Annotated in this window: 56 protein-coding genes, 1 tRNA gene and 1 riboswitch (2 of these 58 running past the window's edge); of the genes, 25 read left to right on the top strand and 32 right to left on the bottom strand. The window is 71.0% G+C overall.

Going from position 1 to position 53,862, the window contains the following annotated elements; all coding sequences use genetic code 11:
- The 6 genes in view from D2K64_RS02655 to D2K64_RS02630 are tightly spaced (at most 47 nt apart) and all read right to left on the bottom strand, a layout consistent with a single transcriptional unit that may run on beyond the window.
- Nucleotides 1-89: the 5' portion of a tripartite tricarboxylate transporter substrate binding protein gene (locus D2K64_RS02655; RefSeq protein WP_120006357.1), read on the bottom strand. Its footprint begins 898 nt before the window's first position; the window shows 89 of its 987 coding nt (coding positions 1-89); its start codon is at nucleotides 87-89; its stop codon lies beyond the left edge, outside the window.
- Between the two features lie 47 nt (nucleotides 90-136).
- Entirely contained in the window at nucleotides 137-1,291 is a 1,155-nt protein-coding gene (locus tag D2K64_RS02650) for an acyl-CoA dehydrogenase family protein (protein ID WP_120006355.1), read from the bottom strand.
- Nucleotides 1,292-1,303: 12 nt separating this feature from the next.
- A complete protein-coding gene (locus D2K64_RS02645; protein WP_120006353.1) occupies nucleotides 1,304-2,494 on the bottom strand; it encodes an acyl-CoA dehydrogenase family protein in 1,191 nt (396 codons plus the stop codon).
- Between the two features lie 32 nt (nucleotides 2,495-2,526).
- Nucleotides 2,527-3,705, bottom strand: a complete 1,179-nt coding sequence (locus D2K64_RS02640; protein WP_120006351.1) for an acetyl-CoA C-acyltransferase — start codon at nucleotides 3,703-3,705, stop codon at nucleotides 2,527-2,529.
- On the bottom strand, nucleotides 3,702-5,372 hold the full coding sequence (locus D2K64_RS02635; RefSeq protein WP_120006349.1) for an AMP-binding protein: 1,671 nt from the start codon (nucleotides 5,370-5,372) through the stop codon (nucleotides 3,702-3,704). Before D2K64_RS02635 ends, D2K64_RS02640 begins: the two co-directional genes overlap by 4 nt.
- Complete coding sequence (locus D2K64_RS02630) at nucleotides 5,369-6,976, bottom strand: 3-hydroxyacyl-CoA dehydrogenase (protein ID WP_370764234.1); 1,608 nt, start codon at nucleotides 6,974-6,976, stop codon at nucleotides 5,369-5,371. Before D2K64_RS02630 ends, D2K64_RS02635 begins: the two co-directional genes overlap by 4 nt.
- Nucleotides 6,977-7,490: 514 nt before the next feature.
- Between D2K64_RS02630 and D2K64_RS02625 the strand changes: the two genes are divergently transcribed.
- A complete protein-coding gene (locus D2K64_RS02625; protein WP_120006345.1) occupies nucleotides 7,491-8,108 on the top strand; it encodes a ribonuclease HII in 618 nt (205 codons plus the stop codon).
- Nucleotides 8,109-8,114: 6 nt separating this feature from the next.
- Here the strand turns inward: D2K64_RS02625 and D2K64_RS02620 are convergent, their stop codons facing one another.
- From D2K64_RS02620 to D2K64_RS02605, 4 genes are all read right to left on the bottom strand, one after another.
- The gene (locus D2K64_RS02620) at nucleotides 8,115-9,395 is read right to left on the bottom strand and encodes a TRAP transporter large permease (RefSeq protein WP_120006343.1); all 1,281 of its coding nucleotides are present in this window, start codon (nucleotides 9,393-9,395) and stop codon (nucleotides 8,115-8,117) included.
- Nucleotides 9,396-9,423: 28 nt separating this feature from the next.
- The gene (locus tag D2K64_RS02615; protein WP_120006341.1) at nucleotides 9,424-9,984 is read right to left on the bottom strand and encodes a TRAP transporter small permease; all 561 of its coding nucleotides are present in this window, start codon (nucleotides 9,982-9,984) and stop codon (nucleotides 9,424-9,426) included.
- Nucleotides 9,984-10,988 (bottom strand): TRAP transporter substrate-binding protein DctP, encoded by a 1,005-nt coding sequence (gene dctP, locus D2K64_RS02610; protein WP_120006339.1) that lies wholly within the window; start codon nucleotides 10,986-10,988, stop codon nucleotides 9,984-9,986. The genes D2K64_RS02615 and dctP overlap by 1 nt, the downstream gene beginning before the upstream one ends.
- Before the next feature lie 245 nt (nucleotides 10,989-11,233).
- Nucleotides 11,234-11,308: transfer RNA gene (locus D2K64_RS02605), tRNA-Val, on the bottom strand.
- Between the two features lie 134 nt (nucleotides 11,309-11,442).
- Between D2K64_RS02605 and D2K64_RS02600 the strand changes: the two genes are divergently transcribed.
- A complete protein-coding gene (locus tag D2K64_RS02600; protein ID WP_120006337.1) occupies nucleotides 11,443-12,318 on the top strand; it encodes an N-formylglutamate amidohydrolase in 876 nt (291 codons plus the stop codon).
- Nucleotides 12,319-12,638: 320 nt separating this feature from the next.
- Here D2K64_RS02600 and D2K64_RS02595 read toward each other — a convergent pair whose 3' ends face one another.
- Both D2K64_RS02595 and D2K64_RS02590 read right to left on the bottom strand, forming a co-directional pair.
- Nucleotides 12,639-13,169, bottom strand: a complete 531-nt coding sequence (locus D2K64_RS02595) for a carboxymuconolactone decarboxylase family protein (RefSeq protein ID WP_120006335.1) — start codon at nucleotides 13,167-13,169, stop codon at nucleotides 12,639-12,641.
- 187 nt (nucleotides 13,170-13,356) lie between these two features.
- Nucleotides 13,357-13,929: a peroxiredoxin gene (locus D2K64_RS02590; RefSeq protein WP_120006333.1), complete on the bottom strand. Its 573-nt coding sequence runs from the start codon at nucleotides 13,927-13,929 to the stop codon at nucleotides 13,357-13,359.
- A 140-nt stretch (nucleotides 13,930-14,069) separates the two neighbouring features.
- Here D2K64_RS02590 and D2K64_RS02585 point away from each other — a divergent pair, with 140 nt between their 5' ends.
- The 5 genes from D2K64_RS02585 (at nucleotide 14,070) to D2K64_RS02565 (ending at nucleotide 18,178) form a co-directional block, all read left to right on the top strand.
- A complete protein-coding gene (locus D2K64_RS02585; protein ID WP_120006331.1) occupies nucleotides 14,070-15,017 on the top strand; it encodes a hydrogen peroxide-inducible genes activator in 948 nt (315 codons plus the stop codon).
- Complete coding sequence (locus tag D2K64_RS02580) at nucleotides 15,014-15,211, top strand: hypothetical protein (protein ID WP_120006329.1); 198 nt, start codon at nucleotides 15,014-15,016, stop codon at nucleotides 15,209-15,211. Before D2K64_RS02585 ends, D2K64_RS02580 begins: the two co-directional genes overlap by 4 nt.
- Before the next feature lie 26 nt (nucleotides 15,212-15,237).
- Nucleotides 15,238-15,363 carry a type B 50S ribosomal protein L36 gene (gene ykgO, locus D2K64_RS02575; RefSeq protein WP_007003646.1) on the top strand — a complete coding sequence of 42 codons (126 nt, stop codon included), beginning with the start codon at nucleotides 15,238-15,240 and terminating at the stop codon, nucleotides 15,361-15,363.
- Between the two features lie 174 nt (nucleotides 15,364-15,537).
- Entirely contained in the window at nucleotides 15,538-17,001 is a 1,464-nt protein-coding gene (locus D2K64_RS02570; RefSeq protein ID WP_120006789.1) for an FAD-linked oxidase C-terminal domain-containing protein, read from the top strand.
- A complete protein-coding gene (locus D2K64_RS02565; protein WP_120006327.1) occupies nucleotides 16,994-18,178 on the top strand; it encodes an FAD-binding protein in 1,185 nt (394 codons plus the stop codon). The genes D2K64_RS02570 and D2K64_RS02565 overlap by 8 nt, the downstream gene beginning before the upstream one ends.
- A 27-nt stretch (nucleotides 18,179-18,205) precedes the next feature.
- Here D2K64_RS02565 and D2K64_RS02560 read toward each other — a convergent pair whose 3' ends face one another.
- Nucleotides 18,206-19,606 carry a CoA transferase gene (locus tag D2K64_RS02560; protein ID WP_120006325.1) on the bottom strand — a complete coding sequence of 467 codons (1,401 nt, stop codon included), beginning with the start codon at nucleotides 19,604-19,606 and terminating at the stop codon, nucleotides 18,206-18,208.
- An 85-nt stretch (nucleotides 19,607-19,691) separates the two neighbouring features.
- Nucleotides 19,692-19,874 (bottom strand): hypothetical protein, encoded by a 183-nt coding sequence (locus D2K64_RS02555; protein WP_120006323.1) that lies wholly within the window; start codon nucleotides 19,872-19,874, stop codon nucleotides 19,692-19,694.
- 188 nt (nucleotides 19,875-20,062) lie between these two features.
- On the opposite strand from D2K64_RS02555, the gene glcF reads away from it, so the two are divergent.
- Nucleotides 20,063-21,388, top strand: a complete 1,326-nt coding sequence (gene glcF, locus D2K64_RS02550) for a glycolate oxidase subunit GlcF (RefSeq protein WP_120006321.1) — start codon at nucleotides 20,063-20,065, stop codon at nucleotides 21,386-21,388.
- Here glcF and D2K64_RS02545 read toward each other — a convergent pair.
- Together D2K64_RS02545 and D2K64_RS02540 are read right to left on the bottom strand one after the other, a co-directional pair.
- Nucleotides 21,385-21,618: a soj family protein gene (locus tag D2K64_RS02545; protein WP_238383963.1), complete on the bottom strand. Its 234-nt coding sequence runs from the start codon at nucleotides 21,616-21,618 to the stop codon at nucleotides 21,385-21,387. The genes glcF and D2K64_RS02545 overlap by 4 nt on opposite strands.
- Before the next feature lie 38 nt (nucleotides 21,619-21,656).
- Nucleotides 21,657-21,866, bottom strand: coding sequence for a hypothetical protein (locus tag D2K64_RS02540; RefSeq protein WP_120006319.1), 210 nt, complete (start codon nucleotides 21,864-21,866; stop codon nucleotides 21,657-21,659).
- A gap of 277 nt (nucleotides 21,867-22,143) precedes the next feature.
- On the opposite strand from D2K64_RS02540, the gene phbB reads away from it, so the two are divergent.
- Nucleotides 22,144-22,866 (top strand): acetoacetyl-CoA reductase, encoded by a 723-nt coding sequence (phbB, locus tag D2K64_RS02535; RefSeq protein ID WP_120006317.1) that lies wholly within the window; start codon nucleotides 22,144-22,146, stop codon nucleotides 22,864-22,866.
- Nucleotides 22,867-22,911: 45 nt separating this feature from the next.
- Here the strand turns inward: phbB and D2K64_RS02530 are convergent, their stop codons facing one another.
- Nucleotides 22,912-23,271, bottom strand: coding sequence for a phage holin family protein (locus D2K64_RS02530; protein WP_120006315.1), 360 nt, complete (start codon nucleotides 23,269-23,271; stop codon nucleotides 22,912-22,914).
- Between the two features lie 180 nt (nucleotides 23,272-23,451).
- On the opposite strand from D2K64_RS02530, the gene D2K64_RS02525 reads away from it, so the two are divergent.
- The 3 genes from D2K64_RS02525 (at nucleotide 23,452) to D2K64_RS02515 (ending at nucleotide 26,533) form a co-directional block, all read left to right on the top strand.
- Complete coding sequence (locus D2K64_RS02525; protein ID WP_120006313.1) at nucleotides 23,452-24,906, top strand: alkaline phosphatase; 1,455 nt, start codon at nucleotides 23,452-23,454, stop codon at nucleotides 24,904-24,906.
- A gap of 178 nt (nucleotides 24,907-25,084) precedes the next feature.
- On the top strand, nucleotides 25,085-25,975 hold the full coding sequence (gene yddG / locus D2K64_RS02520) for an aromatic amino acid exporter YddG (protein WP_238383962.1): 891 nt from the start codon (nucleotides 25,085-25,087) through the stop codon (nucleotides 25,973-25,975).
- A gap of 78 nt (nucleotides 25,976-26,053) precedes the next feature.
- Nucleotides 26,054-26,533, top strand: coding sequence for a glutathione peroxidase (locus D2K64_RS02515; RefSeq protein ID WP_120006311.1), 480 nt, complete (start codon nucleotides 26,054-26,056; stop codon nucleotides 26,531-26,533).
- Nucleotides 26,534-26,546: 13 nt separating this feature from the next.
- Here D2K64_RS02515 and D2K64_RS02510 read toward each other — a convergent pair whose 3' ends face one another.
- Genes D2K64_RS02510 through gloB form a run of 4 tightly spaced genes read right to left on the bottom strand, consistent with a single transcriptional unit; the run spans nucleotide 26,547 to nucleotide 28,999 of the window.
- Nucleotides 26,547-27,158, bottom strand: a complete 612-nt coding sequence (locus D2K64_RS02510) for a class I SAM-dependent methyltransferase (RefSeq protein WP_120006309.1) — start codon at nucleotides 27,156-27,158, stop codon at nucleotides 26,547-26,549.
- Nucleotides 27,155-27,628 (bottom strand): cupin domain-containing protein, encoded by a 474-nt coding sequence (locus tag D2K64_RS02505; RefSeq protein ID WP_120006307.1) that lies wholly within the window; start codon nucleotides 27,626-27,628, stop codon nucleotides 27,155-27,157. The genes D2K64_RS02510 and D2K64_RS02505 overlap by 4 nt, the downstream gene beginning before the upstream one ends.
- Nucleotides 27,629-27,639: 11 nt before the next feature.
- Nucleotides 27,640-28,266 (bottom strand): glutathione S-transferase N-terminal domain-containing protein, encoded by a 627-nt coding sequence (locus D2K64_RS02500; RefSeq protein ID WP_120006305.1) that lies wholly within the window; start codon nucleotides 28,264-28,266, stop codon nucleotides 27,640-27,642.
- A gap of 4 nt (nucleotides 28,267-28,270) precedes the next feature.
- On the bottom strand, nucleotides 28,271-28,999 hold the full coding sequence (gene gloB / locus D2K64_RS02495) for a hydroxyacylglutathione hydrolase (RefSeq protein ID WP_120006303.1): 729 nt from the start codon (nucleotides 28,997-28,999) through the stop codon (nucleotides 28,271-28,273).
- A 77-nt stretch (nucleotides 29,000-29,076) separates the two neighbouring features.
- Between gloB and D2K64_RS02490 the strand changes: the two genes are divergently transcribed.
- Both D2K64_RS02490 and D2K64_RS02480 read left to right on the top strand, forming a co-directional pair.
- Nucleotides 29,077-29,841, top strand: coding sequence for a methyltransferase domain-containing protein (locus D2K64_RS02490; protein WP_120006301.1), 765 nt, complete (start codon nucleotides 29,077-29,079; stop codon nucleotides 29,839-29,841).
- Nucleotides 29,842-30,006: 165 nt separating this feature from the next.
- Entirely contained in the window at nucleotides 30,007-31,179 is a 1,173-nt protein-coding gene (locus D2K64_RS02480) for an SMP-30/gluconolactonase/LRE family protein (RefSeq protein WP_238383961.1), read from the top strand.
- 36 nt (nucleotides 31,180-31,215) lie between these two features.
- On the opposite strand, the gene D2K64_RS02475 is transcribed toward D2K64_RS02480, so the two are convergent.
- Entirely contained in the window at nucleotides 31,216-32,730 is a 1,515-nt protein-coding gene (locus D2K64_RS02475; protein ID WP_120006297.1) for a hypothetical protein, read from the bottom strand.
- An 11-nt stretch (nucleotides 32,731-32,741) separates the two neighbouring features.
- On the bottom strand, nucleotides 32,742-33,917 hold the full coding sequence (locus tag D2K64_RS02470; protein ID WP_120006295.1) for an acetyl-CoA C-acetyltransferase: 1,176 nt from the start codon (nucleotides 33,915-33,917) through the stop codon (nucleotides 32,742-32,744).
- Nucleotides 33,918-34,063: 146 nt separating this feature from the next.
- A riboswitch (TPP riboswitch) is annotated at nucleotides 34,064-34,168 on the top strand.
- 47 nt (nucleotides 34,169-34,215) lie between these two features.
- Here D2K64_RS02470 and D2K64_RS02465 point away from each other — a divergent pair.
- The 4 genes from D2K64_RS02465 to D2K64_RS02450 are packed head-to-tail and all read left to right on the top strand — an operon-like array spanning nucleotide 34,216 to nucleotide 36,782.
- Entirely contained in the window at nucleotides 34,216-35,220 is a 1,005-nt protein-coding gene (locus tag D2K64_RS02465; RefSeq protein ID WP_120006293.1) for an FAD-dependent oxidoreductase, read from the top strand.
- On the top strand, nucleotides 35,217-35,414 hold the full coding sequence (gene thiS / locus D2K64_RS02460; protein ID WP_120006291.1) for a sulfur carrier protein ThiS: 198 nt from the start codon (nucleotides 35,217-35,219) through the stop codon (nucleotides 35,412-35,414). The genes D2K64_RS02465 and thiS overlap by 4 nt, the downstream gene beginning before the upstream one ends.
- Nucleotides 35,415-35,418: 4 nt before the next feature.
- Nucleotides 35,419-36,186, top strand: coding sequence for a thiazole synthase (locus D2K64_RS02455; RefSeq protein WP_120006288.1), 768 nt, complete (start codon nucleotides 35,419-35,421; stop codon nucleotides 36,184-36,186).
- On the top strand, nucleotides 36,183-36,782 hold the full coding sequence (locus D2K64_RS02450; RefSeq protein WP_202910436.1) for a thiamine phosphate synthase: 600 nt from the start codon (nucleotides 36,183-36,185) through the stop codon (nucleotides 36,780-36,782). The genes D2K64_RS02455 and D2K64_RS02450 overlap by 4 nt, the downstream gene beginning before the upstream one ends.
- 12 nt (nucleotides 36,783-36,794) lie before the next feature.
- Here D2K64_RS02450 and D2K64_RS02445 read toward each other — a convergent pair whose 3' ends face one another.
- Nucleotides 36,795-38,057: an alpha/beta fold hydrolase gene (locus D2K64_RS02445; protein ID WP_238383960.1), complete on the bottom strand. Its 1,263-nt coding sequence runs from the start codon at nucleotides 38,055-38,057 to the stop codon at nucleotides 36,795-36,797.
- Between the two features lie 532 nt (nucleotides 38,058-38,589).
- Between D2K64_RS02445 and phaR the strand changes: the two genes are divergently transcribed.
- A complete protein-coding gene (gene phaR, locus D2K64_RS02440; protein ID WP_120006286.1) occupies nucleotides 38,590-39,165 on the top strand; it encodes a polyhydroxyalkanoate synthesis repressor PhaR in 576 nt (191 codons plus the stop codon).
- Between the two features lie 141 nt (nucleotides 39,166-39,306).
- Complete coding sequence (locus D2K64_RS02435) at nucleotides 39,307-39,744, top strand: helix-turn-helix domain-containing protein (protein WP_120006284.1); 438 nt, start codon at nucleotides 39,307-39,309, stop codon at nucleotides 39,742-39,744.
- Nucleotides 39,745-40,028: 284 nt separating this feature from the next.
- Here the strand turns inward: D2K64_RS02435 and D2K64_RS02430 are convergent, their stop codons facing one another.
- The gene (locus D2K64_RS02430) at nucleotides 40,029-41,438 is read right to left on the bottom strand and encodes an amidase family protein (protein WP_120006282.1); all 1,410 of its coding nucleotides are present in this window, start codon (nucleotides 41,436-41,438) and stop codon (nucleotides 40,029-40,031) included.
- Between the two features lie 85 nt (nucleotides 41,439-41,523).
- Nucleotides 41,524-42,078 (bottom strand): TlpA family protein disulfide reductase, encoded by a 555-nt coding sequence (locus D2K64_RS02425; protein ID WP_120006777.1) that lies wholly within the window; start codon nucleotides 42,076-42,078, stop codon nucleotides 41,524-41,526.
- 99 nt (nucleotides 42,079-42,177) lie between these two features.
- Here D2K64_RS02425 and argH point away from each other — a divergent pair, with 99 nt between their 5' ends.
- From argH to ada, 3 genes are all read left to right on the top strand, one after another.
- Nucleotides 42,178-43,506 carry an argininosuccinate lyase gene (argH, locus tag D2K64_RS02420; RefSeq protein ID WP_238383959.1) on the top strand — a complete coding sequence of 443 codons (1,329 nt, stop codon included), beginning with the start codon at nucleotides 42,178-42,180 and terminating at the stop codon, nucleotides 43,504-43,506.
- Nucleotides 43,503-43,643: an LPS translocon maturation chaperone LptM gene (gene lptM, locus D2K64_RS24895; RefSeq protein WP_162306130.1), complete on the top strand. Its 141-nt coding sequence runs from the start codon at nucleotides 43,503-43,505 to the stop codon at nucleotides 43,641-43,643. The genes argH and lptM overlap by 4 nt, the downstream gene beginning before the upstream one ends.
- Before the next feature lie 189 nt (nucleotides 43,644-43,832).
- The gene (gene ada / locus D2K64_RS02415) at nucleotides 43,833-44,930 is read left to right on the top strand and encodes a bifunctional DNA-binding transcriptional regulator/O6-methylguanine-DNA methyltransferase Ada (RefSeq protein WP_120006278.1); all 1,098 of its coding nucleotides are present in this window, start codon (nucleotides 43,833-43,835) and stop codon (nucleotides 44,928-44,930) included.
- Between the two features lie 10 nt (nucleotides 44,931-44,940).
- Here ada and D2K64_RS02410 read toward each other — a convergent pair whose 3' ends face one another.
- A complete protein-coding gene (locus D2K64_RS02410) occupies nucleotides 44,941-45,807 on the bottom strand; it encodes a formate/nitrite transporter family protein (protein WP_120006276.1) in 867 nt (288 codons plus the stop codon).
- 32 nt (nucleotides 45,808-45,839) lie between these two features.
- A complete protein-coding gene (locus D2K64_RS02405; RefSeq protein ID WP_120006274.1) occupies nucleotides 45,840-46,346 on the bottom strand; it encodes a 2'-5' RNA ligase family protein in 507 nt (168 codons plus the stop codon).
- A gap of 110 nt (nucleotides 46,347-46,456) precedes the next feature.
- On the opposite strand from D2K64_RS02405, the gene lysA reads away from it, so the two are divergent.
- Both lysA and D2K64_RS02395 read left to right on the top strand, forming a co-directional pair.
- The gene (gene lysA / locus D2K64_RS02400; protein WP_120006272.1) at nucleotides 46,457-47,842 is read left to right on the top strand and encodes a diaminopimelate decarboxylase; all 1,386 of its coding nucleotides are present in this window, start codon (nucleotides 46,457-46,459) and stop codon (nucleotides 47,840-47,842) included.
- Nucleotides 47,839-50,445: a TIGR02302 family protein gene (locus D2K64_RS02395; RefSeq protein ID WP_120006270.1), complete on the top strand. Its 2,607-nt coding sequence runs from the start codon at nucleotides 47,839-47,841 to the stop codon at nucleotides 50,443-50,445. Before lysA ends, D2K64_RS02395 begins: the two co-directional genes overlap by 4 nt.
- A 49-nt stretch (nucleotides 50,446-50,494) precedes the next feature.
- Here D2K64_RS02395 and D2K64_RS02390 read toward each other — a convergent pair whose 3' ends face one another.
- The 4 genes from D2K64_RS02390 to D2K64_RS02375 all read right to left on the bottom strand — a co-directional run.
- Entirely contained in the window at nucleotides 50,495-51,544 is a 1,050-nt protein-coding gene (locus D2K64_RS02390) for a DUF2125 domain-containing protein (protein ID WP_157985689.1), read from the bottom strand.
- Between the two features lie 304 nt (nucleotides 51,545-51,848).
- Nucleotides 51,849-52,664, bottom strand: a complete 816-nt coding sequence (locus D2K64_RS02385) for a lysophospholipid acyltransferase family protein (RefSeq protein ID WP_238383958.1) — start codon at nucleotides 52,662-52,664, stop codon at nucleotides 51,849-51,851.
- A 7-nt stretch (nucleotides 52,665-52,671) separates the two neighbouring features.
- Nucleotides 52,672-53,274 carry a YdcF family protein gene (locus D2K64_RS02380; RefSeq protein ID WP_120006266.1) on the bottom strand — a complete coding sequence of 201 codons (603 nt, stop codon included), beginning with the start codon at nucleotides 53,272-53,274 and terminating at the stop codon, nucleotides 52,672-52,674.
- Nucleotides 53,271-53,862, bottom strand: partial view of a cell division protein FtsX gene (locus tag D2K64_RS02375; RefSeq protein ID WP_120006264.1) — the 3' portion only. Its footprint extends 272 nt past the window's final position; 592 of the gene's 864 nt are visible here — the last part of the coding sequence; the start codon falls outside the window, past its right edge; its stop codon occupies nucleotides 53,271-53,273. The genes D2K64_RS02380 and D2K64_RS02375 overlap by 4 nt, the downstream gene beginning before the upstream one ends.

Below are 53,862 nucleotides of genomic sequence, written 5' to 3'. Positions count from 1 at the left end.
TGCGCCAGGGCGGGCCGCGCCAGGGCCGCCGCGGCAAGCCCCCCACCGAGGCCGAGCAGCCCGCGCCGCGACTGGGTCATTGCTGTCATCACTGGTTCCTCCCTGTTGCCGCCCCGGTGTTCCGGGTGCGGTTGCGTCACTCGGCTTCCACCAGGCTGTCCGCCTCGCTGACCGCGTTGAGGTGGTGGTCGGTGTCGCCGAAGGTCTTCTCGATCATGGCCAGCCGCTTGAAGGCGTGGCCGGCCTTGTATTCGAAGGTCATGGCGATGCCGCCCTGCAGCTGCACCGCTTCCTGCCCGACCTTGCGGGCAGACTGGTTGATCTGCACCTTGGCGGCCGAGAGCGCCGGGCGGCGCAGCGCCGGGTCGGGCTCTTCCGCCATCATCGCGGCGTAGAGCGCCATGGAGCGCGCCTGCTCCACCGCCACCAGCATGTCCGCCGCGCGGTGCTGCAGGGCCTGGAAGGAGCCGATCGGCACGCCGAATTGCTGGCGGGTCTTCAGGTAGTCCACGGTGCTGCGCTGCAGATCCTCCATCACCCCCACCGCCTCGGCGCAGAGCGCGGCCAGGGCGATGTCCACCACCTGCTCCAGCAGGGCGAGGCCGTGATCCACCTCCCCCAGGATGTCGGCGGCGGGGACGCGGACCTCCTCCAGCTGGATATCGGCGGCGCGAAGGCCGTCCTGCGTCGGCATGCCGCGGCGCGTCACGCCCGGGGCCGCCGCATCCAGCAGGAACAGGGTGATGCCATGCCGGTCGGCGCGGGCGCCGGCGGTGCGGGTGCTGACCACCAGCCGCCCGGCGCTGTCGCCGTGCAGCACCGCCACCTTGCGGCCGTTCAGCACGAAGGCATCGCCCTCCCGCCGCGCCGTGGTGACAACATCGTTCAGGCAGTAGCGCGAATGCGGCTCAAGCTGCGCCAGGGCCAGCGTGAGAGTGCCATCGGCGATTTGCGGCATCAGCTCGGCGCGCATCGCCGCGGTGCCGCCGCAGCGCAGGAAGCCGCCGCCCAGCACCACGGTGTCGAGATAGGGCTCCACCACGAGGCCGCGGCCGATCGCCTCCATCACCAGCATAGTTTCCACCGGCCCGCCGCCGATGCCGCCCTCCTCCTCCGGGAAGGGAAGCGCCAGCAATCCCAGCTCGGCGAAGTTGCTCCAGAGTTCGTGGCTGTAACCGCCGGGGCCGGATTGGTGCCGCTTGCGCTTCTCGAAGTCGCCATAGGCATCCGCGATCAGGCGGTCGACGCTGTCCTTGAGCAGGCGCTGCTCGTCCGTGAGGTCGAAATCCATGGAAGCTGCTCCTCAGAGACCGAGAAAGGCCTTGGCGATGATGTTGCGCTGGATCTCGTTGGAGCCGCCATAGATCGAGACCTTGCGGGCGTTGAAGTAGAGCGGGGCGATGGCGTCCAGCCCGTCGCCGTCCGGCTCGTTGCGGCCTTCCTCATGCTCCGGCGCCGGCTGCGCGTAGGGCCCCGCGATGTCGAGCAGCAACTCCGTGGTGGCCTGCTGCAGCTCGGAGCCCTTGATCTTCAGGATGGAGGAAGCCGGGTCCGGCTTGTCGGCGTCGCGCTGGCGCTGCGCCGCGACCACGCGCATCTGGGTGATCTCCAGCGCCTTCAGTTCCACCTCGATGGCGGCGACGCGGCGGCGCAGGTCGGGATCGGCCCACAGGCTGCGGCCATTTGCCTCGGTGTCGCGGGCCAGCCGCTTGGCGCGGGCGATGCGCTGCTTCGACATGCCGATGCGGGCGATGCCGGTGCGCTCGTTGGCCAGAAGGAACTTGGCGTAATCCCAGCCCTTGTTCTCCTCGCCCACCAGGTTCTCCGCCGGCACCTCGACCTCGTCGAAGAACACCTCGTTCACCTCATGCGAGCCGTCGATGGTGAGAACCGGGCGCACGGTGATGCCGGGCGACTTCATGTCGATCAGCAGAAAGGAGATGCCGCGCTGCTTCTTGGCCTCGCGGTCGGTGCGGACCAGGCAGAAGATCCAGTCGGCATGCTGGCCGAGCGTGGTCCAGGCCTTCTGACCGGACACCACGTACTTGCCGTCGCGCTTCTCGGCGCGCGTCTTCAACGAGGCGAGGTCCGAGCCGGCGCCGGGCTCGGAGAAGCCCTGACACCACCAGATGTCGAGGCTGGCGGTGGCCGGCAGAAAGCGGCGCTTCTGCTCCTCCGAGCCGAAGGCGGCGATCACCGGGCCGACCATGAAGACGTTGAACTGCAGCGGCAGCGGCACCGCCGCGCGTTGCAGCTCCTCGGTGAAGATGTAGCGCTGAACCGGAGACCAGTCCTTGCCGCCCCATGCCACCGGCCAATTCGGCGTCGCCAGCCCGTGCGCATGCAGAATGCGCTGCGAGGTGACGATATCCTCCTTCGACAGGTGGCGACCTTCCGCCACCTTGCGGCGGATCTCGGCCGGGATCTCGCTGCGGAAGAAACGGCGGAGCTCGTCGCGGAACGCGATCTCCTCCGGCGTGAAGCGCAGGTCCATGGGTGTTGCTCCCGTTCAGGCCAGTTTCAGGATCAGACCAGTTCGATCAGGCCGGCGGCGCCCTGCCCGCCGGCCACGCACATCGTCACCACGGCGAACCGCGCTTTCCGCCGCCGCCCTTCCAGAAGCGCATGCCCGACCAGCCGCGCGCCGCTCATGCCGAACGGATGACCGATCGAGATCGCGCCGCCATTGACGTTCACCCGATCCGGATCGAGGCGGAGCCGGTTCCGGCAGTACAGCGCCTGCGAGGCGAAAGCCTCGTTCAGCTCCCACAGGTCGATGTCGTCGACGTCCAGCCCGTGCCGCTGCAGCAGGCGCGGCACCGCGAATACCGGGGCGATGCCCATCTCCTCCGGCTCGCAACCCGCCGTGGCATAGCCGCGAAACACGCCGACCGGCGTCAGGCCGCGCCGCGCGGCTTCCTCCGCCGACATCACCACGCTGGCGCTGGCACCATCGGAAAGCTGGCTGGCATTGCCGGCGGTGATGAACCGTCCTTCGCGCACAGGCTTCAGCTTCGCCAGTCCCTCGGCCGAGCTGTCCGGCCGATTGCCCTCGTCCCGCGCCAAGGTGACCGCTTCCTCGCTCGTCTCGCCGGTCACCTTGTCGGCGAGGGTGCGGGTGGTGCTGATCGGCACGATCTCCTGGTCGAACAGCCGGGCCTGCTGTGCCGCGGCGGTGCGCCGCTGGCTTTCCAGCGCGAAGCCGTCCTGCGCCTCGCGCGAGATGCCGTAGCGCTCCGCCACCAGATCGGCCGTGTCGATCATGGCGTCGTAGATCGACGGCCTGCGCGCCTCCAGCCAGGAATTCCGGTAGCGCGCCCGGTTGACGTGCGGCTGCACCAGGCTGATCGATTCCACGCCACCCGCCACGGCGATGGGCACGCGATCGACGATGACGCGCTTCGCCGCCGCCGCGATCGCTTCCAGCCCGGAGGCGCAGAACCGGCTGACCGTCTGCGCCGCCGAGGAGACCGGCAGACCGGCCCGCAGCGCCGCATGGCGCGCGACATTGCCCCCGGTCGCGCCCTCGGGGTAGCCGCAGCCCAGGATCACCTCCTCGACCTCGGCCGGGTCGACGCCGCTCCTCGCCAGCGCGGCGGCGATGACGTGGCCGGCGAGGTCGGCGCCATGGGTGTTGTTCAGGCTGCCGCGATGGGCGCGGCCGATCGGTGTCCGCGCGGTGGAGACGATGACGGCGTCGGTCATGCGTTGGAAACCTTCATGGAGGCGGCGCGCGCGGCCTCCTCGGCCACGAGGGCGCTGGCCAGAAGCTTGCCGGCCGGGCTGCGCGGCAGCTCCGGGCGCAGCTCCAGCGCGGTCGGCATCTCGTGCCTGCCCAGGCGGTCGCGCAGGAATTCGCGGAGCGCGTCCAGCGTCAGCTCCGGCGCCCCGTCGCGGAGCGTGACGAAGGCCTTGGCGGACTGGCCGCGGTAATCATCGGGAATGCCGATCACGATCGCCTCGCGGATGTCGGGATGCTCGTAGAGCGCGGCCTCGATGGCGGCCGGGTACACGTTGAAGCCGCCAGAGATGATCATGTTCTTGCGGCGGTCCAGCAGGGAGAACAGCCCGTCCGGCTCCAGCCGGCCGAGATCGCCGGTCAGGAACCAGCCTTCATGAAAGGCGGCGGCAGTGTCGGCCGGCTTGTTCCAGTAGCCGCGGAACAGGTTCGGCCCGCGGATGGCGATCTCCCCCGCCTCGCCGGGAGGCAGCACGCGCCCGGGATCGTCCAGCGCCACGATGCGCATCTCGATGCCGGGCAGCGGCACGCCGATCAGCCCGGGCCGCAGCGTCGCCGACAGCGGCACGCGGGTGCCGGCGGGCGCCGTCTCGGTCATGCCCCAGCCGACCCGCAGGCGCTGGCCCATCAGCTGTTCCACCCGCTGGCCGATCTCGAAGGGCAGCGGCGCCCCGCCCGAGACGCAGGCGCGCAGCGAGGAGACATCGGCTTGGCGAGACGCCGGGTGGTTCAGCAGCGCGATCCACATGGTGGGCACGCCGGTAAACAGGGTCACACGGTGCTCAGCGATGTCGCGCAGCACCGCCTCGGCATCGAAGCGGGGCCGCAGCAGGATCTCGTTGCCGTCGGCCAGGTGCCGCAGCAGCACGGTGCTCAGCGCATAGATGTGGAACAACGGCAGCACGGCGAGCACGCGCTGCTCGCCCGGCACCATCCGTTCCCCATCATCCCAGCGCTGGTAGATGGCAACGGCGGCGGTGAGATTGCCATGGGTCAGCATGGCGCCCTTGGGCAGGCCGGTGGTGCCACCGGTGTATTGCAGCAGCGCCACGTCGTCCGGGGCGACATCGGGCCAGCGATCCACTGCAGGCGCCTCCGCCATTAGAGAGGACAGGCCCTGCATTCCGCCGGGCAGCGGGCCGGCCGCCGCGCTGTCCCAGCGCGCCTCCTCGCCCACCACCACCTGGGCTGCCGCACCGGTGGCCAGCAGCCATTCCGCCTGCGGCAGCAGGCCGGGCAGGTCGGTGGTGACCACCAGCCCGGCGCCGCTGTCCCGCAGCTTGTGCGCCAGCTCGCGCCGGGCATCCAGGGCGGACAGATGCACCACCCGGGCGCCGAGGCGCACCAGCGCAAAGAAGCAGATCGGGTGCCACGGCGTGTTCGGCAGGTACAGCGCGACGGCCTGGCCCTGCACCACGCCGAGCCGGCGAAGCGCGGCGGCCGCCCTGTCGACCAGCTCGCCCAGCATGGCGTAGGACAGGCGCACCCCGCGATATTGCAGCGCGGGACGCTGGCCGCCCTGGGCCACCAGCCGCTCGAACAAGGCCGGCAGGGTTCCCGTGGGGATCGGCACATCCCAGCGGCAGGTCGATGGGTAGGCCGCTTCCCAGGGATGCGGGTCGCGCAAGGTCACGCCGCGGCCTCCGACAGGCTGCTGAAGCCCTGACCCTCCCGCGCCAGCCGCGACAGCGCCGCGGAGGGGTGCAGCGATGCATCGCCCGAGTGCGCGGCATGCTGTTCCAGGCGCTGCGCGATCCGCGCGGCGCCGAGCTGCTCGCCGTGAAACATCGGCCCGCCGCGCCAGGCCGGCCAGTTATAGCCGTGCAGCCACACCACATCGATGTCGCCGGGACGCGCGGCGATGCCTTCCTCCAGGATGCGGGCCCCTTCGTCGATCATCGGAAAGATCAGGCGCTCGGTGATCTCGTCCGCATCGATGGAGCGGCGGGCGATGCCGAGCCGTGCCGAGGCGGCCTCGATCAGGGCCTGCACCGCCGGATCCGGCGCGCCCTGCCGGCCGCCGCCGCCGTAATCATAATAGCCCTTGCCGGTCTTCTGCCCGAGCCGCCCGGCCTCGCACAGCGCGTCGGCCACGGGCGCGGTCTTGCCGGTGGCCTTGCGGATGCGCCAGCCGATGTCGAGCCCCGCCAGGTCGGCCATGGCGAAGGGACCCATGCGGAAGCCGAAGGCGACCAGCGCCGCGTCCACCGCCTGCGGCGAGGCGCCTTCCAGCAGCAGCCGTTCGGCCTGGGCGGTGCGCCGGGCCAGCATGCGGTTGCCGACGAAGCCGTGGCAGACGCCCACCACAACCGGCACCTTGCCAAGCCGGCGGCCCAGTTCGATCGCGGTGGCCAGGGTTCCCGGCGCGGTGCCGGCGCCGCGCACCACCTCCAGCAGCTTCATCACATTGGCCGGCGAGAAGAAGTGCATGCCGAGCACCGCCTCCGGCCGCCGCGTGGCACCCGCGATGGCGTCGACGTCGAGATAGGAGGTGTTGGTGGCGAGCACCGCGCCCGGCTTGGCAATGGAGTCGAGCGTGCCGAAGATCTGCTGTTTCAGCGCCAGATCCTCGAACACCGCCTCCACCACCAGATCGGCTCCGGCCGCGTGCTCCAGGCCGATGCGGCCCTCGATGCGGCCGAGGCGGCGGTTCCGTACCTCGGCGGCGAGGCTGCCGCGCTGCACGGAGGTGGCGTAATTGCCGGCGATGCGCTGCAGGCCGCGCTCCAGCGCCTGCTGCTCCGTCTCGATCAGGGTCACCGGGATGCCCGCATTGGCGAAGCACATGGCGATGCCGCCCCCCATGGTGCCGGCGCCGATCACGGCGGCCCGCGCCACCTCGCGGCCCCGCGTGCCTTTGGGCAGGCCCGGCACATGCGCCACGGCGCGCTCGGCGAAGAACACGTGACGGAGCGCCTTGGAGCGGTCATCCTTCACCAGCACCAGGAACCGGTCGCGCTCGGCCCGCACGGCGGCGTCGAAGGGCAGCTCGAAGGCCGCGCGGATGCTGTCGGCGCAGGCCGCCGCCGCCGGGTTTTCGGGCACGCGCTGCAGGGCCCGCGCCGCCGCGGCCTCGAAGGCTTCGCGCGGGCCGAGACGGTCGCCGCGGTCGCCATCCCGCTGCAGCAACATCGCGGCGAAGATGCCGGCGAGGAGAAAGAAGGCGGGCATGCGGAATGTATGGCTGAGCTGCGATGCCCAGCTCAGCAGAACCGACTTCTCGTCAGATTCTATCATCCAGCCATGAATCACGGAAAACGGAAGTGCCGCATGAAACGGAACGCCCAGCAGCATCAGAAAGGCCCGCAGATTGTCCAGGTAATGCTGCCGATTTCCTAAAAGCTTCATTGGTGTGGACTGGGCCGTCATTTTGATTCGTCCATGCATTGGCATCTGGTGATTTTCTCGACCGGCAGCGACATCCTGCGCAAGCCGAGGCGGTGCTTTGTCACGCGAACGTCAGCCGCACCGGCAACCTGGGGTCATCACAGGAGCGGGAGGCATGCCGTGACGCATCGGGCGGTTCGGGACGGCCAGCCGCGGGCCCGCGGAACGCCAGCCGACCCGGCTTCCGCACATCGTCCGACTCCCGGTGATCCTGGCCTTGTTGCCGGCCGGGCTGCGAAACCCCTGGCCGCCCCGCCGCTGTGGCGCCGGAGGGCGTGCAAACCGGTTGACGCGGCCCTTGCGGCGCACCGCCGCGCAGGCCTATGGCGCATCGGGATCGGACGGCCCTGGTATCGGAGCGGGAATGCCGGATTACGCGCTGGAGCGCCAAGCGGGCGGCCTCGTCGCCGGGGTGGACGAGGCGGGGCGCGGGCCCCTGGCCGGGCCGGTCATGGCCGCCGCCGTGCTGTTCCATGCCGAGCCGCCGAATACCCTGGCCGCCCTGCTGGATGACAGCAAGAAGCTGGATGCGGCGAAGCGGCAGGCCGCCTTCGCCGTGCTGATGGCCGCCGCCCGGGCGGGGGTGCTGGATTACGCGATCGGCGCCGCCAGCACCGCCGAGATCGGCCGGTTGAACATCCTGCGCGCCACGCACCTGGCGATGGGCCGCGCCGTCACCCGGCTGCGCACCGCGCCGGAAGTGGTGCTGGTGGACGGCAACATGCCGCCGCCGCTATCCTGCGCCGTGCGCTGCGTGGTGGGCGGCGACGGGCTGAGCCTGTCGATCGCCGCCGCCTCGATCCTGGCGAAGGTGACGCGGGACCGCGCCATGGCGCGGCTGGACGGCCGCTGGCCGGGCTACGGCTTCGCCCGGCATGCCGGCTATGCCACGGCGATGCACCGCGCCGCGCTGCAGAAGCTGGGGCCTTGCCCGCACCACCGGCGCGGCTTCGCCCCGGTGGACCAGCTGGCGCTGCTTTGAGCGTTCCTATATCCCGTAGCCAGCCAAGCGTGGCAGCCACAGGGCGATGCCGGGAAAGGCGATGATCAGCGCAGTGCCTAGGGCCAGCATCAGCATGTAGGGAATGATGGAGCGGTTGACCTCAGCCAGGGGTGCGCCGGTGATCGCCTTGATCACCACCAGGTTCATCGCCACCGGCGGCGAGATCAGCGCCATTTCCAGGCTGAGGGTCAGCAGGACGCCGTACCACACCTTGTCGATGCCGAACTGCGCCAGCACCGGCAGCACCGCCGGCATGGTCAGCAGGATGATGGAAAAGCTTTCCAGCACCAGCCCGAGCAGAAACAGCAGCACCATCATGGCGATGATGAAGCCGGTGCGGGACAGGCCCCAATCCGTCACCAGCGCCGTCAGCTCCTGCGGCACCTGCAGCTTGGTCAGCATGTAGCCGTAGATGGCGGCCGCGGCGATGATCATCAGCAGCATGGCGCTGGTGCGGGTGGCTTCCTGCACGCCGTCCAGCAGGTCGCGCCAGCCCAGCGTCCTGTAGATCAGCGCGGCGATCAGGATGGCGTAGAGCGTGCCGGTGCCGGCGGCCTCGGTGGCGGTGAAGATGCCCATATAGATGCCGCCCAGCACGAATACCGGCAGCGACAGCGACCAGCCGGCGCGCCGGAGCGCGATGGCAGGGTTCTCCGGGGGCGGCGCATCCTCCGGGGCCACCGCATGGCCCTCGGTGATGAAGCAATAGGCGGCGAACATCAGCGCCATCATCACGCCCGGCACCAGCCCGGCCAGAAACAGTGCGCCGATGCTGGTTTCGGTGACATAGGCGTACAGCACCATCGGCGCGGAGGGCGGGATCAGGATGCCCAGCGTGCCGCCGCCCGCCACCACGCCGAAGGCACCGCGGCGCGACATGCCGTAGCGCAGCATCTGCGGGATGGCGATCTTGCCCACGGTCAGCGCGGTGGCGACCGAGGAGCCCGAGATCGCGGCGAAGATGGTGCAGGCCGCGACGGTGGCGATGCCGACACCGCCGCGCACGCCGCGCAGGGCGGCGAAGGCAGCGGCGTACAGGTCGTCCACCACCCGGCCGCGCACCATGACATGCGCCATCAGCATGAACAGCGGGATGGCCACCAGCAGGTAGCCGTCGATCTGCCCGAGCACCAGCTCGCCCAGCGCCGGCAGCCCACCCTCCACCCAGAGCAGCACGCCGAGCGGCAGAAGAAACAGCGCCGCGAACATCGGCAGGCCGAGGTAGAGCAGCACCAGCAGCGCCGCCAGCAACAGGAAGAAGGTCATCGATGGTCCGTGTTGTTCCGCCGGGGCTTCACTCGCCGCGGGCGAGGGTGTCGCGCGGCAGGTCCTCGGAACCGTCCGGCAGGTGTTCCGGCTCCTCGCCGAGCAACAGCGTGGCGGCCTGGGCCAGCGCCACCAGCATCAGCAGAAAGGCGCCGGCCGGCAGAAAGGCCTGGATCCACCAGACCGGCACGCCCTCCACCTCGGTCATGATGCCGATCATGCGGCTGAACGCCACCGTCTCCAGTCCCGATTGCAGCAGCAGATAGCCGACCAGGGCGACCGAGAGCGTGCCGAGCAGGGTGGCGCCGCGTCGTGCGACACCGCGCAGCCGCCCGGTCAGCACGTCGACACCGATATGCTCGAAGCGGCGCTGCGCCTCGGGGGCGGCCAGCAGCACGATGGCCACCACCAGCCAGCCGGCGCAGCGGTCCAGCACCGGCAGGGGGTTGCCAGCGAAGTAGCGTGCCCCTACCGAGACGCAGACCAGCAGCAGGCAGAGCAGCGTCGCCACCGAGGCCAGCACCGCGCCGAGGCCGGACAGCAACGCCACGGCGCGGGCGATGCCGCGCGTCGCCCCCGGCATCCGCATCAGAGCGCCTGCAGGGCGTCGAGCAGCCGCCGGCCATTCTCCGGCGCCTGGCGCAGAAAGGCGTCCACCACCGGCTTCTGCATCACCGCGGCCCAGGACGCGGCTTCCTCCGGCGTCTGCTGGTGCACCGTCATGCCCTTCTCGCGCAGTTCCGTCACCGCCTTGCCGGCAACCGCCTCGGTGAGCGGGAACTGCTCCTGCTCGGTGGCCTGGGCAGCCCTGGTCAGAACGGATTGCTGTTCGGGCTTCAGGCCAGACCACCAGCGCGGGTTCACATAGACATGGGTGAGGGCGCAGAAATACGGCGCGGCGGTACCGAACTTCTGGAACTCGTAGAAGCGGCGGGACACGCCGGCGGACAGGTCGGTCAGCCCGGCATCCAGCACGCCGGATTGCAGCGCCTGCGGCACGTCCGGCCCCGGCATCGCCGATGGCGCGGCGCCGGCGGCGGCGAGCCCGTGATCGGTCAGCGCGTTGAGGCCGCGGATCTTCAGGCCCTTGAAGTCCTCGATCTTGACGATCGGGCGGGCATTGCTGGTGAAGATCGCCTGCCGCGTGGTGTAGAGCCACATCAGGTTGCGCACCGCCCGCTTCTGCAGCAGCGCATCCAGCTGCGACGCGGCATCGGAGCCGGGAAACTTCCGGATCTTCGCCAAGTCGGTGAACAGGTAGGGGAGCGATACGGCGCTCATCTCCGGCAGGGTGTTGCCCCACTGGATGTTCACCGCCGCCGCCGCCTCGAAGGCGCCCCGTGCCACGCCGGGGAAGTTCTCGTTCGCCTTGGCCAGCTGCTCGGCCGGGAACACCTGGACGTTGATACCGCCCTGGCTGTCCGTCTTCACCCGCTCGGCGAAGCGGGCGATCGCCTGACCCATGTGGTGCGCCGGCGGATACTGGTGCGACAGCCGCATGGTGACCGCCTCCTGCGCTCGTCCGATGGCGGGCAGGGCCACGCCGGTGGCGAATCCGGTGGCGGTGGCCAGCAGCAGGTGGCGGCGGTGCATGATGCTTCTCCCTCGATCGCGGCGGGTCGCGTCGCAGCGGCCTCCCTTGCCGCGCGAGCCGCGCAGGGTCAACCGTTCCGGGATGTCGGGCCGGCAGCTGGGGCATGTTTATTTCAAAACACAGCCCTGCGAAGCAACGCGCCACGACCGCCAAGCATCTGCCAGGAGCGGGCTGGACAACGCGAAAAGGGCCGCCGCGCGGGGCAGCCGCCATCAATGCTGATCGAAACATGGGGAGGCCGGAATGGTGGGCGCGACAGGGATTGAACCTGTGACCTTCCCCGTGTCAGGGGGACGCTCTCCCGCTGAGCTACGCGCCCATCCGGTGTGGGCGGGCTCTGTATCGTGCCGGGGCCGCGGCGGCAAGGGGCGCGGCATCGGAGCCCGGCAAAAACTCTGGAACTGCGCCAGAATCGTGACAGCAGCCCCGGGCTGTGGCTTGATCCCGCGGAACATGGACTTGCCGATGCCCCGTCTCGCCGAGCTGCCGCAGCCCGGCCCGTTCCTGCTCAGCCGCCCCGCCTACCAGCGGGCGCCGCTGGTGTTCGCGTCGCCGCATTCCGGACGCGACTACCCGGCCGCCTTTCTGGCGGAGTCGCGGCTCGACGCGCTCTCGGTGCGCCGTTCCGAGGACAGCTTCGTGGACGAACTCTACGGCGCTGCGCCGAAGCTTGGCGCCCCGTTGCTGGCTGCGACCTTTCCGCGCGTCTACTGCGATGCCAACCGTGAGCCCTGGGAACTGGACCCGGCGATGTTCGACGGGCCGCTGCCGGCCTGGGTGAACAGCGCCAGCCCGCGGGTGGGCGCGGGACTCGGCACCATCGCCCGAGTGGTGGCCAGCGGCGAGCCGGTGTACCGCCGCCGCATTCCCTTCCGCGAGGCGGAAGAGCGGGTGCAGCGCTGCTGGCAGCCCTATCACGCGGCGCTGGGGGGGCTGATCGCGGAAACCAGGAACGAGTTCGGCTGCTGCCTGGTGGTCGATTGCCATTCCATGCCGGCGCATCCGGCGCAGCAGGGCCTGCCGGACATGGTGCTGGGCGACGCGCACGGCACCGCCTGCGCCCCCCGCGCCGTGCGCCGCGTGGAGGAACAATTCTGGTCGATGGGCTATCGGGTTCGGCGCAACGATCCCTATGCCGGCGGCTACGTCACCCGCCATTACGGCCGCCCGCGGGACGCGGTGCATGTGCTGCAGATCGAGATGGCGCGCTCCCTCTATATGAACGAAACCACCATCGAGCGGCTGCCGCAGATGAGCGTGCTGCAACGCGACATCACCAGCATGATCGCGGCCCTGATGGCCATGGATTGGGATTTCCTGCGCGGCTGAGCGCGGCGCCGGTGCAGCTCCCCCGCCGGCGGGAAGGCAAAAAAAAAGGCGATGCCGAAGCATCGCCGAGTTTAGGGAGGAAACGTCCAAGAAAGACAACAACACAGCGAACCGTGTTGCTGCGAGAAGGAAGATAGGGAGCAGGTCGTTCGTGTGCAAGTGTCTTTTTGCAACGCAACAGGCCATACGTATGCGTATGTTTCATGCGATCATGCGGCTCAAGCATGGCAGTGCCGGACGGTGAGCCGGAATCGAAAAAGCCCCGCCAGGGCGGGGCTTTCCGGCAGCGGGCGATCCGCCGAAGCAGCGGGGTGGCCAGTTCAGGCAGCCAGCGCATCCTCGCCGTCCAGGGTGGCGGCCACGGCATGGACCACGGCGGCGATCCGGACGGCGGCCTGCACCGCTTCCTTCGACAGCCCGCCATGCAGCACCACCTTCTCGTGGCTTTCCATGCACATGCCGCAGCCATTCACGGCGGACACGGCGAGCGACCAGAGCTCGAAATCGACCTTCTCGACGCCCGACTTGCCGATGATGTTCATGCGCAGCTTGGCGGGCAGGTTGCCGTAATCGCCGCCCACCAGGTGGACGAAGCGGTAATAGATGTTGTTCATGCCCATCACCGCCGCCGCCGCCTTGGCCGCCGTCAGCGCCTCCGGCGACAGCTTCGCGCCGAACTCGGCCACGAGCGCCTTGCTCACCTCCGCGTTGCGGCTGGCCAGCGCGCTGGCGACAAAGGTGCCGGCCAGTTGCTGCTCGGTCAGCACCGGCTCGGTCGACAGGCTGCCCAGGTTCAGCTTCAGGTCACGCGCATAGTCGGGCAGGCGGTTGCGCAGGGCTTCGAGTGACATGCGAAGGAAACCTCCGGTCTGGTTCAGGTCGAATGGGATGGGAGAGCGGCGCGGAACGGCGCGGTGGGCGCGATCAGGTTCCGTCAGCCGGCCGGAAGGGCGGGAAGGCGCCGGCCGGGTGGCCGGCGGTTCGGGAAGAACCGGCGGGCAAGGGTCCGCCGGTCGGTGCGCGCGGAAGCGCGGTGGCTCAGGCGGCCTTGAACAGCTCGTCCGGCTTCAACCCGGCATCGCCCTTGTTCCAGTTGCACGGGCACAGCTCGTCGGTCTGCAACGCGTCCAGGATGCGCAGCACTTCCTGCGGGTTGCGGCCGACATTCAGGCCGTTCACCGAGGCCCATTGAATGGTGCCGTCGGGGTCGACGATAAAGGTCGCGCGCAGCGCCACGCCCTCGTTCTTGTCGAGAATGCCCAGCGCCGAGGACAGCTCGCGCTTGGTGTCGGCGAGCATCGGGATGGCGAGGTTGCGGATGTCGTCGTTGTGGACGCGCCAGTTCAGGTGGACGAACTCGCTGTCGGTGGAGGCGCCGTACAGCACCGCGTCACGGTCGGCGAACTCGCCATTCAGCTTGGCGAAGGCGGCGATCTCGGTCGGGCAGATGAAGGTGAAGTCCTTCGGCCAGAAGAACACGACCTTCCACTTGCCGGCATCGCTGTCGTTGGAGATCTCGGTGAAGGACTTGCCCGGGCCTTCCAGGCCCTCGGGGCCACCCTTGACGGCGCTCAGCTTGAAAGCGGGGAACTTGTCACCAACCGTCAGCATGCGTGGAAATCCTTGATTGCTGTTTGCGTTTGCCCGGTGCAGACCTCACGAAGCCGACACCGCTGGGCACCGGGCTGTTATGAATGCTGCACTGCACATATACCAATGAATAGTTTTCGTACGAATGATCGCCCGCCTCGATGACCCCTCTGCCCAGCCCGCAGCAGCTCCGCTACCTGGTGGCCCTGGCGGATCTCGGCCATTTCGGCCGCGCCGCCGCATCTTGCGCCGTGACCCAATCCACCCTGTCCGCCGGCATCATTGCCCTGGAGCGGCAGCTGGGTGCCGCCATCCTGGAACGCGGCCCGTCCAAGCGGCCGGTCTTCACGCCGCTTGGCGTGGATCTGGTAAAGCGGGCGCGCGGCGCCTTGGCAGCGCTGACGGCGGTGGCGGAAACCGCGGCCGCAGCGCGTGACCCGCTGTCCGGCCCGCTGCGCTTCGGCATCATTCCCACCATCAGCCCGTTTCTGCTGCCGCGGCTCATGCCGGCGCTGCGAACGGCCTTTCCCCGGCTGCAGCTCTGGTTGCGCGAGGACCTGACGGAGCGTCTGGGGGACGATCTGGCCGCCGGGCGGCTCGACCTGCTGCTGCTGGCCCTGCCGGCGACGTTGCCCGAGGTGGAAACGCTGCGAATCGCCGATGACCCGTTCGTGGCCGCCCTGCCGCCGGACCATCACCTGGCCGGCGATGCCTCGGTGACGTTGGCCGCGCTGGGGGGCGAGCGGCTGCTGCTGCTGGAAGACGGGCATTGCCTGCGCGATCATGCCCTGGCCGCCTGTGGTCTGCCCGGCGCCGGAGGCGGCGACAGCTTCGCCGCCACTACGCTGCACACGCTGGTACAGATGGTGGCCGGCGGGCTGGGCGTCACGCTGCTGCCGCGGCTGGCGGTGGAAGGCGGCGTGTTGTCCAACACGCCGGTGCTGCTGAAGCCGCTGGCTGAGCCGCAGGGCCGCACGCTGGGCCTGGCCTGGCGGGCACGCTCGCCGCGTGTGGCGGATTTCCGCGGCATGGCGGAAACCATCGCCCAGGCGATCGAGGCGTCCGGCGCAACGCAACAAAGCCGGGCTGATGCCGTTCTTCCGGCATGACAGACCGCGATCCCGATCTTCTGCGCCTCCTGCTGCGTGTCGCGCTGCTCCGCCGCAACCGCCGCCAGGGTGCCGTGGGCCTGCTGGGCTGGCGCACCGACCTGTTTCGTGTGATGCAGGGCCTCCAGAACGGCGCCGCCTCAGGCCTGTCGGGGCGGCACGCCATGGTTGACTCCCGCACCGCCAGCCCGTAAACGCGCCCGCTCGAAGAGGGTTGGCCATGAAGATCCGCAACAGCCTGAAGAGCGCCAAGACGCGCGACAAGAACTGCGTGGTGGTGCGCCGCCGCGGCCGCTTGTACGTGCTGAACAAGAAGAACCCCCGCATGAAGGCCCGCCAGGGCTGATTGCGGCGGCCGCCCTGGTGCGGCCGCCACTGGTTCATCGAGTCGGAAAACGACGCCGGAGCCCTCACGCTCCGGCGTCGTTTTCGCATGCGGCGCCAACCGGTGCATCGCTTGTGCTGGCCCTCGTGGCGCCGCATCTTTCCAGGCAACAATGGGCAGGAGAGGGTGGACGCCATGATCGCATTGCCGGAGCCGGATGCAGCGGTGCTGGCCCGCCGCGATACCATCCTGCGCGACCTGTGCCGCCTGGTGCCGGACGGCCCCTTCGGGCCCGGCGTGATCGGCGATGCCGTCCGCCTGCGGGTCTACGAGACGGACGGGCTTTCCGCCTATCGCCAGCCGCCGCTGGCCGTGGTGCTGCCGACGTCGACCGAGGAGGTCGCGGCCGTGCTGCGCTACTGCCACAAGGAAAAGATCCGCGTGGTGCCACGCGGCGCCGGCACCAGCCTGTCGGGCGGCGCCCTGCCGCTGGCCGACGCGGTGGTGATTGGCCTGATGCGGATGAACCGCATCCTGGAGGTGGATTTCGACGACCGCCTTGCCGTGGTGGAGGCCGGCGTCACCAATCTTGGCATCACCCAGGCGGTGGCGGGGGATGGCTTCTTCTACGCCCCCGACCCGTCCTCGCAGCTTGCCTGCATGATCGGCGGCAACGTGATGATGAATTCGGGCGGGGCGCATTGCCTGAAATACGGCGTCACCGCGGGCAACCTGCTGGGCGTCACCTTTGTCACGATCGAGGGCGAGGTGGTGCGGGTCGGCGGCGGCCACCTGGATGCGGCGGGCTATGACTGGCTGGGGCTGATCACCGGCTCGGAAGGCCAGCTCGGCCTCGTCACCGAAGTCACGGTGCGAATCCTGCGTGCTGCCGAGGGCGCGCGGGCCATGCTGGCCGCCTTCCGCTCCAACGAGGTGGCGGGGCAGGTGGTGGATGCCATCATCGGCAGCGGCATCATCCCCGTGGCGCTGGAATTCATGGACCGGCCGGCGATTCACGCCTGCGAGGCCTTCGCCAATGCTGGCTACCCGCTGGACGCCGAGGCGATGCTGATCATCGAGGTGGAGGGCGACACCGCCGAGCAGGACGACCTGCTGGGCAGCCTGGCCGCCATCTGCAACCGCTTCGACCCGATCTCGCTGCGCGTGGCGGAAACCGCGGAACAGAGTCTGGCGATCTGGAAGGGGCGCAAGGGCGCCTTCGGCGCGGTGGGGCGGATCAGCCCGGATTATCTGTGCATGGACGGCACCATCCCGACCGGGGAGCTGCCGCACGTGCTGCGCCGCATCGGCGAGATGTCGGACAGCTACGGCTTGAAGGTGGCCAACATCTTCCACGCGGGGGACGGCAACCTGCACCCGCTGATCATGTTCGACGCCAACGACCCGGACAGCTTCCGCAAGGCCGAGGCCTTCGGCGCCGACATCCTGAAGCTGTGCGTCGAGGTGGGCGGTTGCCTCACCGGCGAGCACGGCGTCGGCGTCGAGAAGCGCGACCTGATGAGCGTCCAGTTCACCGAGACCGAGTTGCGGCAGCAGCGCGCGGTCAAGAGCGCCTTCGACCCGGACTGGCTGCTGAACTCTGCCAAGGTGTTCCCGCTGGAGGGCAACCCGGCCCTGGCGCCGCGCGCCCATGGCTGACCGGATCGACCCGGCCGACGAGGCCGGCGTGATCGAGGCGGTGCGGCAGGCGGTAGCCAAGCGTACGCCTCTGGCGGTGGAGGGGCGCGGCTCGAAGCGCGCCATGCTGCGGCCGGTGCAGGCTGGCCGCACCCTGTCCACCGGCGGGTTGACCGGAATCACCCTGTACCGGCCGGAAGAGATGGTGCTGTCCGCCCGGGCCGGCACGCCGGTGGCCGAGATCGAGGCCGAGCTGGCCCGGCACAACCAGGTGATCCCCGCCGAGCCACCAGACCTCGCCGCCTTGTTCGGCCATGCCATTCCCTCGACCATCGGCGGGATGGTGGCCACCAACCTCTCGGGGCCCCGTCGCATCGGGCCCGGCGGTGCGCTGCGCGACCAGTTGCTCGGCATCCGCATGGTGACCGGCCACGCAGAACTCGTGCGGTCCGGCGGCCGAGTCCACAAGAACGTCACCGGGCTCGACCTGTGCAAGCTGCTCGCGGGCAGCCACGGCACGCTGGGCGTGCTGACCGAGGTCACGCTGAAACTGGCTCCGAGGCCGGAAGCGGGGCTGACCGTCGCCCTGCCGGTTCCGGGGCTGGCGCAGGGCGTGGCGGCGCTGTCCGCCGGGCTTGGCAGCCCTTACGGCGTCAGCGGCGCCGCGCTGCTGCCGGCCGGGTGGCGCGGATCGGGTGGGCCGCTGGCCGTGCTGCGGCTGGAGGATTTCGCCCGCTTCCTGCCGCGCCGGGCCGAGGCGCTGCGCGGCCTGCTGTCCTCCTTCGGTGCGGCTGGCCTGATCGAGGGTGACGAGTCCGCCGCCTTGTGGCGCGACCTCCGCGACGCCGCGCCGCTGGCCGCCGCGCCGGACCAGGCCATCTGGCGCATCTCCGTGCGGCCTTCCGCGGCCCCGGACCTGTGCGGCCGGCTGGACCAGGCGTTCGAGGCCCGGCTGCTGCTGGACTGGGGCGGCGGGCTGGTCTGGGCGGCCGGACCGGCCACCGCGGCCGCGCATCAGGCGGTGATGGCGGCGACGGCGGCGGCGGGCGGCGTGTTCACGCTGTTCCGCGCCCCGGACCCCCTGCGGGTGGCGGTGCCGGTGCTGCCGCAGGAGGCACCGGCCCTTCGGGGCATTGCCGACCGGGTGAAGGCGGCGCTGGATCCCGCCGCGGTGTTGAACCCGGGCCGGATGCGATAGCGCGCCGGCCCAGGGCGGCGCGGGATTTCAGGCCCATTCCGGCGGATGGCTGCCGAGCGGCATGCTGGGATGATCCCACCCCGCCGGCGTGGCGGCCATGATCGCCGCATGACGCGGTGCGGCCAGCCGGCCATAGCCGCTGTCGGTGTATTCCAGCAGTTCGGCGACGTCCCGCTGCGCGAGGTCCGGGGCATCGAAGCCGTGCGGCAGGCGGCCGAGCCCGCGCAGCCACTGGCCCGTGCCGGCCAGCGACACCTGCACGAGCCATGAGCCGCCTTTCTCCGCCCGGCGCAGCAGGGCCGCGATGATTCCCAGCGCCAGGAGATAACCGGAGGCGTGGTCCAGTGCCTGGCAGGGCAGGGGGCGCGGCTGATCCGGCGTGCCGAAGGCATCCGCCTCGGCCTGGTTGAAGCCGGTGGCGGTCTGCACCAGCGAGTCGAAGCCGCGCCGCCGGGACCATGGGCCGCGCGGCCCGTAAGCGGACAGCGTCGCGTAGACCAGGCCCGGCCGCAGCGCCGTGGCCCGGGCTGGCCCGAAGCCCAGCGCGTCCAGCGCCCCGGGACGATAGGATTGCAGCAGCACATCGGCGCCGCGCAGCAAGTCCGCCATGCGCGCCGCGTCGCCGGGCCGCCGCAGATCGAGCCGAGCGGTGCGCTTGCCGCGATGCGTGTCCATTTCCAGCGCCGGCAGCCCCGGCAGATGGGCGGCGCTCAGATGCAGCACCTCGGCGCCGTGGGCGGCCAGGCAACGCCCGGCCACCGGACCGGCGATCACCCGGGTGAGTTCCAGGACCCGCAGCCCGGACAGCGGTCGCGCCGCCGCCGGCGGCAAGGGCGTCGGCGGCGCATCGCCGATCCGCTCCAGCGTGACGGGCGGCTGTCCGAGCAGGGCGGCGGCCTGCGGATGCGCCTGCCAGTTGGAGTCGTCGCGCAGCATGGCCACGCACAACCCGGCCTCCGCCGCCGCCGCTTCGAATTCGGCGGCCCGGTGGCGGAGCAGGGCAGCAGCCACGGCCGGCCGCTCCGCCGGGATGCCGCCCAGCAGGGCCAGCACGCCGTCGCGGTGATGCGGGAAGTTGGTGTGCAGCCGCACCATGCCCCCGTCGCCGCAGCGATACAGCCCGGCAAGGGGGTCCCAGGGATCAGGCGGCGGTTGCCCGTTCAGCAGCAGGAAGCGCTCGCTGCGGAACTCGGCCAGGGCGTGGCGCTGGTCCACCGCCACGGATTGCGGCCTGCCACCGCGTTGGACGTGGAGGGCCGCGGCCGCCAGCGCGGCGGCAGCGATGCTGGATTGTGCCGCCGCTTCCACCCGGAACGAGGAGGGCAATCCCGGTTCCTGACCGGCCAGCCGCGCCGTCGTTGCCAGCGCCGCCGGCAGCCCGGCGGAGTGCAGCAGGGCCCGCAAGGCGGCGTGGGCAGGGCTGGGCATGGCGCGGCTCCCTCGTGGCGCCGGTGCGGCGGCCAGGAGCCGATCTTCCGCCCGCCCGTCTCCGCCAGCAAGCAGGCGGTGGCGGCTAGCGGCGTTCGAAGCCTTCGGCGGCGCGGCGCGGCGGCTCGGCCCCGGGGCCGGCGGCGATACAGCCGGTGCGCAGCAGCTGGGCGTGGCGCGCGGCCTCCGCGCCGCCAGCCGGCGCGTGGCGCAGCGGTGCCGGGTCGGCGTGCGGATGTTCGGCAGGTGAGGCAGAGGGAAGCGGCATGGCGGGTTCCAGGATAATGCGGGGGAGCTCGGACTTCGGTCTGTCTTATCCCGCGACCCGTGACCGCCGCGTTAACAAAATTGCAGAACATGTAAAGAATTTGATACGATTCCGCGCAATCACGCCCGACTTGCAGCGCCGCTGCTTCCCCGTCACCTTGAACGACGGAGAGAAACGGACACGCCGCCATGCAGACCAGCTTCACCGAGGCGCAGCTTCAGGATCCCGACACCCGATCCTCCAACGGCATCCTCCGCAGCTGCGTGCATTGCGGCTTCTGCACCGCCACCTGCCCGACCTTTGTGCTGCTTGGCGACGAACTCGACAGCCCACGCGGCCGCATCTACCTGATCAAGGACATGCTTGAGGGCGGCAAGCCGGCCACAGAGGAAGTGGCGCGGCATGTGGACCGCTGCCTGTCCTGCCTGTCCTGCATGACCACCTGCCCGTCCGGCGTGAATTACATGCACCTGGTGGACCATGCCCGCCGGCATATCGAGGAAACCTATCAGCGGCCCTGGGCGGACCGGCTGCTGCGACGGGTGCTCGGCACCGTGCTGCCTTGGCCGCGCCGCTTCCGGCTTGCGCTGTTGGCGGCGCGGCTCGGGCGGCCCTTGCAGCGGCTGCTGCCGCGGCAAAGCCCGGTGGCGGCACGGTTGCGCGCCATGTTGTCGCTGGCGCCACGCCGGCTGCCGCCGGCCAGCCGCAGCGCCGCGCCGCAGATCCATCGGGCGGTCGGCGCCCGGCGCGGACGGGTGGCGCTGCTCACCGGCTGCGCCCAAACCGTGCTGGCGCCTTCCATCAACGAGGCCACCATCCGGCTGTTGACGCGCATGGGCATCGAGGTGGTGGTCAGCGCCGGCCAGGGCTGCTGTGGGGCGCTGAACCACCACATGGGCCAGCATGAGTCGGCCATGGCCCGCGCACGCGCCAACATCGGCGCCTGGATGCGCGAGATCGAGGGCGAGGGGCTGGATGCCATCGTGGTGAATGCCTCAGGCTGCGGCACCACGGTGAAGGATTACGGCTTCATGTTCCGGGCCGAGCCGGGACGCTGGCCGGAACGCGCCGCGCAGGTGGCGGAACGGACGCGGGACATCTCGGAGGTTCTGCTGCAATTCGGCTATGCGCCGAGTCGTCCGCCGCCGGGGCTGACCGTGGCCTATCAGGCCGCCTGCTCGCTGCAGCACGGTCAGAAGATCACGGTGGTGCCGAAGCAATTGCTGCAGAAGGCCGGCTTCACGGTGCGCGAGCCGGCGGAGGCGCATCTCTGCTGTGGCTCAGCCGGGACTTACAATATCATGCAACCGGAGATTGCATCACGCTTGCGTGAGCGCAAGCTCGCCAACCTGCAGCGCACTGGCGCCGTGCTGGTGGCCAGCGGCAATATCGGCTGCCTGACCCAGCTCAGCGGGGATGGGCTGCCGACGATCCACACCGTGGAATTGCTGGACTGGATGGCGGGTGGGCCGGCGCCGGCAGGCCTGCCGGCCAGGACTGATCAGGCGGCCTAGGCAGCCAGCTTGCGGGCCGCCGCGTCGCGCGCCAGCACCGCCATGGCTTCGGCCACCAGGGCCGCCGCCGCGTCCGAGCCGGCATCCTGGCAGACGCGCTCCGCATGGCCCAGCAGCCGCAACACGGAGGCGAGGTCACGCTGCGCCGGATGGGTCCAGAAGACCGCGGCGATGGGGGTATCCATGGAAAGGGCCTGTGGGTTGGGGTTGCGCTTGCGCAGCAGGCGCATACACGCCCCGGCACCTGAGGACCAGAAAAAACGCGCTGCTACTGCAGCGAGGTCGTGGCCCCGCGTGGTCCCTCCAGGACCTCCGGCAACAGGGCGGCTGCCATCGCCGTGTGGCGCGCCGCGTCGACGGCACCCAGGCGGCGGCATTCCGCCTCGACATAGGAGAGCATCATCAGCAAGGCCGTGCGGTCGATCCGCGTCGGCTCAGCCTGTCGGTGGCGGGCAGAGGGGGCGGCAAAGGCGGTCATCGTGTCCGGCCTGAAAGGAAAGCGGCGGGGATGCCTGCCTTCACAAATTCGCGATTACGACGATTCAGCACGGCCTGCAACCAGTAAGTGTAGAAGTGGCCGATCCGCCGGCACGGTGTTGCATTTCTGCACGGCCCCGCACGTCATGAAAATGCTATCGAATTTGCCATTTCGGGCTTGATCCCGCACGGGGGCGTGGCATCCCGACCGCTGGTGTGGTGCGATGCATGGGCGGCGCCTCCGGGGCGGCCGCCAAAGCGAAAGGGAGGATGAGCCTATGGCACGAGTGGCCCTGGTCACCGGCGGACAGCGCGGCATCGGCGCGGCGATCAGCGAGCAGTTGCAAAAGGCCGGCCGCAAAGTCGTGGCCTCCTACGCCGGCAATGAGGCGGCGGCGGCTGCCTTCACCGAGCGGACCGGCATCCCGACCATCAAGTTCGACGTGTCGGATTTCGAGGCCTGCCGGAACGCCGTTGCCACGATCGAGTCGGAGCATGGCCCGATCGAGATCCTGGTGAACAATGCGGGCATCACCCGCGACGGCACCATGAAGCGGATGGATCGCAAGATGTGGGACGAGGTGATCGACACCAACCTCGGCTCCTGCTTCAACATGTGCAAGCTGGTGTGGGACGGCATGAACGGTCGCAAGTTCGGCCGCATCGTCAACATCGGCTCGATCAATGGCCAGGCTGGGCAGTATGGCCAAGTCAACTATGCCGCCGCGAAATCTGGCATCCACGGTTTCACCAAGGCGCTGGCGCAGGAAGGCGCCAAGGTCGGCATCACCGTCAACGCCATCGCCCCCGGCTACGTCGACACCGAGATGGTGCGCGCGGTGCCGGAGGAGGTGCTGCAGAAGATCATTGCCCGCATCCCGCGCGGCCGCCTCGGCACGGCGGACGACATCGCCCGCAGCGTCTGCTTCCTGACCGCCGACGAGGCCGATTTCATCACCGGCTCGACGGTGTCGGTGAATGGCGGCCAGCACATGTACTGAGCAGCCGCTGCCGGGCGGCGCCGCGAAGCGCCGCCCGGTTCGCGCTCAGCGGTTCGCCGCCACCTCGCGGTCAGCAATCAGCTTGCTGGCCGCCCAGGACACCAGCGCCACGATGATGGCGCCGATGAACGCCGCCCAGAAGCCGTCCACCCGCATCCCGGGCATCACCAGGGCGGTCAGCCCCAGCATCGCCGCATTCACCACCAGGGTGAACAAACCCAGCGTCACCAGGTTCAGCGGCAGGGTCAGCAGCATCAGCACCGGGCGGATCAGCGCGTTGACAATGCCGAACACGATGGCGGCGATGATGGTCACCACCGGCCCACTGAAGCTGATGCCGTCGATCAGGTATTCGGCGATCCAAAAGGCAACCGCCGTGATCAGCGTGCGCAGCAGAAATCCCATGGCCTTGCTCCGTCGGATGAACCCGCCCAGCAACGCGGCTGAGCCTTGGCGGTTGCGGAACCGGTATGGGGCCGCGGGTTAACGATTTCTTAGGACGGATGTCATCTCGGATTCATGAACGGAAGTTAACCCGGTCCCGCGCAGGCTCGCCTGCCGCAGGAACAGGGAAACCCCGTCAAAATGACCGCCAATCCAGCCCAAGCCAAAAACGTCATCCTGTTGGTCTCGGATGGTGCCAGCCCCGGCACCTGGGATGCCGCCAGCTACTACCAGCACGGCGCGCTGGGCCAGCAGGCCTATGACGATTTTCCCGTTCAAGGCTACATGACCACCTATCCGCTCACCACCTCGTCGGCTCCGACCTATGGTGCCGGCAATCCGGAAGGCGAGGCGCCGGGCTACAATCCGCTCCAGGCCTGGAATGCCGCTCCGGCGGAAGGCACGTTTGACGAGGAATACGCCGCGGCCTTCGTGGGCTACGAGTACCTGCGCGAGAACGTGACCGACAGCGCCGCCGCCGGCACGGCCCTGTCGACCGGCGTGAAGACCTACAACAACGCCATCAGCTACGACGACAACGGCCAGCAGCTGATGAACATCGGCGACTATGCGGTCGAGAGCGGGCGCGCGCTCGGCGTCGTCACCTCGGTGCAGTGGTCGCACGCGACGCCCGCCGCCTTCGCCGCCCATAACGAGAGCCGCAATGACTACGAGGGCATCTCCAAGGAGATGATCGAGAGCGGCAAGGCCTCGGTGATCATGGGCGCCGGCCATCCCTTCTATGACGAGAATGGCGAATTCCGCATCCCCACCAGCGAGGACGATTACCGCTACGTCGGCGGCGCGGAAACCTTTGCCGAGGTGCTGTCGGGCAACAGCGACTATAGCTTCATCGACAGCAAGGCGCAGTTCGAGGCGCTGGCCGATGGCAGCTACGAGCTGGCCGATGGCGAGAAGATCCTCGGCACCTTCCGCAACAACCAGACCCTGCAGCAGGCGCGCGAGGGTGAGGGCATGACCCCGCGGCTCGAGAACGTGCCGGAGTTGTCTACCATGGCCGAGGGCGCGCTGAACGTGCTGGGCCAGGACGAGGACGGCTTCTTCCTGATGGTGGAAGGCGGCGCGGTGGACTGGGCGGCGCATGCCAACGACACCGGCCGCATCATCGAGGAGCAGGTGTCCTTCAACGACACCGTCGATTCCGTGGTCGACTGGGTCGAAACCAACTCCTCCTGGGAGGAGACCATGGTGATCGTCACCACCGACCACGGCAACGGCCTGCTGCTCGGCCCCGATGGCACCGAGGTCGCCTTCCAGCCGGTGCAGAACAACGGCCAGGGTGAGCTGCCGGGCGTGTCCTGGCACACGGGCAACCACACCAATGAGCTGGTGCCGATCTGGGCCAAGGGCCCCGGTGCCGAGGCGCTGTCGGATGCCGCCACCAAGGTCGATCCCGGCCTGGGGAACTACGCCTACAACGAGATGGGCTACAACTACCTCGACAACACCGACGTGTTCGACGCCATGTACGCCGCCATGGGCCTGGGCAGCGAGCAGGATGCGGTGGCCGCGATGCCGGAGACCGCCATCAACGTCAACGCGACGGCGGCGCAGGACGAGCTGATCGCCGCCTAAACCCGCTGCGGGGCGGGAGGCCCGGCTTCCCGCCCTGCATGGCTGCCGCCCCGCCTCCAGCCGGTTCCGTTTTCCGCCGGAAGCTGGCAAAGCCTTGTATGGGGGCGGCGTCGGTCGCCGTCCCCGTTTTCGGGAAGGGCGGCTCCTTGCCTCATAGGCCGGACCGGACGGCGCATCCTTGATCGCCGGCGACACCCGCCGCGCCAACGGGCTGGGCTGCGGCGCCATGCTGCTCTGGGCGTTTCTTGGCCTGCTGGCCCGGCTCGGTGCCGGCCTGCCGCCCTTGCAGCTGACCGCCATGGCCATGACCGTGGGGGGGCTGCTCGGCCTCCTGGTCACCGCCTGGCGCGGCCGCCTCGGCCGCCTGCGGCAGAAGCCGCTGGCCTGGGCGCATGGCGTGACCGGCCTGTTCGGCTACCACGCGTTGTATTTCGCCGCGCTGGCCATGGCCCCGGCGGTGGAAGCCAATCTGGTGAACTATTTGTGGCCGCTGTTGATCGTGCTGCTGTCGGCGCCGCTGCTCGGCCTGCCGCTCGGCGCCCGGCGACTGGGCGGCGTGGCGCTGGGCTTCGCCGGCTGCGCCCTCCTGGTGGGCGATGGCGCCCGCTTTCCTGCCGGCGCCTGGCCGGGCCTGCTCTGCGCCGCCGCCGGGGCGGTGGTGTGGGCGCTGTATTCCGTGCTGGCCCGGCGCCTCGCCGCGGTGCCCACCGAGGCGGTGACCGGCTTCTGCCTCGCCGCCGCCCTGCTCGCGGCCCTGCTGCACCTTGCTTTCGAGCACAGCGTCCTGCCCGATCAGCGGCAGGCGGTGGCGGTGCTGCTGCTCGGCCTGGGTCCCGTCGGCGGTGCCTTCTTTCTGTGGGATGCGGGCATGAAGCGGGGCGACCCGCGGCTGCTCGGCACCCTGGCCTATGCCATTCCGGTGGTGTCCACCCTGTTGCTGCTGCTGGCGGGGGAGGGCGTGCTGGACCTGCGCGTGGCGCTGGCGGCGCTGCTGGTCGCAGGCGGCGGCGTGCTGGCCTCCTGGCCCGGCCGGCGCGGCGCGGCACCGCCGGGTGTAGCGCGCGGCTGAGCGATGCCTCCGCACGGGCCCTGGCGACAATCCGGCGCCACCCCATCTGAAGCCCCTGACCCGCACAGGAGGCCCTGCATGGCCGAGCTTTACGACCTGTCCGCCCGCCGCGCCGACGGAGCCGAGACGCCGCTCGCGGGGTTCCGCGGCCAAGTCCTGCTGATCGTCAACACCGCCAGCCGCTGCGGCTTCACGCCGCAATATGCCGGGCTGGAAGCGCTGCAGCGCAAGTTCGGCGCCCGGGGCTTCAGCGTGCTGGCCTTTCCTTGCAACCAGTTCGGCCAGCAGGAGCCCGGCGACGACGCCAGCATTGCCGGCTTCTGCAGCACCCGGTTCGACACCAGCTTCCCGCTCTTCGCCAAGGTTGAGGTGAATGGCGCCAATGCGCATCCGCTGTTCCGCCAGCTGAAGCAGGCGGCACCGGGCGTGCTGGGCAGCGAAGGCATCAAGTGGAACTTCACCAAGTTCCTGGTGGACCGGGAGGGCCGGGTGGTGCGCCGCTTCGCCCCCGCCACCAAGCCCGAGGCGATCGAAGACGCCATCGCCGCGCTGCTCTAGCCGGGCGCGCCCCTCAGGCGGCCGGGCGCCGCCACAGGCCGCGCACCAGTTCGGCATGGCCCTGGTGACGCGAGCCCTCCTCCAGCAACACCGTGCCGGCCAGGCATTCCAGCAGCTCCAGGCCGGAGAAGCAGGCTTCCGCGGCGTCGCGGCTCCACAGCAGGGCGGGGTCCCTGGGCCCGCCGGCGCGCCGGCCCGCCGCGGCGGGGGCGAAGCCTTCCAGCAGCAGCAGCCCGCCGGGCGCCAGGGCGCGGCAGGCACGGGCGGCGACCAGGGCACGATCGGCCGGCGGCAGGTGCACGAACACCCAGGCGATCAGGTCGAAGCGCGCCACCGGCCAGTCCCAGCGGGTCAGGTCAGCCGTGACCGTGGCCAGCGTGACACCGCGGCGGGCAGCCAAGTCCCGCGCCCGCCCCAGGCCGGTCTCCGACCAATCCACCGCGGTGACCCGGAGGCCCTGCTGCGCCAGCCAGGCCCCGTTGCGCCCCTCGCCATCGCCGAGGGACAGCGCCGCCATGCCGGGCCGCAGGCGCGGCGCGAGGCTTTCCAGGTAGAGGTTGGGCCGGTCGCCGAACAGCCATGGCTCCGCGCCGTAGCGCTTGTCCCACGCCCCGGCGTCGCTCACGGGACTGCGCCGGGCGTATCCCCGGCAGGCGCATCGGGCCGCCATCCGGGCGGGGCCATGGTGAAGCCCGCGAAGTTGAAGGCGGGCGACACGGTGCAGCCTACCAGGGTCCAAGCCCCCAGCGACCCGGCCGACTGCCAGGCATCGGGCGGCACCAGGGCGAACGGTTCCTGGCCGGCGGACAGGTCGGGACCGAGCAGGGCCTCGCGCCGCAGCCCGCCGCCGGCCACCGAGAGGCGGAGCGGCGCGCCGGCATACCAGTGCCATGCCTCGGCGGCGTCCACCCTGTGCCAGTGGCTCCGCTCCCCGGCGGCCAGCAGGAAGTAGATGGCGGTGCCGGCGCCGCGCCCCCCGCCGGCGGGGGTGTCGCGCCAGATCTCGCGGTAATGGCCGCCCTCGGGATGGGGCGACAGGCTGAGCGCGGCGATCACCGCCCGCGCTTCCAGCCCCGGTTCTCGCAGGTCGAACACGGAGGAACTCCTCAGCCGGCGGGCGGCGCGGTACGGGCCAGCGCCGGGCTGGCCTCGACGCTGGCCAGCCAGGTGGCGAGCCGGGGATGGATGGCGCGCCAGCCCAGCTCCGGGATGCGCAGGTCGAGGTAGCCCAGCGCGCAGGCCGCGGCGACGGCGCCGATCTCGGCCAGGCCCTGCGGCGGTTGCGCGTCCAGCGCGGCGAGGCCGCGGCGGATCGCCGCCATCTGCCGCTCCTGGAAGGCCGATTGCCGCGGCGTCGGCGCGGCGCCGTCCTCCTGCTGGGCGCGGCTCTGGTGCCGCGCCACGGCGGCGTCGCACAGCCCGTCCGCCAGCGCCTGCAGCGTCAGGCTGGCGATGCGCGCCGGTCCCGGTGACGGAAACAGCGGCTGGGCGTTGCCCAGCCCGTCCAGGTATTCGCAGATCACTGGGCTGTCGAAGATGGCGGTGCCTTCGGCGGTGACCAGGCAGGGCACCTTGCCGAGCGGGTTGGCCGCCTGCAGCGCCCCTGGATTCTCCGCCGGTCGGGTCGGGATCAACTCGACCCGGCCCTGCAGCCCGCGCAGCAGGATGCAGGCCATGACCTTCCGGACATAGGGACTGGTGGGCGCGTGAAAGAGCTGGACGGGCTGGGCCATGATGCTACCGGAAATTGTCCTTCCCGCTGCGGATACGGCCCAGCTCCTCGACCGTCTCGGCACGCAGGAAGGGATTGGTCATCATTTCCTCGCCCAGGGTCACCGGCAGGGTGGGCCTGCTGGCCGCACGCAACGCCCGCACCGCCTCGGCCCGCGCCTGCAGGGCGGCGTTGTCCGGCTCCACCGTCACGGCGAAGCGGGCATTGCTTTCGGTATATTCATGCCCGCAGCAGATCAGCGTCTCGGGCGGCAGCGGCTTCAACAGGGACAGGGCGCGGAACATGTCGGCCGCCGTGCCCTCCAGCAGCCGGCCGCAACCGAGCGAGAACAGGGTGTCACCGCACAGCAGCACGTGGCCCTCCGGGAAATGAAAGGCGATGTGGCCGATGGTGTGACCGGGGCTGTCGATCACCTCGCCCCGGGTCTGGCCCACCATCACCGAGTCGCCGGGCGCCACCGCCTGGTCGAGCTTCGGCAGGCGGTGCGCGTCGGCCTTTGCGCCGATCACCTTGGCACCGTAGCGGGCGCGCACCTCCTCCACCCCGGCGATGTGGTCGTCGTGGTGATGGGTCAGCAGGATCAGGTCGCAGCGGCCGCCGGCGGCGTCCAGCGCCGCGATGGCGGGCGCGGCCTCGCCGGGGTCGCAGATGGCGACGGTGCCGGTGGCCTGATCGCGCAGCAGCCAGGCGTAGTTGTCGGACAGGCAGGGGACGGCCTCGACGGTGACAGGCATGGCGTTTCTCCTTGCGGCGTATTGGGGCCGACGAAGCGGGCTGTGCGGCCCGCCGAATCTCGGCCTATATCGAGTGTATGAACTTAGAGGTCCACGGCCACCGGGATTTCTACGCTTCCGCCACCGGCTTGGTGACGGCGCGCATCCTGCGCGAGCGGCTGCGCGGCTTCTGGCCGAAGCTGGAACGGCGGGAGATCCTGGGCCTCGGCCACGCCGCGCCCTATCTGCGGCTATGGCGGGAGGAGGCGGCGCGCATCCTGTGCGCCAGCCTGCCCGAAACCGACACCGTGCCCTGGCCGCCCGATGGCCCGGGCCTGTGCGCCCGCGTCGAGGACGACATCCTGCCGTTCCCGGACCTGTCCTTCGACAACGTGCTGCTGGTGCACGGGCTGGAGCACACCGAGAATGCGCGGCGCATGCTGCGCGAGGTGTGGCGGGTGCTCAAGGATGACGGCGCGCTGCTGATCGTGGCACCGAATCGCCGTGGCCTCTGGGCGCACATGGAGAACAATCCCTTCGGCCAGGGGCGCCCCTACTCGCCCGGGCAGCTGACCCGGCTGCTGACTCGCAACCTGTTCTCCATCGGGCGGCGTGACAAGGCGCTGTTCCTGCCGCCCTTCGAATCCCGCCTGATGCTGCGCGGCGCCGGCGCCTGGGAGGCGGTGGGCCGCACGCTGGCGCCGCGCTTCGCCGGGGTGGTGATGGTGGAAGCCCGCAAGGAGCTCTACGGCCTCATGCCCAAGGCGGCGCAGAAGGTGCCGGGCCGCCGGGTCAAGGTGATCGAGGGTGCCTGGGCCGCACGCGGAGATGATTTGCCGGCCGCGGCCCGTCATCGGCCATGATCCCGCTCGCCCGAATGTGAGGGCCGCGCCCTGGCGGCCGCCAGGGGGCGAAACGGGAGGAACCCCATGAATGAACCAGCCATGCTGCGTGGCGCACCGCGCCCGGACCAGCGATCCGCACCGCGCCCGGACCAGCGATCCGCATCGTGCCCGGACCAGCGATCCGTGCTGCACCCGGACGGAGAACCCGCGGCGCGCCCGCGGCGGGGCGATGCAGGGCCGCTGCCGGCCCGGCGCAGCCTGCTGGGCGGCGCCATCGGGGCGGCGGCGCTGATGCCGGCCCTGATCACCGGAGCCCGCGCCCAGGGAACGGGGCAGGGCGGCCGCACGATGGCGCCGGAGGGCCGCGACTACGGCAGCAACGCGCCGATCACCCGCTATCCCGACCCCGACATCGTGGCCCTCGATCCGAAGCGCTTCACCGCCAAGATCGGCAATGCCCGCATCCGCCGCCTCCACACCGGGATGGGCTGGGCGGAAGGTCCAGCCTGGCACGCCAATGGCCGGTTCCTGGTCTGGTCGGACATTCCGGCCAATGAATGCCTGCGGCTGACGGAGGAGGACGAGCACGTCTCCCGCCGGTTCCGCAGTCCGTCCGGCTTCACCAACGGCAACACCTTCGACCGGGAAGGACGGCAGGTGTCGATGCGCCACCTGAACCGCGACGTGGCGCGCTATGAGCCCGACGGCACGCTGACGGTGCTGGCCTCACGCGGGCCGGATGGCGAGTTCAACGCGCCGAATGACGGCGTTGTGCATCCCGAGGACGGCTCGATCTGGTTCACCGACCCGGGCTATGGCTCGCTGGTGGCCTATGAGGGGACGCGCGCCGACAATGGCAGTCCGCGCCCCTACATCAAGGAAGCGGTGTACCGCATCGACGGGCAGAGCGGCGCGGTGACCAAGGTGGCCGACCAGCCCTTCAAGCCGAACGGCCTGTGCTTCAGCCCCGATTACCGCATCTGCTACGTCGCCGACACCGGCAGCAGCCACTACCCCGAGGCCAAGAACATCATCTGGGCCTTCGACGTGGACGGCGCCACGCTGCGCAACCCACGCACCTTCGCCAGCATGGAAATGGACGGCAGGAGCGGCCTGGCGGACGGCATCCGCTGCGACACGGCGGGCAATCTGTGGGCCGGCGGCGGCTGGGTGGGAGATGGCTATGACGGCGTGCACGTCTTCGCCCCGGATGGCCAGCGCATCGGGCTGATCCGCCTGCCGGAGATCTGCGCCAACATCTGCTTCGGTGGCGTGCGGCGGAATCAGCTGTTCATGTGCGCCAGCCAGTCGCTCTACGTGGTGCCGGTGGAGGCCCAGGGCGCGCATTTCTGCTGAGCGCGCATTTCTGCTGAGGGTGCCGGGCGGGTGGATCTACCGCCCGCCTCCTTCCGCCATGTGCATCGTGGCGGAGACGACGAAATCCCGTGCTTGCGGTTGAAAGGACAGGTGCAGGCCGTCTGGACTTTGCTCGGCCCGCATGCCCGCGGCGGCATCCGCTGGATAGCTTCGCCAGCGGATCTCGCCTGGCCGGCCTGCCAGGTCCACCCGCACCTGCTGGCGGCGCGCGGGATCGGCGCCCGTGGCGGCCATGGCCATGACGAAGCGGCCATCCTCCCCCAGGAAGCCGCACAGCGTCGTGCCATCCGGCGCGCCGCCGCGCGGCACCAGAACCCTGGCATCGCGCGGGATGAAGGGCATGAAGGTGGCCAGCGCCTTGGCCGCCGGCTTCGGGCGCCCCGCTGGATCTAGGGCGCCGAGCCGCTTGCCCCATTGCTGGTCCTGCGCTTCCCACAACACCAGGGCGGCCGCACCATCGGCGATCAGCGCCAGGCTCTGCTGGGCGATGTTCAGGCCGTAGCGCAGATCCTCATCCGCGCTGAGGCCGTTGCAGCGGCTCTGCACCGTGGTGCGCGGGCCGCAGGCGAAGGGCGGCTCGTTCCAGCGGTCGCCATCCGCATTGTATTCCGTAATGAAGAGGGACTTAGGCACGGCGGCGATGGCATCCCGCCATTCGCGGCCGAGATGCACCACGGGCGGTGCGTCATCGATGCGATTGTCCCAGACATGCGCCGACCAGCCGGCAATGGCATCGATGGCTGGCGCACCCGGCCGCCGTAGCATCCAGACATAGTCGCGGGCCGCGCGCAACGAGCCGTTGCCGGGGCCGAGCAGGCCGATCTGCTGCAACCCGGCGGCATCCATCTGCGCGCGGAGGCTGCGGATGAAGGCGGCATAGGCCTCGGCGCCGATCTGGGTGGACCATGTGCCTTCAGGCTCGTTGGGTGCCTCGACATAGGCGGGCAGGCAATCCGGGGAGATCCGTTCAATCTCGAGCAACTGGGCGGTGATCAGCCGCGCATAATCCTCCACCGCCTCAGCCGGCAGGATCCTGGCGTGGCCCGCCTTGCCGACACGGTCAGCCCGCAGGCTTTCCGGCGCATCCCACACGATGGCGATCGTCTCAATTCCAAGCCGCGCGAGGAGCGGCATGCTGGCGAGCAGCCTTTCGCGCGGACCGGGCGTAGGGGATGTGCGAATTCTGGCATGGCCCGCCTGATCCCGGCCCTCATAGGCGGCACGCAGGATGAGGCGCATGGCCTCCAGGCTGTCACCCGGCCTGATGGCGGCATTGGGGACTGGAGCCGTGATGCTCATCCGCACGAAGCGGGCCCGCATGCGCTCCAGGAAGGCCGGTACCGGCAAGCCGGGGCGCAGCGCCGGCAGCCAGACCTGATAGCCATGGCCCTGGAAGATCTGGCGGCGCTCCGACAGCACCATATCGGATGACGCCGCGTCGCCGGAGCGTTCCGCCGCCAGGGCCTTGCCCGCCGGTAGCGGGCAGATCAGCGCCGCGGCAAGCCCTGGAAGGCCGCGGCGCCTGAGCAATGCGCCGGCTCTCACCCCGCCTCAACACACATCGCCACACCCATGCCGCCGCCGATGCACAGCGTCGCCAAGCCCTTCTTGGCGCCGCGCGCCTTCATGCCGTAGAGCAGGGAGGTCAGCACCCGCGCACCCGAAGCGCCAATAGGATGGCCGAGGGCGATGGCGCCGCCGCTGACATTCACCTTCTCCGGATCCCAGCCCATGTCTTTGTTCACCGCGCAGGCCTGGGCGGCGAAGGCCTCGTTGGCCTCGATCAGGTCAAGGTCCTGGACATTCCACCCCGCCTTTTGCAGGGCCTTGCGGCTGGAGGGGATCGGGCCGGTGCCCATCAGCGCCGGGTCGACGCCTGCCGTGGCCCAGGAGGCGATGCGGGCCAGCGGAGTGATGCCGCGCTTCGCCGCTTCGGCCGCCGACATCACCACCAGCGCCGCGGCGCCGTCATTGATGCCCGACGCGTTGCCGGCAGTGACCGAGCCGTCCTTGGCGAAGGCCGGGCGCAGCTTGGCCAGGATCTCGCGCGTGGTATCCGGCTTCGGGTATTCGTCCATCTTCACCACCGTCTCGCCCTTGCGGCCCTTCACGGTGACAGCGGCGATCTCGGCCTCGAACTGGCCGTTGCGCATGGCCTCGCCGGCCTTCTGCTGCGAGCGGAAGGCGTATTCATCCTGCTCGTCGCGGCCAATCTGGTATTTCTGCGCCACGTTCTCGGCCGTGTTGCCCATGTGGTAGCCATTGAAGGCATCCCACAGCCCATCGCGGATCATCGTGTCGACCATGGCGAAGTCGCCCATCTTCACGCCGGCGCGCAAATTGGCGCAATGCGGGGCCTGGGTCATGCTTTCCTGGCCGCCGGCCAGCACGATGCTGGCATCGCCCGTCGCCACCTGCTGCGCCGCCAGCGCCACGGCGCGCAGGCCGGAACCGCAAAGCTGGTTGATGCCGAAGGCGGTGCGCTCCTGCGGGATGCCGGCGGCGATGGCGGCCTGGCGGGCCGGGTTCTGCCCGGCGCCCGCGGTCAGGATCTGACCGAGGATCACCTCGTCCACCTCGTCGGCCGACACGCCGGCGCGGCTGAGGGCCGCCTCGATGGCGGCGCGGCCCAGCACATGGGCCGGCAGGGACGCGAAGACGCCGTTGAAGGCACCGACCGGAGTGCGCGCGGCGGAGGCGATGACGATGTCGCTCATGGGCTGGAACTCTCCTCGGGACTGGTGGGCCGGTGCGCCGGCCGCGTTGTCACACCGTAATGTGCGTCCGCACCCCCCCTGGCGGCAAGGGCAGGGCGTCAAGCGGCGCGGCGCTTGGCCGCATGGCCGGGGCGCGCTAGGCTGGCGGCGCAATCCTGGGGTGCCCGCGTCGCGGGCTGAGACGGCATCAGGCCGAACCCATCGAACCTGATCCGGGTCATTCCGGCGGAGGGAGGAGCCCAGTGCCTGCCAGCATGGTCCTGTTTCCGCCGCGATCTCTGCCCGAGGGAGCGTCGCCATGCCGTTCATTGCCGCCGGCCGATCCCCCCGTGTCCTGGTGCTCGGCGCCGGCGTCACCGGTCTTGTGGCCGCGACGGTGCTAACCGGGCGAGGGGCCGCCGTGACGGTGCGCTTCCGGCCGGAGGCGGCCAGCCGTGCCTCGCATTTCGCCGGCGGCATGCTGGCGCCCTGGTGCGAGGCGGCGGACGCCTCCGCCCTGGTGGCCGAGCGGGGCGCCGCCGCCATCGGCTGGTGGCGGGAGCATTTCCCCGGCACCTGCCGCGCCGGCAGCCTGGTGCTGGCACCGCCGCGCGACCAGGCCGAGCTGCACCGCTTCGCCCGCCGCACCACGGCCCATGAGACGCTGGACACGGAGGGCGTCGCGGCGCTGGAGCCGGACCTCGCCGGCCGCTTCCGCCAGGGCCTGTTCTTCGCCGGCGAGGCGCATCTCGACCCGCGCGCCGCGCTCGCCGCGCTGGCGGCGGACCTGCCCGCGCGCGGCGTGGTGCTGCGGGAAGGCGAGGCGGACGAGGCGGAGCAGGAAGGCTTCGATCACGTGCTGGATTGCCGCGGCCACGCTGCTGCCCCGGACTGGCCATCCCTGCGGGGCGTGCGGGGCGAGATGCTGGTGCTGCGCTGCCCGGAGGTCGCGCTGCGCCGCCCGGTGCGGCTGCTGCACCCGCGCATTCCGCTCTATGTGGTGCCGCGCGGGGAAGGGGTATTCATGGTCGGGGCCACCATGGTGGAAAGCTCCGATCGCCGCGCCGTCACCGCCCGCGCCGCCATGGAGCTGCTGAACGCCGCCTACGCGCTGCACCCGGCCTTCGCCGAAGCGGAGATCCTGGAGGCCGGCAGCAACATCCGCCCCGCCCTGCCGGACAACCTGCCGCAGCTGCGCGCCGAAGGCCGGGTGCTGCGGCTGAACGGCATGTACCGGCACGGCTTCCTGTTGTCCCCCTGGCTGGCGCAGCGCGCCGCCGCCCTGGTGCTGGACGGCGCCGACCCCGAAGGAGGAACCGCATGACCATCATCATCAACGGCAAGCCGCGCGAGGTGCGCGCGGTCACGCTGGACGCCGTGCTGGCTGAGCTCGGCTATGCCGGCGCCCATGTGGCGACGGCGCATCGGGGCGAGTTCGTCCCCGCCGCCGGCCGCGCCGCCTGCACCCTGGCGGAAGGCGACCGGGTCGAGATCCTGTCCCCCATCGGCGGCGGCTGAGGCGATGCGGGTCTACAACACCGAACTCGGTTCCCGCCTGCTGCTGGGCACCGCGCAATACCCGTCCCCCACCGTGCTGGCGGAGGCGGTGCGGGCCTCGGGCGCCGAGGTGGTCACCGTGTCGCTGCGCCGGGAAGGCGCGGGCGGCGGCGAAGGCTTCTGGCGGCTGATCCGCGACCTCGGCGTGCGAGTGCTGCCCAACACCGCCGGATGCCACACGGTGAAGGAGGCGGTCACCACCGCGCAGATGGCGCGCGAGGTGTTCGGCACGCCCTGGATCAAGCTGGAGGTGATCGGCGACGACGACACGCTGCAGCCCGAGGTGTTCGGCCTGGTGGACGCCGCGCGCATCCTCAGCGCCGAGGGCTTCCAGGTGTTTCCCTACACCACCGCCGACCTGGTGGTGGCCGGGCGGCTGCTGGAGGCCGGCTGTCAGGTGCTGATGCCCTGGGGTGCGCCGATCGGCTCCGGTCGGGGGCTCAACAATCCCTACGCCCTGCGCTCGCTGCGGGCGCATTTCCCCGACGTGCCGCTGGTGGTGGATGCCGGGATCGGACTGCCCTCGCATGCCGCGCAGGCGATGGAGCTCGGCTATGACGCGGTGCTGCTGAACACGGCGGTGGCCAGGGCCGGCGACCCCGTGCGCATGGCGGCCGCCATGGCGCGGGCGGTGGAAGCCGGGCGCTTGGCCTTCGAGGCCGATCCGATGGAAGCGCGCGACATGGCCGCGCCCTCAACCCCGGTGCTCGGCCTGCCGGTGTTCGGCGCATGATGCTGCCCACCCGCTTCTACCCCGTGGTGCCGGATGCCGGCTGGGTGCGGCGCGTGGCCAGGGCCGGTGCGCGCTTCGTGCAATTGCGGCTGAAGGACGCCGCGGAGGACGAGATCCGCCGCCAGGCCGCCGCGGCCGATGCGGCCTGCCGCGCCACCGGCGCGGTGCTGGTGCTGAACGATCACTGGCGGGTGGCGATCGAGCTGGGCCTGCCCTGGCTGCATCTGGGGCAGGAGGACCTGCTGGAAGCCGACCTCGCCGCGATCCGCGCCGCCGGGCTGCGGTTCGGCGTCAGCACGCATTCGGAGGCGGAGCTGGAGCTGGCGCTCGCCGCCGGGCCGGACTACGTCGCCCTGGGGCCGGTCTACCCGACCACGCTGAAGAAGATGCCGTGGGCGCCACAGGGGCTGGCGCGGCTCGGCACCTGGAAGCGGCGGATCGGCGCGCTGCCGCTGGTGGCGATCGGCGGCATCAGCCTGGAGCGCGCGGCGGGCTGCCTGGCGGCCGGGGCCGACGCGGTGGCGGTGGTGTCCGACGTGGTCGGCCATCCGGCGCCGGAGCAACGCGTGGCCGAGTGGACCGCCCTCGACGGCTGAGCGGCGCCTCTGTCAGCCCGGCAGCCGCCGGAGCCAGGCGTCCAGCGGTTGCCACAGCGCCGCCTCGGCACGGGTGCCGGCGGCCATGCCGATGTGGCCGGCGGCCACCACCTCGTGGTGGACGTCCGGCAAGGCCTCGGCCAGGGCCAGGGCGGAAGCGGGGGGAACGATGCGGTCGCCGCGCGGGATGGCAACAAAGGCGGGAACCTGCAACGCCCCTGGCTGCACCGCCGCGCCGGCCACCCGCCAGCGGCCTTCGCCGGGATCGTTGCGGCCGTACCAGCCCTCCAGGGTTTCCCGTGCCACCGGGGCGGCCAGTGGCACGCCGTCATTCAGCCAGTCTTCCAGCGCCACAAAGTGCCGGGCCCGTGGCGTGTCCTGCGGCAGCCGGGCGAAGGCGCGGAACTTGTTGGCCAGCGACCAGGGGTCGAGGCCGGCGAACAGCGACTGGATGAGGTCCACCGGCAAGGTGCCGGTGGCTTGCAGCCAGGGCTCCAGCCCCGGCAGCAGGGCGGCCAGCGCCTGGGCGCGCGGCGCGGTGTCCCCCGCGTGGAAGTTCCATGGCGTCGCCAGCAGCGCCAGGCCGCGCAGCCGTTCGGGGCGCCGCAGCGCCGCCGCCAGGGCCAGCAGCCCGCCCATGCAATAGCCCAGCATCACCGCCCGCCCGCCCGGCATGGCGGCGAGGGCACGTTCCAGCCGCCCCGCGACGTAGTCGGTGAGGGTGAAGCCGCGCTCCGCCGGCTCCGGCCAGCCCCAGTCCAGCAGCAGCACGCGGTGGCCCTGCGCCGCCAGCCAGCGCAGCATCGAATGCTCCGGCAGAAGGTCCAGCACGTAGGAGCGGTTCACCAGGGAAGGAACCACCAGCAGCGGCGCACCCGTGCCGCCGTAGTCCAGCAGCCGGGAACTCCCCTCGCGCCACAGCACCGGCGGGTCCGGCAGGTCGCGAGCGAAAGGATGACGGCGATAGGCGGCGATGCCGGCGATCAGGGCCCGGTCCTGTTCCGCCAGGCGCCGCGCCACCGCGGTCCGCAGCTGCTCAGGCGAGTGGCCGGCGACGGCGAGGGCGGCGGCGATCCGCTGCATCTCCCGCTGCCCCGCCTGGGTGATCGGCCACGGGAGGGATGCCGAGCCGCCGCTCCAATTCGGCGACGCGCCGCAGGAGGGCGGCTCGGTCATCATCTGCGCCGCCTGCATCGCCAGGGTGGCCCGCATCAGGGCCAGCTGCAGGTGCAGCGGGAGGGGGCGTGGACCGCGGCGGCGCAGCGGTGCCGTCACCCTGCGGCTCCGGCGGGGCTGCCGCGGGTGGTCCGGCAAAGCCGGCGATGGGGAAGGCGCCGGCCATCAGGGCGGCGGCTGCGGGGCCCAGGCCGGCCCAGCCCGGCGCCGGAACGTCCCCGGGGAATCCGGTCGGGAAGCCCTGAGGCGGGGTAGCCGGAACCGCGCGCATCCAGTGGGCGGCCAGCACGGCCCATGACGCCCAGGCTCCCGCCCATTCGCGATCCGCCGCCAGTGCCGCGATCTCGCTTTGCCACAATGCGATCCAATCCTCTGCCAGCTGGTCCAGTGTTTCGGGCCCTTGCGGCCCGCCCTCACGCCCCGGTGGCTCCTCGGATCCCGCCATGCCGTTCTCGCGCCGTCTCCGGTTGCTGCGGCCGGAACATAGCGCCCGAGCCGGGCTGGGGAAGGGTGGAGGAACCGCAAGGGGCGCCGTGCTGCGCTTGCGTGATCGTGTTCGCGCCAACGCCGCGCCATGGTAGCGTCAGGAACCAGCGAACCGGCTGGGCAATTCGCGATCAGGGAGGGCCGAATGTCTGAAGCCGCGCAACAACAGACCGAAACACCGACCAAACCGACGGTTGTTATCAAAAAATACGCCAACCGCCGCCTCTACAACACCGAGGCGTCCTCATATGTGACGCTGGACGATCTGGCGCGAATGGTGCGCGAAGGCCGTGATTTCGCCGTTTACGACGCAAAGTCCGGCGAGGACATCACGCGCGGCGTGTTGACCCAGATCATTGTGGAGGAGGAATCAAAGGGCCGCAGCATGCTGCCGACCTCCTTTTTGCGGCAGTTGATCGGCCTGTACGGAGACAGCCTCCAATCGCTGGTTCCCCGTTATCTGGAAATGACCATGGGGAGTTTTGCGCGCCAACAGGAACAAATGCGCGTATCGGTCGAACAGACTATGGGCAACTTCAATCCCATGACGGGGCTCGAGGAATTGGGCAAGCAGAACATCGCGATGATGGAGCGGGCGATGTCGCTGTTTTCGCCCTTTACGCGGCGCGAACAAGGCGGCACGGGAGGCGAGAATGAGGAAGTTGCAGCATTGAAGGCTGAAGTTCGCCTATTGCGCGAACAATTGGCCAAGAAGAGTTAATCAGACGCAAAGAAGCGTGATGTCACGAAACTCTCATGTCATCACGTGCTTTTTAGCGGGCGGGTAACGAAATACGATAAACAAGTCGCTTCAGGCTCGTATTTTAGGTTCTGTTCAATTTTTCAGCCTGACAGGTAGAGCATGGCCGACATCGACGCGGGCAGCGTCACCCCTGGTGGTGATGAGCCCGAAGAAACTTCCACACAGCGCGCCCGCCAGGCCGACAAGCATGTCGGTGCGCGGATCCGCGAAAGACGGCTGATGCTGGGGCTCTCCCAGCAACAGCTGGCCAGCATGATCGGCGTGACCTATCAGCAGGCGCACAAGTACGAGCGCGGTCTCAACCGCATCTCGGCCGGGCGCCTGTTCGAGATCGCCATGGTGCTGGCCGTTCCGGTGTCCTGGTTCTTCGAGGGCCTGCAGGAGGATGGCGAAAGCCAGCCGCTCGGCATGCGCCAGCGCATGTGCCTGGAACTGGCGCGCAACTTCGCCCAGATCACCAACGAGAAGCATCAGGAAGCGCTCAGCCAGATGGCACGCGCCCTGGCCGCCCAATCGCAGGGTCGCCCGGTCGACTGATGCCGCGCCGCGCGGCAAGACGCCGCACGGAACCCGCCCGCGGGGCGCAAGCCCGGCGACGCACCATGGCGCGGCGGACGTCGCGCAGGATCTCAGGCCGCCGGAAACCGGCGATCTGATGGCAGCGGCTGTCGGCCAAAGGCCGGACCCCTCTGCCGCGGCCCGGCGCTGTTGCCGGGATGCTCAGGACGACATGCTTGTGACCGCAGCGCAAAATGCGTGTCGCGCAATCCCAGCCATTCGGCTGGGGGCAGGGTCCAGCCGGCCCCATCCCCCGCCAGGCTTCAGCCTGGCTCGCTGACCACCACCGCCGGGCTGGCGGCCTCGATCACCCCGCCGGCTGTCAGCAACACATCCTCGCGGTAGCGGCCCGCCACCAGCTGCACGCCGATCGGCGCGGGGCCATGGGGGCCCTCGGCCTGCCCGGTCGCCAGCGTCATCGCCGGCATTCCCATCAGCGGCAGGGCGATCTGCGGCAGCTGCGCCTCCATCACCCGCTCGAATCCTTCCGGGCTGCTGACGTCGAGTCCGTCCACAAAAGGCAGTTCGCCGCAGGGTGGCAGCAGCAGCAGCGGATAGTTGCGCAGAAAGACCTGCCATTGCCGCACAAGGCCGGCGCGGGCCTGCAGCGCGTCCTGGAAGCCGTCGAGGTCGCAGGGACCGGCACGGCGCTCCATCTGCTGGTAGATGAACCGGGCCTCGGCATCATCCTCGCGCGCCACGGCGGCGGCGGCAGTGCGGCGGAACTCGGCCAGCCAGAGATAGGCCTGCAGCCGCGCCGGCTCTCGCAGCGGCGGGCAGGGCGTCTCGACGATGCTCCAGCCGGCTTCCTGCAGCGCCAGTGCGGCCCGGCGCAGCGCCTGCGCGATCGCCGGGTCGGTGTTCAGCCCCTCGGGCCTGATGCACAGCGCCGCCCGCTTCGGCACGGCAGGGCCTTCCAGCGGTGCCGGCACCCACCACGGGTCGCGCGCATCCTCGGCGCTCATGGCCTGCAGCCCGAGCCGCAGATCCGTCACCGAGCGCGCCAGTGGGCCGGACACGGCCATGATCTGCGCCCCGATGGCTCGCTCCGGACCTGATCCGTTCCAGGCGGGAACCCGGCCCAGCGTCGGGCGCAGCCCGTGCACGCCGCAGGCATAGGCCGGGTAACGGACCGAGCCGGCGATATCGGTGCCGTGCGCGATGGCGCCGATCCCCGCCGCCACCGCCGCGCCGGCCCCGCCGGAGGAGCCGCCGGGGGTCAGTGCCGGGTTGCGCGGATTCTTGGTTCCGCCGTGCAGGCTGTTGCGGGTGAACCAGCGCAGGGAGAAGGCGGGCGTGTTGGTGCGGCCGATGATCACGGCGCCGGCCCGCTTCAGATTGGCCACCACCGGGTTGTCCTCGGTGGCGACGAGGTCGCGCTGGATGCGCAGGCCATTGGTGGTGGCATGGCCCTTCTGGTCCACGTTCACCTTGACCGTCACCGGCACGCCGGCCAGCGGACCCGGCGTTTCGCCGCGCGCCAGGGCGGCATCCACGGCATCGGCGGCGGCCAGCGCTTCCTCCGGCATGTGCTGCACCACGGCGTTGATGGCCGGGTTGGCGGCAGCCAGCCGGTCCAGGGCAGCCTGGGTCACCTGCCGCGCGGACACGGCTCGGCTGGCGACGCGGCCGGCGAGATCGGCGGCGCCGAGGCGCCAGAGGGGATCAGTCATGTGGGAGGTTCCTGCTCGATGAAGGCGCCAGTGTCGGCCCTCCGCCGGGTACCCGCCAAGGGGGTGCGGCCGGGAACCTCGCGGTTCAGGCGGCGCCGGCCAGGCCGCTCAGCGTGGCCAGCCATTCGGGATGATCCCAGGCTGCGGCGCCTTCCAGCCGCGCCACCTCCTGGCCCTGAGCATTGACGATCACCGAGGTCGGCAGCCCGCGCGCCCCGAGCGCCCGGGCCGCCGCGCCGCGCGGGTCGAGCCAGAGGCCCAGCGCCTTGACGCCGGTGCGGCCGTAGAAGCCCTGCACCACCGGCGCGCCGCCCCGGTCGGAGGACAGCGCCAGCACCGTCCAGCCTTCCGCCAGCGCCTGCTGCGCGCGGTCCAACGCCGGCATCTCGGCGACGCAGGGGGCGCACCAGGTGGCCCACAGGTTGATCAGCAAGGGGCGGCCAGCGAAGTCGGCCACCCGCTTCTCGGTACCCCCCGCATCGGTGAAGCTGAAATCCGGCAGTGGACGGGGCCCGGTGCGGCTCAGCTTGGCCAGCCCTTCCGCCGGTTCGGCGGCAATCCCTTGCCGTGCCGGAAGCAGCATGGTTAGGGTCGGCCCGGCCGCGAGCAGCGAAAGCAGAGAGCGGCGGTGCAGCAACACGAGGCAGATCCTTCCTTGTCCAGTCCCAGTGGGTCCAGTAGCCAAAGCCAGGGCAACCAGCAGTGGGGAGGGCGCTACAGCGCCGGACCCTCGGCCATCATGGAGGCCATCAACGCCTCCATCGGGTTCGACCGCAAGATGTGGCGGCAGGACATCCGCGGCTCCCTGGCCCATGCGGCCATGCTGCGCCATGTGGGGATCATCTCGGCGGATGACGAGGCGGCGATCCAGGAGGGCCTGAAGGCCATCGGCGAGGAGATCGAGGCCGGCTCCTTCCCCTTCAGCGAGGCGCTGGAGGACATCCACATGAACATCGAGGCCCGGCTGACGGAGCGCGTCGGCGAGGCCGGCAAGCGGCTGCACACCGGCCGCTCGCGCAACGACCAGGTGGCGCTCGACGTGCGGCTCTGGGTGCGCGACGCGATCGACGGCATCGACGGGCAGATCGCCGACGTGATGCGGGCGCTGACCGACCGCGCCGACGAGCACGCGGCCACCGTGATGCCGGGCTTCACCCACCTGCAGCCGGCGCAGCCCACCACCCTCGGCCACCACCTGCTGGCCTATGTGGAGATGCTGGGGCGCGACCGTTCCCGCCTCGGCGATTGCCGGGCACGAATGAATGAGAGCCCGCTCGGCTCGGCGGCGCTGTGCGGCACCGGCTTCAACATCGACCGCCACATGACGGCGGCGGCGCTGGGCTTCGACAGCCCGATGCGCAACAGCCTGGACGGCGTCGCGTCGCGCGATTTCGCGCTGGAATTCCTGTCGGCGCTGTCGATCTGCGCCACGCATCTTTCCCGCTTCGCCGAGGAAATCGTGCTGTGGACCAATCCGTATTTCGGCTTCGTGGCGCTGAGCGACGCCTACACCACCGGCTCCTCGATCATGCCGCAGAAGCGCAATCCTGACGCCGCCGAGCTGGTGCGCGCCAAGGTCGGCCGCATCTCCGGCGCGCTGGTCGGGCTGCTGACGGTGATGAAGGGCCTGCCGCTGACCTACGGCAAGGACATGCAGGAAGACAAGGAAGGCATCTTCGACGCCGCCGAGAGCATCGCCCTGGCGCTCGCCGCCACGGCCGGCATGGTGCGCGACATGAAGCCGGACGCGACGCGGCTGCGGGAGGCGGCGGGCGCCGGCTTCTCCACCGCCACCGACCTCGCCGACTGGCTGGTGCGCGAGCTGCGGCTGCCGTTCCGCGATGCCCACCACGTCACTGGCCGGCTGGTCGCCCGGGCGGAGGCCAAGGGCGTCGACCTGCCGGCCCTGTCGCTGGAGGCCATGCAGGAAGAGGAGCCGCGCATCCATTCCGGCGTGTTCGGCGTGCTGAGCGTCGAGGCCTCGGTCGCGTCCCGCACCTCCTATGGCGGCACGGCGCCGGTGAATGTGCGCCGCATGGCGGCTGAATGGCGGGAGCGCCTGGCATGAACCCGGTTCTGCTGCGGGCCAGTCTTCTGCTGATGGCGGCGGCGCTGCTGCTGGCCGCCTGCGGCCGTCCCGGCCCGATCCGCCCGCCCGGCCCGCCGGAGGAGATCACCTTTCCGCGGAGCTACCCGAGCCGCTGAAGCACCGTCAAAGCCGGGGTGGACGGGGCGCGCACCGGCATCCCGCTTTCCCGGTCGCGATCCCTTGATCCTGACAAGTGATGCGGCAGTACAATGGCCGCTCAACCCATCCCGGATTGCTGGGCAGGCGGCGGAGCGCCGCGGCGTTCCGCTTCCGGCAGGATGCGGGCCGTGGAAGGAGTTCACGCCATGCTCAGTATTCTGCCGCGGCCGGCACCGGATGATGCCCCCGATGCCAGCCTGCCCACTGCGGAGGATCCCCGCTGGCGGCGCATCCTGGCGCGCGATGCCGCCGCGGATGGGCTGTTCTGGTATTCCGTGGTCACCACCGGCGTGTATTGCCGCCCGTCCTGTGCTTCCCGCGCGGCGCGGCCGGAGAATGTGCGCATCCATGGCAGCCTGGACGCGGCGCGCGCCACCGGGTGCCGCCCCTGCCGCCGCTGCCGGCCCGACGAGCCGCCCAGGGCAGCGCGGAACGCGGCGCTGGTGGTTCGCGCCTGCCGGCTGATGGAGGCAGCGGAGGAAGCCCCACCGCTGGACACCTTGGCCGCCGGCCTCGGCCTCAGCCCGGCGCATTTCCACCGGCTGTTCCGCGCCGCCACCGGGCTGACGCCGCGCGACTACGCCGCCGCCCACCGCGCCCGCCGCCTGCACGCGGCGCTGGCGCGGAGTTCCACGGTCACCGAGGCGATGTACGTGGCCGGCTTCAACTCCTCCGGGCGGTTCTACGAGGCGGCGGAAGGCCTGCTCGGCATGACGCCCGGCGCCTGGCGGGCCGGCGGTGCGGGACAGGAGATCCGCTTCGCCCTCGGCACCTGCTCGCTGGGTGCCATCCTGGTAGCGGCGACCGACCGCGGGTTGTGCGCCATCCTGATCGGCGATGCGCCCGGACCGTTGCTGGACGACCTGCAGGACCGCTTCCCGCGCGCCCGGCTGGTGGGCGGCGATGCCGGCTTCGAGGCCCTGGTGGCCCAGGTGGTGGGCTTCGTGGAGGCGCCGCGCCTCGGCCTCAACCTGCCGCTCGACATCCAGGGCACCGCCTTCCAGCAACGCGTCTGGCAGGCGCTGCGGGCGGTGCCGGCCGGCGAAACCGTGTCCTACACCGAGATCGCCCGACGCATCGGCGCGCCCGCCGCGGTGCGCGCGGTGGCAGGGGCCTGCGCCGCCAACCCGCTCGCCGTCGCCATCCCCTGCCACCGCGTGCTGCGCCAGGATGGCGCGCTGTCCGGCTATCGCTGGGGCATCGCCCGCAAGGAGGCGCTGCTGGCGCGGGAACGGCAGGGCTGAGCGGAGCCGCTCAACCCTGCGCCATCTCCTCGCGCACCTGGCCATAGGCGGCCATGGCGAACAGGGCCGAGCCGCCGATCACGTTGCCGGTCAGCAGGGGCAGCAGGAAGCCGGCCAACGCCGTGCCGGCGGTCATCTCGCCATGGAACAGCAGCAGGAACACCTCCACCGCGCCGGAGATGACGTGCGGCAGCTCGAACAGCGCGATCAGGTAGGCCACCAGCACGATCACCCAGATCCGCGCCGCCTCGGCCAGGGGCAGCAGCCAGACCAGCAGCGCCATCATCCAGCCGGACAGGATGGCGCGGCCGAAAGCCTGCATCGGCGACAGCTCGGCCATGTGCCGGGAAACACCCAGGGCGCCGTCCACCAGGAAACGCGGCAGCAGGCCGGGAATCCACAGAATGGCGGCAAACAGCGCGGTGCCCAGCAGGTTGGCGGCCAGCACCACGCCCCAGTTGCGCAGCAAGGCCCGGAAGCCGCCGCGACTCGGCTTGGCGAGCACCGGCAGCACCGCGGTCAGCGTTACCTCGGTGAACAATTGCTGTCGCGCCAGGATCACGATCAGGAAGCCCACCGTGTAGCCGAAGCTTTCCACCAGTAGCCGCCAGGGCGCCTCCGGCAACAGGGTGTGCAGCGTTCCCTCGGTGGCGATCGACAGCCCGATCGACAGGCCCGCGACGACGCCGGACCACCACAGGCTGGGCGCGGGGCGGGCCAGCTCCTCGGCGCCTTCCTGCCGCACCACCTCATAGATGGCGAGCGGGCGCAGATGCGCGTGTTGCTCGACCTCTTCCTTCTCGTTCGGCGTCAGAGGTCCGGCCGCCTCCGGATCGGGCGCCTCGGAGGAGTCATGCGGATCGGAACGGCCGTTCATCCCCCGGCAAGCACGGGCGTGGCATCCCGGTTTCAACCCGAGAACGGAAAACGCCCCGCTTCTTCCCAGGGCCCGCCGCGGTAATGCCACAGCAGCAGGGCCTCGCCCCGCGCATCCCAGGGGGTGAAGCCGGCCGAGAGCCGGTCCAGCAGGTCGCGCGCCGCGGGCGGATCCACCTTGTTCTGCACCGTGACATGAGGGCGGAAGCCCTGACGGTCCTGCGCCGAGAGCCAGCCTGACCATTGCCGCGCCAGCCCGGCCCGCAGGCCCAGCAGCGCCGGACTTTCCGCCTGCAGCGCCACGCCGCGCCCGAGCGATCTCAGCCCGGCGAAGCGCAGACCGGGTGGCGGCGCGGCGGCGGCGCAGACCGCCAGGGTGGCGGCGATGGCGGGGGCCTCGGCGCCGGGCAGGGCATGAAACAGCGTCAGATGCGCCGGGATCAGGTTGCGCTCGGGCGGAAAATGCGCCCGGCGCAGCGCGTCGAGCCGGGCGAAGCTCGCGGCATCGAAGCCGAGGGTCAGGATCAGGGGTGCGGTCATGCGCCCGATATGGCGGGGCGGGGCCGCTTGCCATCCTGGCCGCGCCGCCTCTTGCATCGCCGGCCCCGCGATGGCTGGCAGCTTGGCCCTGCCATCGCTAAATGAAGCGCATGGCCGCTCCGCTCCTTGCGCCCTCCGGCGCCGACACTTCCGACCCGTCCTTCGAGGACCTGATCGCCGCACGCCCGGCGCTGCGCATGGATGCGCGGGACGGGTTGCTGATGGAGGAGGTGCCGCTGGCCCGCATCGCGCGGGAAGCGGGAACGCCGGCCTGGGTGTATTCCGCCGGCACGCTGCGCCGCCGCTTCCGGCTGCTGCGGGATGCGCTGCAGGGCGCCGGCCTCGCCGCCAGCATCCATTATGCCGCCAAGGCGAACAGCAGCCAGGCGGTGCTGCGCGTCCTGGCGGCGGAGGGAGCGGGGGCCGACATCGTCTCGGCCGGCGAGCTGCGCGCCACCCTGGCCGCCGGCATCCCGGCCGCCGCCACCGTGTTCTCCGGCGTCGGCAAGCAGGCGCACGAGATCGCCTTCGCCCTGGCCGAAGGCATCTTCCAGCTCAATGCCGAAAGTGCCGAGGAGATCGAGATGATCTCGGCCATCGCCTCCGGCATGGGGCTGGAGGCGCCGGTGTCGCTGCGCGTCAATCCGGACGTGGATGCCGGCACCCATGCCAAGATCACCACCGGCCGGGCCGAGAACAAGTTCGGCATCGCCTTCGACGACGCGCCGGAGCTGTATGCCCGCATGGCGGCGCTGCCGGGCATCCGCCCGGTCGGCATCGCCACGCATATCGGCAGCCAGATCACCGGCGGCGTGTCCGCCTACCGCGCCGCCTATGCCCGGCTGGCCGGGATGGTGCGCGGGCTGCAGGCGCGCGGCCTGCCGGTGCGCCGGGTCGATTGCGGCGGCGGCCTCGGCATTCCCTACCGCGACGAGGTGCCGGCGCCGCCCGAGGCACTGGCCGGAGCCATCAAGGCGACGCTGGGCGAGCTGGGCCTGCCGGTGATGCTGGAGCCGGGGCGCTGGATCGTTGGCCCGGCCGGCGTGCTGCTGGCCTCGGTGATCCTGCAGAAGCAGGCGGCGCTGGGCCACAAGGGAGGGCGGCGCTTCGTGGTGCTGGACGCCGCCATGAACGACTTGGCGCGGCCCTCGCTCTACGAGGCCTGGCATGGCATCATCCCGCTGTCCCCGATCGCCGCCAAGGCCGAACTGCTGCCGGCCGACGTGGTTGGTCCGGTCTGCGAAAGCGGCGACACCTTTGCCCGCGAGCGGCCGCTGCCGATGCTGGATCCTGGAGATTTGGTCGCATTCCTGGATGCGGGTGCGTATGGTGCGGTCATGAGCAGCACCTACAACGCCCGCCCCCTGGCGGCCGAAGTGCTGGTGGACGGCAACCGCCACGCCGTCATCAGGCCCCGGCAGACGCCCGAGGATTTGCTGGCGCATCAGCGCATCCCCGACTGGCTGGCCGCCGCCGCCGCGCCCGCGACCGCATGAGCGGGGGGCGCGATCCGCTGGCCCGTCGCCTGACGCGCGGGCGGCGGCTCGCGCGCTGGGCTCTGGCCTGGGAAAGCCTGTGGCCGCGGTTGTGGCCGGTGCTCGGCGTCGCCGGGTTGTTCGTGGGCGCTGCCTGGGCGGGGCTGTTTTTGGCGGTGCCGCCCTGGGTGCATCTGGCGCTGCTGGCGCTGTTCGCCGTGCTGCTGGCCGTGGCGGCGTGGCGCCCCTTCCGCGGTTTTCGCTGGCCCGGCGACGCCGCGGCCGAGCGCCGCCTGGAATCCGCCACGGGCCTGAAGCACCGCCCCATCTCGACCCTGCGGGACCATGCGATGTCGGAGGATCCGGCGACGCTGGCGCTGTGGCAGGCGCATCAGCGCCGGGCGCTGGCCGGGTTGAAACGGCTGCGGATCGGCGTTCCGCGTCCTGGCCTCGCGGCTCGGGATCCGCGGGCCCTGCGGGCCGGCCTGTTGGTGGCGCTGTTCGCCACGCTGGTGATCGCCGGCGGCGAAGCCGGCGAAAGGCTGCGCCGGTCCTTTGTTCCCGGCAACCTGCGCGCCGTGGCCGCGACGCCGGCGCTGCGGCTGGAGGCCTGGGTGACGCCGCCCGCCTATACCGGCGCCGCACCGGTTTTCCTGGATCCGTCGGGCGGCGTGCTGACGGTGCCGCAGGGCAGCCGCCTGCAGATGTCGCTGTCCGGCGGCAGCGGCGGCGTGCCGGAGCTGCGCCTCGACCAGACCGCCATTCCGTTCCGCACCCTGGAAGCCGGCGCCTTCGCGCTGGAACAGCCGCTGGATCGCGGCGCCCGCATGGTGCTGCGCCGGGACGGCGTTGATCTGGCCGGATGGACCGTCAGCGTCCAGGCCGATACGCCGCCCACCGCCGCCTTCCAGGAACCGCCCGGCGCTTCGCAGCGGGGGCTGGCCTCGCGGCTGCCCTGGCGCGCGACGGATGACTGGGGCGTTGCCCAGGCCCGCGCCGAATTGCGCCTGTCCGCCCGGCCGGGTGCCGCGCCGCTGCTGGTGGAACTGCCGGTCGGGGCCGATCCGAAGCAGCCGCGCGGCGTGGCGCAGCCGGACCTGTCCGGTCATCCCTGGGCCGGCCTGCCGGTGCGCGCCCGCATCGTCGCGCGGGATGGCGCGGAGCAGGAAGGCACCTCGGAACTCCTGGAATTCACCTTGCCGGAACGCCGCTTCACCCATCCGGTGGCGCAGCGGCTCGCGGGATTGCGCAAGTCGCTGTCGCTCGATCCGCTGGCCCGCGACCCGGCGCGCCGCGACCTCGATGACATCGCGGCCCGGCCAGATGCGTTCGAGAATGATCTGAACACCTTTCTGGCGCTGCGCGTCGCCCGGTTCCGGCTGCAGCGCGACCGCCGGCCTGAAGCGGTGGAGGAGGCGCAGGCGCTGATGTGGCAGATCGCCGTGGCGCTGGAGGAAGGCCGGACCGACCGCACCGCCCGCGCGCTGGCCGAGGCGCGCGAAGCCCTGCGCGAGGCGTTGGCCGAGGCCGAGCGGATTCCGCCCGATGCCGAACAGCGTGCCGAGCTGGAACGCCGGGTGCAGGAATTGCGCGAAGCGGTGCAGCGCCACCTCGAAGCCCTGGCTGAGCGGCTGCGGCAGGAGAATGCCGAACCCGTGCCGCCCGATGTCGCCCAGCGGTTGATGGACCCGCGGGAGCTGGAGCGGCGCACCCAGGAGATGGAGCAGGCCGCGCGCGAAGGCCGCACCGATCGCCTGGAGCAGGAATTGGCCGAGCTGGAGCGCATGCTGGACGCGCTGCAGAATGGCCAGATGGCAGCCCGCCCCGAGGGTGGCCGCAACAGCAGCCAGCAGCAGCAGCAGCGCCAGCAGGGCGAGCAGCAGATGGGCGCCGTGCAGGACATGGTGCAGCGCCAGGGACAGATGCTCGACCGCGCGCACCAGCGTGGCGAGGACCGGCCGCAGCAGCGTCCCGGCCAGCCGCAGCAGCGCGGTCCGCAGCAGGGGCAGCGCCAGCAGGAACAATCCTCTCCAGGGCAGCCGCCGCAAGGGCAGGGCCAGCAGGCGCAGCCTTCGCAGCAGGGTGCGCCCTCGCCAGAGGCCGATGCGCGGCAGCAGCGGGCCCTGCGCCGCGCCCTGGGCGAGCTGATGCAGCAATTCGGCGACCTGACCGGTGAGGTGCCGGAAGCCCTCGGCCGTGCCGACCAGGCGATGCGGCGTGCCCAGGAAGCGCTCGGCCGGGGCCGCGACTCCACGGCCGACCAGCAGGAAGCTATCCGCGAACTGCAGGAAGGCGGTCGGCAGATGGCCCAATCCATGCAGCGCCAGTTCGGCCAGGGCGAAGGCCAGGGCGAGGGGCAGGAGAATGGCCAGAACGGCAACGTGCAGGCGCAGGGCCAGGGCCAGGACCGGGCGGGGCAGCAGGCCGATAGCCGCGACCCGCTTGGCCGGCCGACGCGCGAAGGTCCGGGCGCGAATGACCAGGGCAGCGACACGCGCGTGCCGGAGGAGGCGGAATTGCTGCGCAGCCGCCGCATTCAGGAGGAGCTGCGCCGCCGCGGCGCGGAGCGCGAGCGCCCGGCACCGGAGCTGGACTACATCGACCGGCTGCTGAAATCCTTCTGAGGAGTCTTGCCCGGCGTGGCGGCCAGCGCCGGGGCGGACAAGCAATGCTTTAGCGGCCCTGGCTCCAGCTCAGCACGGGAAGCCGCAGCAGCGTCAGCCCGGCCGCCAGCAAGGTCCGGTCGCGCAGCTGCACCGGCACGTCCAGCCGCGGGGGCCCGCCGGACGGGTCGGGCCGGGCCAGCAGCGGCAGCAGCCCACGCGCCAGCAGCGCGGTGCGCGGGGCCAGGAGACCCGCATCCGCCAGCGCATCGGCTCCTCGCCCCGGATTCACCAGCAACAGGCGCCCCTCGCCCTGGGGCTGCAGCGCCGCGTCCAGGCTGATCCGCCCGGCCACCCCCGCGGACAACCCGCCCCATTGCACGAACAGGCTGCGCAGATCGAGCTCGCCACCGCCATCCCGCCACGCGGCGGCGCGGGCCGCCGGCGGCGGGCCGGCGGCGCCCAGATCCGGGGCGGGGCCGATCAGGGCGGCCTGAACGGTCAGGCTGGCCATCACCGGTCCGAGCGGCGCCTCGCCCGGCAGGGTGAGGTCCCGCAATTCCAGGTTCAGGATCCGTCCTTCCAGGCGTCCCGCGCCCTGCGCCACCAGCAATGCCTCGGCTCCTTCCCCGATGCGGAGCTGCCGCAGCATCAGGCGAACCGGCGCATCCGGCTTTCTGGGGCGGACCGGGATGCTGGCACGCAACTGTTCGGCGCGCAGGGGCAGCGACTGGTCCGCCACCTGCACCCGCTGGGCCCCGAGCGGCTCCGCATCGGCCTCGCGCCAGGCGGCGTTCCATGGCGTCAGGAACAGCCGCAGTCGGAGCTGCTCGGCCTGCCAGGCGAGGCCGCCCGGCAGACCGGCCAGCGGCATCACCATCCGCAACTGCGGCAGCGTGAGGTCGAGGCGCAGCGGCCATCCGGCTCGCTGCGGCGCGGCATGGGCGATCTCCCATCCCTCGGCCCGGCGCGCCGCGGCCCAGCGGTCCAGCCGTTGCTCCGCCTGGTTGCCGGCCCACCACCACAGCCCGGCATGAGCCGCGAGCAGCAGCAGCACCGCGCCGCCTGTCATGCTCAGCCATCGCTGCAGGCGGCGGCGGGGGGCGGGGCACTGCATCATGGCCGCGACCACCGCAACACCGGCCTCGGCAGACCGGCAGTTTCGATTCGCGGCCGACGCAGCAAGGCGCGCCCGTGCTTATCCGCAAACTTATCCACAATCCGGCCCCCGATGCGCGTGGCATAAATTCTTCGGCGGCGGCAAGCGTTGTGCCGCTGCGGAGCGATTTTGATGAAATTCAGTGGCTTCATTGTCACGCAGCGGTGGCGAAATGATCGCTAGCCGGCGATCCGGCGGCAAAAAGCCAATCCCCGCAGCGGCTTGCAGGGCTCGGCTGGGCCTGATCTGAACATCGGTCCGCAACTTACCCCACAGAATTATCCACAGCGATCGCGGCGGGTCCTCCCGCCGACATGACGAGGCGATCGGTTTCCGTTTCGATGGCGTCGGACAGCGAGCGCAGCAGCTCCACGCGGGGTTGACCCGGCGGAAGCGGCGGCAAGATGGCCACCGTGATCGCGCCAGGCCGCTTGGCAAAGGCGCGCCGACCCCAGCGCAGGCCGCTATCGGTGGCCACCGGTACCACCGGCGCTCCGCTGGCTGCCGCCAGCGCCACCACACCCGGCAGGTAGGATACGCGGGTGCCCACGGCGGTGCGGGTGCCTTCCGGGAAGATCACGATCTGGTCGCCCGCCCGTAGCGCCGCGCCGGCTTGCCGCACCATGCGCTTCAGGGCCGAGGCGCCGCCCTGCCGGTCCACCGCCACAGCGCCGTAATGCTGTGCCATCCACCCCCAGGCGGGGATGCGCAGCAATTCCTGCTTCAGCACATAGACCGGCTCCGGCAGCAGGGCCAGCCAGACGATGGTGTCATAGGCCGACTGGTGCTTGGCGGCGATCACCACCGGCCCCGGCGGCAGGTTTTCCCACCCGGTGACGCGCAGCGAGATGCCGCACACAACCCGCAGTAGCCACAGCATCAGATGCGCATAGCCCCGCACGTAGCGGCGCATCAGCCGGCGGGGGAAGGGCAGCAACAGCATGCCGAACAGACACCACAGGCCGGTCACGCCGAAGAACAGCACGTTGAACAAGGCCGAGCGCAGCAGCGTCAGAGCACCGGGGGGGCCAAGGTGGCGTTCGAGGGGATCATCCTGGGTCCGGCCCAGGTCGCGCGTCATCCGAGGCTCACTCCGGTTTCAGGGCCGACAGGCCCAGCATGGCACCGATAAGCTTGATATATTCCCGTGCCAGCAGCCCCGGCCGGGGCCCCGCGGTTTGCACCGGATGCGGCACCAGCGCCACCCCTGGCAAGACCCGGCGCAATTCCAGCAGGGCGCGCGGCATGTGAAAAGCGGCCGTGACCACGCGCACGGACCGCATGTCGTGGCGCGCCACCCATTCGGCGATCTCCGCGCCGTTGCCGCGGGTGCTGGTGGCGGCGCGGCCCAGGGTGATGCGGGCGGCGAATTCCGGTGTTGTCAGCAATTCCGCCGGCAAGCCGGCGGAGCGGGACAGTTCGTCCAGCATGGAACTGGGCCCGACGCCGGAAATGATCAGCCAGCGCGCGCGTCCCTCGGCCAGCAGCACCAGCCCGGCGCCGACGCGCTGCGGCCCGCCGGTCAGCACCGCGACGCCGTCTGTCGGGCGGATCGGCGCCTCGGGCACCTGGCGTGCCAGGCCGGCGAAAAAGGCGAAGCCGCCCAGCAGTGCCAGGGCGAACAGGATCGGCAGCAGCCAGAGGCGGCTGCGGTGGCCACGCCGGCCGCCATCGGGAAGCGGCGGGCTCAAGGCAGGCGGCGCAGCCAGCGCCGGACGCTGAACTGCGCCGTGGCCCAGCCGATCAGGCCGGCCACCGGCGGCAGCAATGCGAGGTCCAGCCAGGGCAGCGCGCTCCAGGGCTGCACCACACCCCCCGACAGGGGTGCCGCCAGGCCGGACAGCGCCGCCAGCGCCGGCACCGCGATGGCCGCGCCGGCCAGCGCGCCACCCGCCGCCAGCAGGCCGATGCGACGCGCGAAGCGGCCGGCAATGTCGGATTGCGTGGCGCCCAGGTCGTGCAGGATCTCGATCGCCTGGCGGCGGGACGCGACGCCGGCACGCGTCGCCACCGCCACCACCGCCACGGCCACGCCGATCACCAGCGCCAGCACCGCCAGCGCGACGCCCTGAACGCTGCGCGCCAGCGCCGCGAGCCGGGCCACCCAGATGCCGTGCGCCTCGACCTCCGCTCCCGGGATGGCCTCGGACAACGCACGCTGCACGGGCGCGGGGTCGAGGTTGATGTTCTTCAACCGCAACTCCAGCACGGAAGGCAGCGGCAGGGCAGGCACCTCGCCCAGCCAGGGGCGCAGCAGCTCGCGCATGCGGTCGGGGCTC

The sequence above is a fragment of the Teichococcus vastitatis genome (genome assembly GCF_003604215.1).
Taxonomy (GTDB): Bacteria; Pseudomonadota; Alphaproteobacteria; order Acetobacterales; family Acetobacteraceae; genus Pseudoroseomonas; species Pseudoroseomonas vastitatis.
This window is presented reverse-complemented; position numbering and strand designations above follow the sequence as displayed.

What these genes read in the sequence shown, in the direction of transcription:
- D2K64_RS02630 (WP_370764234.1), bottom strand. Translation starts at nt 6,976, where the DNA reads ATGATAGAATCTGACGAGAAGTCGGTTCTGCTGAGCTGGGCATCGCAG.
- D2K64_RS02435 (WP_120006284.1), top strand. Translation starts at nt 39,307, where the DNA reads ATGGCCGACATCGACGCGGGCAGCGTCACCCCTGGTGGTGATGAGCCC.
- argH (WP_238383959.1), top strand. Translation starts at nt 42,178, where the DNA reads ATGGAGGCCATCAACGCCTCCATCGGGTTCGACCGCAAGATGTGGCGG.
- D2K64_RS02390 (WP_157985689.1), bottom strand. Translation starts at nt 51,544, where the DNA reads ATGATGCAGTGCCCCGCCCCCCGCCGCCGCCTGCAGCGATGGCTGAGC.
- D2K64_RS02625 (WP_120006345.1), top strand. Translation starts at nt 7,491, where the DNA reads ATGCCGGATTACGCGCTGGAGCGCCAAGCGGGCGGCCTCGTCGCCGGG.
- ykgO (WP_007003646.1), top strand. Translation starts at nt 15,238, where the DNA reads ATGAAGATCCGCAACAGCCTGAAGAGCGCCAAGACGCGCGACAAGAAC.
- D2K64_RS02465 (WP_120006293.1), top strand. Translation starts at nt 34,216, where the DNA reads ATGCCGTTCATTGCCGCCGGCCGATCCCCCCGTGTCCTGGTGCTCGGC.
- D2K64_RS02545 (WP_238383963.1), bottom strand. Translation starts at nt 21,618, where the DNA reads ATGCGCCTGCTGCGCAAGCGCAACCCCAACCCACAGGCCCTTTCCATG.
- D2K64_RS02395 (WP_120006270.1), top strand. Translation starts at nt 47,839, where the DNA reads ATGAGCGGGGGGCGCGATCCGCTGGCCCGTCGCCTGACGCGCGGGCGG.
- D2K64_RS02560 (WP_120006325.1), bottom strand. Translation starts at nt 19,606, where the DNA reads ATGCCCAGCCCTGCCCACGCCGCCTTGCGGGCCCTGCTGCACTCCGCC.
- D2K64_RS02615 (WP_120006341.1), bottom strand. Translation starts at nt 9,984, where the DNA reads ATGCGGATGCCGGGGGCGACGCGCGGCATCGCCCGCGCCGTGGCGTTG.
- phaR (WP_120006286.1), top strand. Translation starts at nt 38,590, where the DNA reads ATGTCTGAAGCCGCGCAACAACAGACCGAAACACCGACCAAACCGACG.
- D2K64_RS02515 (WP_120006311.1), top strand. Translation starts at nt 26,054, where the DNA reads ATGGCCGAGCTTTACGACCTGTCCGCCCGCCGCGCCGACGGAGCCGAG.
- D2K64_RS02650 (WP_120006355.1), bottom strand. Translation starts at nt 1,291, where the DNA reads ATGGATTTCGACCTCACGGACGAGCAGCGCCTGCTCAAGGACAGCGTC.
- D2K64_RS02455 (WP_120006288.1), top strand. Translation starts at nt 35,419, where the DNA reads ATGCGGGTCTACAACACCGAACTCGGTTCCCGCCTGCTGCTGGGCACC.
- D2K64_RS02570 (WP_120006789.1), top strand. Translation starts at nt 15,538, where the DNA reads ATGATCGCATTGCCGGAGCCGGATGCAGCGGTGCTGGCCCGCCGCGAT.
- D2K64_RS02585 (WP_120006331.1), top strand. Translation starts at nt 14,070, where the DNA reads ATGACCCCTCTGCCCAGCCCGCAGCAGCTCCGCTACCTGGTGGCCCTG.
- dctP (WP_120006339.1), bottom strand. Translation starts at nt 10,988, where the DNA reads ATGCACCGCCGCCACCTGCTGCTGGCCACCGCCACCGGATTCGCCACC.
- D2K64_RS02645 (WP_120006353.1), bottom strand. Translation starts at nt 2,494, where the DNA reads ATGGACCTGCGCTTCACGCCGGAGGAGATCGCGTTCCGCGACGAGCTC.
- D2K64_RS02430 (WP_120006282.1), bottom strand. Translation starts at nt 41,438, where the DNA reads ATGACTGATCCCCTCTGGCGCCTCGGCGCCGCCGATCTCGCCGGCCGC.
- D2K64_RS02555 (WP_120006323.1), bottom strand. Translation starts at nt 19,874, where the DNA reads ATGCCGCTTCCCTCTGCCTCACCTGCCGAACATCCGCACGCCGACCCG.
- D2K64_RS02620 (WP_120006343.1), bottom strand. Translation starts at nt 9,395, where the DNA reads ATGACCTTCTTCCTGTTGCTGGCGGCGCTGCTGGTGCTGCTCTACCTC.
- glcF (WP_120006321.1), top strand. Translation starts at nt 20,063, where the DNA reads ATGCAGACCAGCTTCACCGAGGCGCAGCTTCAGGATCCCGACACCCGA.
- D2K64_RS02450 (WP_202910436.1), top strand. Translation starts at nt 36,183, where the DNA reads ATGATGCTGCCCACCCGCTTCTACCCCGTGGTGCCGGATGCCGGCTGG.
- D2K64_RS02470 (WP_120006295.1), bottom strand. Translation starts at nt 33,917, where the DNA reads ATGAGCGACATCGTCATCGCCTCCGCCGCGCGCACTCCGGTCGGTGCC.
- D2K64_RS02500 (WP_120006305.1), bottom strand. Translation starts at nt 28,266, where the DNA reads ATGGCCCAGCCCGTCCAGCTCTTTCACGCGCCCACCAGTCCCTATGTC.
- phbB (WP_120006317.1), top strand. Translation starts at nt 22,144, where the DNA reads ATGGCACGAGTGGCCCTGGTCACCGGCGGACAGCGCGGCATCGGCGCG.
- D2K64_RS02490 (WP_120006301.1), top strand. Translation starts at nt 29,077, where the DNA reads ATGAACTTAGAGGTCCACGGCCACCGGGATTTCTACGCTTCCGCCACC.
- thiS (WP_120006291.1), top strand. Translation starts at nt 35,217, where the DNA reads ATGACCATCATCATCAACGGCAAGCCGCGCGAGGTGCGCGCGGTCACG.
- D2K64_RS02525 (WP_120006313.1), top strand. Translation starts at nt 23,452, where the DNA reads ATGACCGCCAATCCAGCCCAAGCCAAAAACGTCATCCTGTTGGTCTCG.
- lptM (WP_162306130.1), top strand. Translation starts at nt 43,503, where the DNA reads ATGAACCCGGTTCTGCTGCGGGCCAGTCTTCTGCTGATGGCGGCGGCG.
- D2K64_RS02540 (WP_120006319.1), bottom strand. Translation starts at nt 21,866, where the DNA reads ATGACCGCCTTTGCCGCCCCCTCTGCCCGCCACCGACAGGCTGAGCCG.
- D2K64_RS02580 (WP_120006329.1), top strand. Translation starts at nt 15,014, where the DNA reads ATGACAGACCGCGATCCCGATCTTCTGCGCCTCCTGCTGCGTGTCGCG.
- lysA (WP_120006272.1), top strand. Translation starts at nt 46,457, where the DNA reads ATGGCCGCTCCGCTCCTTGCGCCCTCCGGCGCCGACACTTCCGACCCG.
- D2K64_RS02410 (WP_120006276.1), bottom strand. Translation starts at nt 45,807, where the DNA reads ATGAACGGCCGTTCCGATCCGCATGACTCCTCCGAGGCGCCCGATCCG.
- D2K64_RS02595 (WP_120006335.1), bottom strand. Translation starts at nt 13,169, where the DNA reads ATGTCACTCGAAGCCCTGCGCAACCGCCTGCCCGACTATGCGCGTGAC.
- D2K64_RS02590 (WP_120006333.1), bottom strand. Translation starts at nt 13,929, where the DNA reads ATGCTGACGGTTGGTGACAAGTTCCCCGCTTTCAAGCTGAGCGCCGTC.
- D2K64_RS02600 (WP_120006337.1), top strand. Translation starts at nt 11,443, where the DNA reads ATGGACTTGCCGATGCCCCGTCTCGCCGAGCTGCCGCAGCCCGGCCCG.
- gloB (WP_120006303.1), bottom strand. Translation starts at nt 28,999, where the DNA reads ATGCCTGTCACCGTCGAGGCCGTCCCCTGCCTGTCCGACAACTACGCC.
- D2K64_RS02385 (WP_238383958.1), bottom strand. Translation starts at nt 52,664, where the DNA reads ATGACGCGCGACCTGGGCCGGACCCAGGATGATCCCCTCGAACGCCAC.
- ada (WP_120006278.1), top strand. Translation starts at nt 43,833, where the DNA reads ATGCTCAGTATTCTGCCGCGGCCGGCACCGGATGATGCCCCCGATGCC.
- D2K64_RS02640 (WP_120006351.1), bottom strand. Translation starts at nt 3,705, where the DNA reads ATGACCGACGCCGTCATCGTCTCCACCGCGCGGACACCGATCGGCCGC.
- D2K64_RS02530 (WP_120006315.1), bottom strand. Translation starts at nt 23,271, where the DNA reads ATGGGATTTCTGCTGCGCACGCTGATCACGGCGGTTGCCTTTTGGATC.
- D2K64_RS02565 (WP_120006327.1), top strand. Translation starts at nt 16,994, where the DNA reads ATGGCTGACCGGATCGACCCGGCCGACGAGGCCGGCGTGATCGAGGCG.
- D2K64_RS02405 (WP_120006274.1), bottom strand. Translation starts at nt 46,346, where the DNA reads ATGACCGCACCCCTGATCCTGACCCTCGGCTTCGATGCCGCGAGCTTC.